The following is a 54,607-nucleotide window of genomic DNA, read 5'->3' on the forward strand; positions in this document are numbered from 1 at the left end:
GTAGATCTCGGTGTACGGCGGGATCGACAGCGCGGCTTCCGAGAAACTGATCTTCATCACCAGGAAGAACGGCAGCATGAAGAACAGGAATAGCCAGATGAACGGGATGCCGATAACGAACTTTCGCCCGCTGGGCACCAGGCGCAGGAATTGCTGATTGAAGGTTCTCATGAGCGCAGTACCACGCCGCTGTCGTCTTCCCACCAGACGTAGACCTTGTCGTCCCAGGTCGGACGCGCGCCACGGCGTTCGGCGTTGGCCATGAACGACTGGACGATCTTGCCGCTCGGCAACTCGACGTAGAACACCGAGTGGCCGCCGAGGTAGGCGATGTCATGCACCTTGCCTTCGGACCAGTTGTAGCGGGTCTCTGGCTTGATCGTGCTGACGAGCATTTTTTCCGGGCGGATCGCGTAGGTGATCGACTTGTCCTGCACCGAGGTGCTGACGCCATGACCGACGTAGATCTTTTGCTGCAAGTCCGGGCTGTGAATGATCGCGTGACCTTCAAGGTCCTCGACCACGGTGCCGTCAAAGGCGTTCACGTTGCCGATGAATTCGCAGACCATGCGGCTGACCGGTGCTTCATAGATGTCGACCGGGCTGCCGATCTGGGCGATCCAGCCCAGGTGCATGATCGCGATGCGCTCGGCCATGGTCATGGCCTCTTCCTGGTCGTGGGTCACCATCACGCAAGTCACGCCGACGCGTTCGATGATCTCCACCAGTTCCAACTGCATCTGCGAGCGCAGCTTTTTATCCAGTGCGCCCATCGGTTCGTCGAGCAGCAACAGCTTCGGACGCTTGGCCAGGGAGCGGGCGAGGGCCACGCGCTGACGCTGGCCACCGGACAGTTGATGCGGGCGGCGCTTGGCGTATTGGGTCATGTGTACAAGACGCAGCATTTCTTCGACGCGGGCGTCGATTTCGCTGGTCGGCAAACGGTCCTGCTTGAGGCCGAAGGCAATGTTCTGCGCGACAGTCATGTGCGGGAACAGGGCGTAGGACTGGAACATCATGTTGATCGGCCGCTCGTACGGCGGCATGTCGGTGATGTCCACACCGTCGAGCAGAATGCGTCCTTCAGTCGGCCGTTCGAAACCGGCGAGCATGCGCAGCAGGGTCGATTTGCCCGAGCCGGAGCCGCCGAGCAGGGCGAAGATTTCGCCCTGATGGATCTCCAGGGACACGTCGTCCACAGCGGTGGTTTCGTCGAACTTCTTGGTGACTCGATCGACTTTCACCAGAACCTTTTTCGGTTGCTGATGACCTTCAAGAGCCTTCCTGTAAGTGCTGGAGGCGTTTGCCATGTGAAACTCCCAACAGGTTTCAGTCGCCGGGCCAACGCGGCCTGGCTTAAGAGTGGATTGCAGACCCGCACCGTGCGGGTTGTTCGGCGCCGCCGTCCTGGCTGCCGGGTGGTGCTTTTTGTTTTCGCGGTGTGTTGCTGATCGCGGATGACGGATGCACAGGTGCGCAGCCGCCGACCCCGCGGGGGCAGTAAATGGTTTTGCAATCGTTGGGTGGCGTCAGCGCTGGTTGCGTCGCGCCGCACGCTGGCGGCAAGCCTCGCCGAATGCCTGGAAAATCCGCAGGTAGTTCGGGTTGTCCAGCACCTGCCATTCCGGGTGCCATTGCACGCCGAGGGCAAAGGTCGGGCTGTGCTCCACCGAGACCGCCTCGATCAGGCCATCCGGCGCCACGGCTTCGGCGCGCAGGCCGGGAGCTAGGCGGTCGATGCCCTGACTGTGAATCGAGTTGACCTGGAATTCACCCGGCAGCTCCAGCGCTTCGAACACGCCACCGGCCAGCACCGTCACGGCGTGGGCCGGGGCGTACTGCACGGCGACATCCGGGCTGTCGGCTTCGCGGTGATCGAGCATGCCCGGCAACTCATGCACCTTCTGGTGCAGGCTGCCGCCGAACGCCACGTTCATTTCCTGGAAACCCCGGCAGATGCCGAGTACCGGAACGCCCGCCGCGATGGCTGCACGTAATAAAGGAAGGGTGGTGGCATCCCGCGCCGGATCGTGATCCGTGCCGGGAGCGCTGTCCGGGCCCTGATAGTGGAAAGGTTCCACGTTGGACGGCGAGCCGGTCAGCAACAGACCGTCGAGCTGACCCAGCAGGTCTTCGATTTCAGTCAGTTTGCCAAGGGATGGAATGACGACGGGCAACCCCAGCGCCGCAACGCTGACAGCGCGAACGTATTTGTCGCCGCTGATGTGGTAGGGGTGCAGGCCAATCTGTTTGACGCACGCAGTAACGCCGATCAATGGCTTGAATGCCATTTTTATTCACCTCGAAGTTTGACACTTGAACGAGCTTTTCCGGAGCTTAGCCTCGTTGATTTTAATTAACAACTCCCATGTAAAAAATTCTAAACGCCGTTCATCAAATCTTCATGATTCCCGGGCCTCTGGCGCCTGCGTTGGCACGAGAGTGTTAAAAAAAGCCCGAAAAATAAACGCTGAGCGGCCATGTGTTCGCTATTGACTTCACTTTGCCGTTCGGGTTGACTGGCTCGGCGAAACAGCAGTGAACATAATAATTAACAGCTAAATAGGTGCATCATGTCGGTCCCTCTGCGTGCCGTTCAACTCAACGAAGCAAACGCATTCCTTAAGAAACATCCTGAGGTTTTGTACGTCGACCTTCTGATTGCAGACATGAACGGTGTGGTGCGCGGCAAGCGCATCGAGCGCACCAGTCTTCATAAGGTTTACGAGAAAGGCATCAACCTGCCGGCCTCGCTCTTCGCCCTCGACATCAATGGCTCCACGGTGGAAAGCACTGGCCTGGGTCTGGACATCGGCGACTCCGACCGTATCTGCTACCCGATCCCTGGCACCCTGAGCATCGAGCCTTGGCAGAAGCGCCCGACCGCACAACTGCTGATGACCATGCACGAACTGGAAGGCGAGCCGTTCTTCGCCGACCCGCGTGAAGTGTTGGCCAACGTGGTGCGCAAGTTCGACGAAATGGGCCTGACCATCTGCGCCGCGTTCGAACTCGAGTTCTACCTGATCGACCAGGACAACGTGAACGGCCGTCCGCAATCGCCGCGTTCGCCGGTTTCTGGCAAGCGTCCGGTGTCGACCCAGGTCTACCTGATCGACGACCTCGACGAATACGTCGACTGCCTGCAAGACATCCTCGAAGGCGCGAAAGAGCAGGGCATTCCTGCCGACGCCATCGTCAAGGAAAGCGCCCCGGCGCAATTCGAAGTCAACCTGCACCACGTGTCCGATCCGATCAAGGCGTGCGACTACGCCGTCCTGCTCAAGCGTCTGGTGAAGAACATCGCCTACGACCACGAGATGGACACCACCTTCATGGCCAAGCCGTATCCGGGCCAGGCGGGCAACGGTCTGCACGTGCACATTTCGATTCTGGACAAGGAAGGCAACAACATCTTCGCCAGCGAGGATCCCGAGCAGAACGCCGCGCTACGCCACGCGATCGGCGGTGTGCTGGAGACCCTGCCTGCGCAAATGGCCTTCCTGTGCCCGAACGTCAACTCGTATCGCCGCTTCGGCGCGCAGTTCTACGTGCCGAACTCGCCGAGCTGGGGCATCGACAACCGCACCGTGGCCGTCCGTGTGCCAACGGGTTCGGCAGACGCCGTGCGCATCGAGCACCGTGTAGCCGGCGCCGACGCCAACCCGTACCTGCTGATGGCTTCCGTTCTGGCCGGTATTCACCACGGCCTGACCAACCAGATCGAGCCGGGCGCCCCGGTCGAAGGCAACAGCTACGAGCAGAACGAACAGAGCCTGCCGAACAACCTGCGCGACGCCCTGCGTGAGCTGGACGACAGCGAAGTCATGGCCCGCTACATCGACCCGACGTACATCGACGTGTTCGTCGCGTGCAAGGAAAGCGAGCTGGCCGAGTTCGAAAACTCGATCTCTGACCTTGAGTACAACTGGTATCTGCATACCGTCTGACGCTCGAGCGCTCACCCCGCAAGCACCGCCGATTCCGTGGGAACGGCGGTCACCTCTTTCTCTGTGTGAGTCACCCCCATGACCATGACCCGCAACGACTGGGAACAACGCTTCCAGTCCCTGACCCTCGAATCCCGCGCCTTCATCAACGGCGAATACCGCCCGGCCATCAGCGGCGACACCTTCGAATGCCTGAGCCCCGTCGACGGCCGTTTCCTGGCCTCCGTCGCCAGCACCGATGAAGCCGACGCCAACCTGGCCGTCGAAGCCGCGCGTCAATCCTTCAACTCCGGCGTGTGGGCCAACAAGGCCCCGGCCGAGCGCAAGCGCATCCTGATCCGCTTCGCCGATCTGATCCTGCAACACCAGGAAGAACTGGCGCTGCTCGAAACCCTCGACATGGGCAAACCGATCAGCGACTCGATGAGCATCGACATCCCGGCGACCGCCAACGCGATCCGCTGGAGCGCCGAAGCCATCGACAAGATCTACGACGAAGTCGCCGCCACTCCGCACGACCAACTCGGTCTGGTAACCCGCGAGCCGTCCGGCGTTGTTGCTGCGATCGTGCCTTGGAACTTCCCGCTGATCATGGCCAGCTGGAAGTTCGCCCCGGCGCTGGCGGCGGGTAACTCGTTCATCCTCAAGCCTTCGGAAAAGTCGCCGCTGACCGCGATTCGCATCGCTCAGTTGGCGCTGGACGCGGGCATTCCGAAAGGCGTGTTCAACGTCCTGCCAGGCTTCGGCCACACCGTCGGCAAGGCGCTGGCGTTGCACATGGATGTCGACGTGCTGGCCTTCACCGGCTCCACGGCGATTGCCAAGCAACTGATGATTTATGCCGGCCAAAGCAACATGAAACGCGTCTGGCTCGAAGCAGGGGGCAAGAGCCCGAACGTGGTGTTTGCCGACGCACCGGACTTGCGTGCGGCAGCACAAGCAGCGGCCGGCGCCATTGCGTTCAACCAGGGCGAAGTCTGCACCGCCGGCTCGCGCCTGCTGGTGGAGCGTTCGATCCGCGAACAATTCATCCCGCTGCTGGTGGAAGCGCTGCAAGCGTGGAAACCGGGTCACGCCCTCGACCCGGCGACCACCGTCGGCGCCGTGGTCGATCAGCGTCAACTGGACAACGTGCTGCGCTACATCAGCATCGGTCGGGAGCAGGGCGCCGAGCTGATCGCCGGCGGCCATCGCACCCTCGAAGAAACCGGTGGCAGCTACGTCGAACCGACGATTTTCGACGGCGTGACCAACGCCATGACCATCGCCAAGGAAGAAATCTTTGGCCCGGTGTTGTCGCTGATCACCTTCGACACCGTTGAAGAAGCGCTGCACATCGCCAACGACAGCATCTTCGGTCTCGCTGCCGGGGTCTGGACCAGCAACCTGAGCAAGGCCCACACCTTTGCCCGTGGCCTGCGCGCCGGCAGCGTGTGGGTCAACCAGTACGACGGCGGCGACATGACCGCGCCGTTCGGTGGCTTCAAACAGTCGGGCAACGGTCGCGACAAATCGCTGCACGCGTTCGACAAGTACACCGAGCTGAAAGCGACCTGGATCAAGCTCTAATTCTATTTACAACGGTGGGCGCCGGTTTGGCCGGCGCCCCTCGGAGAACAATAATGAAACAACAACACGTGAACAGCTACTACGCCGCCACCCGCAACGAAGTGATCGATTTTCCGATCCTCGAAGAGTCGGTGGAGTGTGATGTCTGCGTCATCGGCGCCGGCTACACCGGCCTGTCCTCGGCGCTGTTCCTGACCGAAGCCGGCTACAAGGTGACGGTGCTGGAAGCGGCGAAAGTCGGCTACGGCGCCAGCGGTCGCAACGGTGGCCAACTGGTCAACTCCTACAGCCGCGACGTCGACGTGATCGAAGAGCGCTACGGCGACAAGACCGCCGAAATCCTCGGCAGCATGATCTTCGAAGGCGCCGACATCATCCGTTCGCGCATCAAGGAATACGACATCAAATGCGACTACCGCCCGGGCGGCATTTTCGCAGCGATGAACAACAAACAGCTCAAGGGACTCGCCGAACAAAAACGTAGCTGGGAGCGTTACGGCAATAAAAACCTGAAGATGCTCGACGCTGCGGACATTCGCCGTGAAGTCGGTTCTGACGCCTACGTCGGTGGTCTGCTGGACATGCAGGGCGGTCACATCCACCCGCTGAACCTGGCCCTCGGTGAAGCTGCGGCCATCGTGCGTCTGGGCGGCAAGATCTACGAGCAATCCGCTGCGGTGGAAATCAAGTACGGCGAGCCCAACGTCATTCGCACCGCCAAAGGCCAGGTCCGCGCCAAGTACCTGCTGATCGCCGGTAACGCCTACCTGCCGCAAGGCCTCGACAACCGCGTGACCGCCAAGAGCATGCCGTGCGGTTCGCAGATCTGCGTCACTGAACCGTTGACCGAGAAACAGGCCCGCAGCCTGATCACCAACAACTACTGCGTCGAAGACTGCAACTACCTGCTCGACTACTACCGCCTCACCGCCGACAACCGTCTGCTCTACGGCGGCGGCGTGGTCTACGGCGCCCGTGAACCGGACGACATCGAAACCCTGATCCGCCCGAAGATCCTCAAGACCTTCCCGCAGCTCAAGGACGTGAAAATCGACTACCGCTGGACCGGCAACTTCCTGCTGACCATGTCACGCATGCCGCAATTCGGCCGCATTGAGAAAAACGCGTACTACATGCAGGGCTACAGCGGCCACGGCGTCACCTGCTCGCACCTGGCCGGCAAGCTGATCTCGGAAATGATCCGCGGCGACGCCGAACGCTTCGACGCCTTCGCCTCGTTGCCACACATGCCGATGCTCGGCGGCCGCACCTTCTCCGCGCCGCTGACTGCCCTCGGCGCCGTGTATTACTCGCTGCGCGACCGTTTCGGCATCTGATTTACCTCGCCGGCGGCGCCCCCCAAAAGGGCGCTGCCGGCTTTTTCATGTGCCGTCCATCGAACCTGCTGAGCAACACCGACAAACGTGATTTAATAGCCGCCTTTCACGGTTCCGGGACACGGGAGCAACGTGATCCGCGCGACCTGCGCGGCACCCGCCACCCACCCCCATTGCCCTTAAGTCGTTCTCACATAAGGCTGTCATGGATACGGGTTCTCGACTCAAACTAGTACGCGAAAGCTACAAACTCTCCCAGCGCGAGCTGGCCCGGCGTAGCGGCGTGACCAATGCCACCATCTCCCTGATCGAACAGAATCGTGTCAGTCCTTCCGTCAGCTCACTGAAAAAGCTGCTCGAAGGCATCCCGATGTCCCTGGCCGACTTCTTCACCTTCGACCAGCCCCCTCGCGAACACCAATACGTCTTCCGCGCCAACGAACAACCCGACCTCGGCCGCCACGGCTTGCGCCTGCTGCTGATCGGCGCCTCGGTCCCCAGCCGCCAGATGCGCTTGCTGCGCGAGCAATACGCGCCGGGCGCGAGTTCGGGGGAAGAGCCGATTGTGCACTCGGAAGGTGAAGAGTGTGGGTTGGTGACGCGCGGCACCGTGGAGTTGACGGTGGACGGGCAGGTGAGCGTGTTGAGTGCGGGGGATGGGTACTATTTTCCGACGACGCTGCCGCACAAGTTCCGGAATATCGGGGCGGATGAGGCGGAGATTATCAGTGCGAATACACCGGCGAATTTTTGATATAAAAATTGGTAGTTGATTTGTTGAGGGAGTCTAAAGATAACCTCTGCGAAGGTTGTAAGTGCAGAAGCTTTGACTGTGCTTGAAATATGAGTCAGATTTATTTCGCCAATTATTGTATCGGCTGGGGTGTTAAAACATGGAAGCTAACTCTCACTTTTCCCGGCAGGATCGAGCAATCGATAAAGTTGAGGCGGATGTTCTGGATCGCGGCTCCTTTATAAATAGTCTAGTAAAAACACTGGTTCATACGGAGTATGGGGCGGAAGGTGATGTCGCCGTTCGTAGAGCTACAGGCTATGTTGTTGGCCTTACAGGAGAGTGGGGTTTAGGAAAGTCAAGTGTGCTTAATTTGTTGGGTGAAGAATTAAAGCGCTTAGATGGTGTTGTTGTGGCGAATCTAAATCCTTGGTTGTTTAAGGGGCGTGATGAGTTAGTTAATGCCTATTTTAATAGCTTGCGAGATGCTCTGGGGAAAAGTCAGGGTGAGAAGTTTTCAGAGTTGCGAGGACAACTGGAGAGGTATAAGGCCTCGATAGAGACTGCCGGTGCAACCGTGGCCTCTATAATGGATATTTATTTAGGTGGAGCTGCTACAGCATTTTGGCAGAAATGGTTAGTAAGAGCGTTTTCGACATTCATCAAGCCTAAGACTCTTTCCACAAATGAAGAAAGAAAATCGCTTGAGTCAAAGCTCGCGAATGCGAACGTTCCAGTTGTAGTGCTTATTGATGAACTCGATAGAGTTGAAGATGATGAAGTTCGTGCGGTCGCTCAGCTTATAAAAGCTGTCGGCGATATTAAAGGGATTTCATATATCGTCGCATACGACCCAGAGCGAGTGGTCCAAGCTCTTGGTAAAGGTAATAGTCATGCTGATCGAGTTAAGTCAGGTGAGAATTATCTGGAGAAAATAATTCAGTATGCTATACCGTTGCGCCCACTGTTGCAGAATGATGTAGTTAGGTTGATTGAGTTTGCGCTGAAAAATAATGGTGCTAATTTGCCTTCTCCGAATGAGCCATATCAAAAAGATATAGTTCAACAACTTGTTCGGGTTATTCGCACGCCGCGTGAGGTTAAACGATTAATCGGAGTTTTTGCGGTATTGGGGGAGATTTTAAGAGACGAAATATGCCCGTTTGATCTTCTCGTATATAGCTGGCTCGTTACGAAAGCACCTGGGATTAGGGATGTTATTGCCAGATATCCTGAGGCGGTGGTTGATGACCCTAGTACTGAGGAACTAATCAAAAGATCTTCGTTCTCTCAAGATAATAAGAACGCTCCTGCCACAGTATCCAACACCTTAGGAGATGCTGCCAGCGTACATGCGGATTTGATTAAGTTAATATTTCCGAGGTTTACGAGTCAAAATGAAGTTTCGGGAGGTGATAGGATTTCTAAGCGTCGTAATCTTATCCGTTTGTTGTATCTCGGTAATCCTCCCGGAATGTTAGAGAAAAGAGAAGTTCAGCGCATTTGGGAAATGAAAAATACCGAAGAGTTAGAAGGTTTGATTCGCGACTATTTTGATCAAGGTAGTCTTTCGAATGTTCTAGATAGGCTGGGTGATTTATTATCGGAGCTCGACTTTTCTGAAGGGCAAGCGTTTTGGCTGGCACTATCTAAGGTTCTAGTTAGGCAGCATGATTGGATAACTGAAGAGGAATCCTTAGGCAGTTTGGCCGATGATGTTGGTGCGGTTATTTGGAAGTTTTGTTTGCTGGGGAAGGATTCGGGAAAACGGTTTAAGAATATTGTTCAATGTTTGGAAAGTGGCCGGGATTTAGTTATCGTCCCTTGGCTTTTGCGAAAGCATTTATTTGCTCATGGATTGACTCCGCATTTTCGGTCGAGTAGTGATGAGAGTGTTCTTGGGAAAAACGATACAATAGATCTGCTTGAGCGAGAGCTGCCTCGATATCGCGATGCCGTGGTGAATGGACTGGCAATGCGCCGGCTTCCGAATATGGAAGCTATATATTGCCTGGTCAACAGTCAAAGATGGACTCAGGAGCTCAGATTGTCCTTGACGTCTCAGCTGAACACTATGGAAGCGATCGCAACGTTCGCCGCTTTAACTGTTCGTCCAGGATTTGGTAGCAGCCGAGGCCAGATGGATGAGCTTGTTGATGCTGATGCAGTATTGACTATAATCAACGAACTCGTTGCTCTGGATGGATATCCAGATAATATTTGGCTTGAAACGTCAGTTAAGCGTTTAAGGGCAACTTTAAAAGGTAAGGAGACATGGGCTGTTGAAGATTAGATTCTTTAAATTCTCATGTTTTAATATATGTTGGAAAAGGTGGTAATGAAAAGGTGCCAGGTCATGAAAAGGCGATCATGAAAAGGTGACTGAAAAGGTGACAGATTTATTTATGTGAATCTGTCACCTTCAAGTTCTAGCTAAGAACATCAAACCCTCGTCGCTCTATAACTCGAAACAGATCACTCACGTCTTGCACCATGATTCTGGCGATGGTGGTGACTGTATTGATGTCATGTTCTGCGTGGTCAGGTAAGTGAATGCAAGCCATGAGATCGAGAAATTTGAGGACGGCATTCAGGCGTTCACTGAGGCAGGCGTGTAAATCGCGCAGTGGGATGTCCGCGTCGATGAGCAGCACCGGGTGGTCGGTGGCTGGATGGGACATGTTCACGCAGTGACGGAGCGGGGCTTTACTGGTCATTTGGAGCACTCTTTAATTAATTGAGAAGTGCCACCTTTCTGCTGCGAAACAAATGGGTGGCAGCTGTATGCGGGTTCGCAGACCGGAGAAGAGCTAAACCGGCAGACCCGAAGGTCTCCCACACACAGCCACCATAAAATGAACTGCAGCGAATTTTGCCACAGTTGTCATTGAGCGATGTGCGTCACTTCTGAGGGCTGCGAAACCCTATCGCCAAATTCGTTCGGCGACAGACCCACACTAGGCACCGATTCCCACCATCGCAATCAGCCTGTAGGACGTGAAATCACCACGTCTGGCAAGAGAGTTCGCTCGCGTTCGGCGGCGCAACCGGCGTAAATCAAGGGCTGCGGAGTAACAGGGGAAAATGACTCGCCAGATTTCGGCCCGCTTCGCAGCTCCGCAAGAACAAGCTCCCTCACCACGCAGGGTAATTTCCTACGCCGTTTTCAGATCAAAAAAATCATCACGCATTCCCGGCCCGGAACTTTCCCCAAAACCGATGTCAATTTGATGGCGTGTCGCGACGCTCATTCATCGGCTCAAGCAGTGCCAGGCTGTTTCCTGGTCGACCAAGGAAGTGTGTGATGAGACTAGTGCTTGCGATGTTGTTGATGTTCAGCGGATACACGTTTGCCGGGTGCGCCAGCATCAGTGACAGTGATCAGCGGGCCTATTGCGAAGCCAGAGAGAAGGGCAGCAGTTGTTCGTACATCCACGACTCTGATTTGCGTTCGGCCTGTGATGCTGAAGTGAACGGTAGATCCTGCTCGTACATCGCCGACACTGACCAGCGTGACTACTGCAACGCCAAGAAGAACGGCAGCAGTTGCTCGTACATCCATAACTCGGATCTGCGCGCGGCGTGCGAGGCGGAGCTGAAGGGCTATTCCTGTTCATACATCAGCGACAGTGACCAGCGCGCCCTGTGCAATGCCAAGCAGAGTGGCAGCAGTTGCTCGTACATCAGCAATTCCGATCTACGCAACGAGTGCGAAGCCATGAAGCGCTGATTTGAGGGTGCTTCGCGAGATTCATTTAAATCGGATTAAACAGAGCCAGTCTGCTGACTGGAATACCAAGGAAGCGTGTGATGAAGAAAATACTGGCGATGTTGTTGGTGTTTGCCTTTGCCGGCCATGCCTTTGCTAGCTGCATGAACATCAACGATCCGGATCAGCGCAGATATTGCGAGGCCAAGTCCGGCAGTGGCAGCTGTAACGACATCAACAATACGGACCTGCGCAGGATGTGCGATGCGGAAAAAGGCAGTGGTAGTTGCAACTCGATCAATGACGGGGATCAACGTCGTTACTGCGAGGCCAAAACCCGTGGCGGCAGTTGCAACAGCATCAACGATACGACTCTGCGCAGAATGTGCGATGCAGAAACAGGAGGCGGTAGCTGCAACTCGATCAATGACACGGATCAGCGTCTTTTCTGTGAGGCCAAAACCCGTGGTGGCAGTTGCAACAGTATCGGCAGCCAGGATCTGCGTAATCAGTGCGAAGCGATGAAGCGTTGATTGGGTGTGATTGCGTCAACCAGTGCCAGTCTGTTTACTGGTAAGCCAAGGAAGCGTGTGATGAAGAAAATACTTGCGATGCTGTTGATGTTTGCCTTCGCCGGCCATGCCTTCGCTGGCTGCTCGGGCATCAACGATCAGGATCAGCGCAGATATTGCGAAGCCAAGACTGGCAGCGGCAATTGCAGCGGGATCGGCAATCAGGATTTACGCAGGATGTGCGAGGCAGAAACTGGCCATGGCAATTGCAGCGGCATCAACGATCAGGATCAGCGCAGATATTGCGAAGCAAAGTCCGGCAGTGGTAATTGCAGCGGGATTGGCAGTCAGGATCTTCGAAGAATGTGTGAAGCAGAGACAGGAAGCGGCAATTGCAGCGGTATCGATAATCAGGACCAGCGCCGTTTCTGTGAGGCCAAAACCGGAAACGGCAATTGCAGCGGCATTGGTGATCAGGACCTGCGCCGTCAGTGTGAAGCCATGAAACATTGATCGATTGGCTTACCCCAAACGCCAAAAGGGACACCCAACGGTGTCCCTTTTTTGTGGGCGACTGAAACGGAATCCCCGGACTGCCCAGTCAAACCTTTCACTTGCCACAATCCGACTCATCGCCAAAGGTTCCCCCCATCGGCACCACGTCGTAGACTGCGAAACAAGTTGTAACGCCTCTCCCACGGACGGAACCGCGCATGATTCAGATCGGCAGCCGCAACAACGCCCCCACGCCGCAGCACAAAACCCAGGACATCTACATCTTCAGCATCGACCTGTCCCGCCCGACAACGCCGTTCTGCTTCGAGCAATCGATCGGCGGCGGGCATGCCAATCAGGGTGGTGCGCGGTGGTTGGCACTGGATGAGCTGGAAGAGTGGCCGGGTGAGTGGCGTGAGCATTTGAAGAAGGCCGACTGCGCCTGGGTGGCCGAGTTGATGGACGCTCATCCGGCGGCTGATCAGGCTGATCTGGTTTCGCTGATCCTCCAGCAATACGCCGAGCCGGCGCAGCCAACCGGCCGTTTGCAGGCGATTGGCCGCTGGCTCAAACGCAACATTCACGTCGGCGGCCGGTACGGCGTCTAACCCGAGGAAACGCCCATGACTCAGACTCTGGAACGCGCCATCGCCATTGCCGCCACGGCCCACGCGGGGCAGGTGGACAAGGGCGGTGCGCCGTACATTTTGCATCCACTGAAAGTCATGTTGCGCATGAGCAGCCTGGAAGAGCGCATCGTCGCGGTGCTGCACGATGTGGTCGAGGACTGCGGCATCAGCCTGGATGATTTGCGCAAGGAAGGCTTCAGCGAAGAAGTCTTGTCAGCCATCGAATCGGTGACCAAGGTGCCGGGCGAATCCTACGAGGATTTCGTCGAGCGTGCGGCGCAGAACCCGATCGAGCGGGTGGTGAAACTGGCGGATCTGGAAGAGAACAGCGACCTGTCGCGGATTGCCTCGCCGAGTTGGGAGGATCTGGAGCGGATCGAAAAATATCGGCGGGCGATTGGACGGCTGCGCGCCTGACTCAATTTGAATAGCCAGGAAGGCGACCATGAAATCCATTCTGTGTTTGTTGATCGCTGCCGGATTCGGCGCGCTGTTGCAGTTCGAGGGCGTGCCCCACGGTTTGCTGTTGGGCTCGATCCTCGTCACCGCACTTGTCGTCACCCGGTTCGGCTTCGTGCCTGCGACGCCTTATGGGCTGGGTTACATCCAGGTCACGCTGGGCATCGCCACCGGACTGATGTTCGAAGCGTGGGACAGTGCGACCGTTTCGACGATGTTGCCAAGCCTCGGCGTGTTGCTGCTGTGCCTGACGGTGCAGGTCGCGCTGTCCGCCTGGTGGCTGGCGCGAGGGGCAGGGTGGAACCGCACGGATGCATTGCTGGCGGTGTATCCGGGGGCGCTGGCGGCGGTGTTTGATTTGCTGGAGTCGGAGAAGGCATCGAGCAAAGTCATCATCGTGCACCTGATGCGGTTGTTGCTGATCACGGTGCTGGTGAGTTTCCTGATTCCCGGGCCGGTATCGGTCGCCGTTGCCGAAGCCGATCCGCTGTCGACAGGCATGGCGTTGACCGTGCTGTCGGTGATCTTCCTCAGCGTGGTGGTCGGGCGATTGCTGCTGGCGATGGGTGTGCCGGCGCCGTTCATGTTGACGGCAATCATCATCACCGCTGTGTTCGTGAAATCGGGATGGCTGCACGGCTTTCACATGCCGGACTGGAGTTTGAATCTGGCGGCGTTGATTCTCGGGGCGCGGATCGGCTCACGGTTCCAGGGCCTCGGCTTTGCGGAACTGGCCCGTCATGGCCGCACGGCGTTGGTCTCGGTGGGTTTGATGATTCTGGTCGCGGCGGGATTCGCCGAAGTGGCGGCGCGATTGCTGGGGAGTGATGCGTTGTCGCTGTGGCTGGCGTACATGCCGGGAGCGATCGAGACCATCGCCATCGTGGCGTTTGGTGGTGGGTTAAACGTGGTGTTTATCCTGACTCACCATCTTGTGCGGATGGTGGTGCTGCATTTTGCGCCGGCGTTGTTGGTGCAGGTGCGTAGAGCGCGGGAAGAGGTGTGATTTGTGCGTCGTTCACTTATTTGTGTCTTGAGGTAGGTCATGGGGTCATGGGTTCGGTGCAAATGTGATGAGCTGGTTCACAAAAACTGGTTTTGCGGGGCGGGTGTATCTCTGGTGGCTTCAGAGGATGCGCTTGATCTGCCGGATGGACATCAAATGTCCGCCAATCAACTCGTCGACAAGCTGTTTGCAGAGTCCGACATGCTTCTCAGATGCTGGAATTGCGCTCGGATCATTTTGTTGAACGAGCGGGGCGGGGAGTTTGTCGTCAAGTTCTTCGCGCCCGAAGAAGATTGATCTGTTGTGACGTGATTGTGAGCCTGGGCTGCCTGGCAGCCGACAGGAAAACTCGAGATAAGGCAATTAGAGGTGCGCCGTAAATCCTTCACTACGTGAAGGCGGTGCCCGCGTAAATCACGCGTGCCCCAACGCAATCGCAAACGACACGACGATCATGCACGCAAAAGCAAAATTGAGATTCATGGGGTGTTCATCCTGGGCCTTATTAAAGTGGTGCCATTGTGAACAGGCCCGATGCAAAGAAAAAATTCGGCTTCTTGATTTCAATGATCGAAACAATTGATACCAGCCGGTTTGTGTTTGCCCGAGGCTTTGGTTAGTCTCGTCAAACCTGCAACTACAAGCACAAACAGGCATAACCATGCATGATCATTCCGTTGCCGAACTCCCCTCCCTGCGTCGGCAGAAAATCCTTCTGATTCTCGAACGTGACGGCAAGGTCATGGCTTCCGAGTTGAGCCAGCACTTTGCGGTGTCCGAAGACACCATCCGCCGCGATCTGGCCGAGCTGGACAACGCCGGGCTGGTGCAGCGAGTGCACGGTGGGGCGCTGCCGCGACCGAAGGATACCGGCAAGGATTACTTCACGCGGATCAGTGAAACCGACGAGGTGAAAACCAGCCTCGCGCAGCTGGCGGCAGGCAGGGTGAAGAATGGTCAGATCGTGCTGTTCGATTCCGGCACCACCACCTTGCAGATCGCCCGTTCGTTGCCCTCGGATATCTCGATCACGGCTGTGACCACATCACCGATGACGGCGATCACCCTGGCTGAATACAAGGGCATCAAAGTGATTCTGGCGGGCGGGCAGCTCAACCTGGCGACGATGTCGGTCAGTGGCCACGAAACGGTGCGACTGCTGCAAAGCATCAAGGCGGATGTGTTGTTTACCGGGGTTTGCGCGATTCATCCGGAAGTGGGGCTGAGCTCGCTGTATTTCGATGAAGTGCCGGTGAAACAGGCGTTGTTCGACAGTGCGGCGCAGGTGATCGCCGTCACCACGGCGGACAAGCTGGGGGCGGTGGAGCCGTTCGTGATTGCGCCGTGCAATCGGGTGCATACGTTGATCACCGAGCGGCACCTGGCGTCAGGCAGTGCCGAGGATTACCGGCGGTTGGGGATTGAGGTGGAGCAGTTGCAGGACTGACGTTTTGGAGCGAAACAAAAGGCCCCACCGCTCGCGATGGGGCCCGTTCAATCAGCGCAGTTTTTCCAGCATCTGGTAGTACCATATGCCGGCGGCCAGCATCGGATTCCCCAGCAGATCCCCCATCGGCACTCGAATGTGCGAGCACGCGGCAAACGTGTCGAACTGCTGCATCTGCCCGGTGATCGCCCGGCTCATGATTTCGCCCATGATGTGGGTCGTGGCGATGCCGTGGCCGGAGTAGCCCTGGCAATACCAGACGTTGTCCGAAAGCTTGCCCAGTTGCGGGATGCGGTTGATGACGATGCCCATCGCGCAGCTCCACTGGTAGTCGATCTTCACCCCTTTGAGCGCCGGGAAGGTTTGTTCGATGCATGGGCGCAGTTCGCCGGCGATGTCCCTTGAGTCCTTGCCGCTGTAGTTGGCGCCGCCGCCGAACAGCAGGCGGCCGTCGGCGGTGAGGCGGTAGTAGTCGAGGACGAAACGGCAGTCGTACACGGCGAGGTCTTCGGGGTTGATCTGTTTGGCCAGATTCCCCAACGGTTCGGTGGTGACGATGCCACCCATGGCCGGGAAGATCTTGCCCTTGAGCTGGCCCGGTTCGAGCCTGTGGTAGACGTCGCCGGCCAGCAGCACTTGATTGGCGTCGATCCGGCCGTGGGCCGTGCGAACACCCGGGCTGTCGCCGTGAATGATCTCCAGTACTTCGCTGTTTTCGAAGATCAGTGCGCCGAGGCTTTCCGCTGCCCGTGCCTCGCCGATGCACAGGTTGAGCGGGTGCAGGTGCATGTTGCGAGTGTTCTTGATCGCGCCGTGATAGAGGTCGCTTTGCAGCAGGTCGCGCACCTGGCTGCGGTCGAGCAGGCTGACCTCATCGCCCATGCCTCGGCGTACGGCTTCGTCGTAGTCGCTGCGCAGACCGGCCATGTGGCTCGGCTTGTACGCCGCGTGCAAATGGCCGTGCTTGAGGTCGCAATCGATTCCGTATTTCTCGACCCGTTGCTGGATGATTTCGTGCCCGCGCCAGCGCAGGTGCCAGATGAAGTCGTCGACTTCATCGCCCAGCGTATTGCGCATTTGTTTGCGCATCGCGCCGTCGCCGGAGAGGCTGCCGGTGACCTGGCCGCCGTTGCGCCCGGTGGCGCCCCAGCCGATCTTGTGGCTTTCGACGATGGCGACTTTCAGGCCTTTTTCGGCCAGTTCGACGGCGGTGGCGACGCCGGTGAAACCGCCGCCGATGATCACCACATCGACCTTGTGCCGACCTTGCAGGGACGGGTAGTCGGTGTCGCGGTTGAGGGTGGCGGTGTAGTAGGAGTTGCTGCGTTCAGTCATGTCGGTATCCAAGGCAAAAAGAGGAAAAAAGGATCAGGCTTCGGTCAGATACCAGCGCCAGTCCTGCTCACCCACTTCGGCCATGAACTGCCGGTATTCCGCACGCTTCACTGCCAGATACACCCCGAGAAACGCCTGCCCCAGTGCATCACGCGCCCATACCGAATTTTCCAGCGCCGTGAGCGAGGTCAGCCAGTCGGTCGGCAGCAATTCTTTCGCCTGCGCATAGCCATTGCCTTGCACCGGTTCGCCCGGATCGATGTCTTCTTTTATGCCGCGATGAATGCCCGCCAGGATCGCCGCCGCTGCCAGATACGGGTTGGCATCAGCGCCGCAGATGCGGTGTTCGATGTGCCGGGTGTTGGCCGGGCCGCCAGGCACGCGCAGGCTGACGGTGCGGTTGTCGACGCCCCAGGTCGGCGCCAGTGGCGCGTAGCTGTTGGCCTGGAAGCGGCGGTAGGAGTTGGCGTTGGGGCAGAACAGCAGCAGCGAATCGAGCAAGGAGGCGAGCATCCCGCCAATCGCCGTGCGCAACAGCGGCGTGCCGGCCGGATCTTCGGAGGCAAACAGATTGCGCCCCTCGGCATCGGCGAGGCTGACGTGCATGTGCATGCCGGTTCCGGCCAGGTGATCGAACGGCTTGGCCATGAACGTCGCCTGCATCCCGTGCTTGTGCGCCACGGCTTTGACCAGCCGTTTGTAGCGCACCGCTTGATCCATCGCCTCCAGCGCATCGCCGTGTTCGAGGGTGATTTCCACCTGACCCGGTGCGTATTCCGAGATCGCCGTGCGCGCCGGAATGCCGTGCAGTTTGCAGGCGCTGTAGAGGTCGGCGAGGAATGGTTCGATCTGCTCCAGCTCGCGCAAACCGTAGACCTGCGTGTGCCTCGGTCGACCGCCGTCGGCATCCAGCGCCGGTTGCGGACGACCGTTGTGATCGCGTTTGGCGTCGAGCAGATAGAACTCCAGTTCGCAGGCCATCACCGGGTGGTAACCCTCGGCTTTCAAGCGGTCGATGACCTTGATCAGCAAGTGACGCGGGTCGGCAATGCTCGCCGGCATGCCTTGTTCCGGGTGCATGCTGACCTGCACCGCAGCGGTCGGAATCTGCCGCCACGGCAGGCGTACCAGACTGCCTTCCAGCGGGTAGGCGCGACAGTCGATGTCGCCGACGTCCCACACCAGACCGGAATTTTCCACGTCCTCGCCGTGCACGGTCAGGCCGAGGATGGTGCTCGGCAGCGGGCGACCGCTTTCGTACACGGCGAGCAGTTCTTCGCGGTGCAACAACTTGCCGCGGGGCACGCCGTTGGCGTCGAGGATGAACAGCTCGATCATGTCGATGTCGGGGTTTTGATCGAGAAAATGACGGGCGTCTTCAATGGCTGCGAATTTCATAATCAATCACTCACGATGGCGCCGCACAGGCGCGCAGATTCGGGCCGGACGCAGCTCGGCAATAGGCGCGGGCGTCCTGGCAGGGATATCGAAAAAAGAGGGGGACTGTCGCGGTTTTTAACGGCGCGATCAGACGGACAGGCAGATATCCGGCGGGCGTGCGGAGTGACGCAGCTTGGAACGGCTCAGGGCCATGGGGAGATTGACGATGCGATTCATGCGCGGCCCCTGTGAAGGAGGGCGCACAGTGCAGAGACGTTCAACGATTCTGATTGTTGTAGTGACGTGCTCATGACGCGTGTTTCCGTTGGCGGAAAACGTCGGCGGCGGGAGTGTCCCGCCATGCCGGTGTGGCTGGATAGTAAGGGGGAACTCCCGGATAAGTAAACGCCTGATTCCGGAGGGCATGACAAGCCCCCGGTTCAGCGCAACAGGTGAAACCCCAGCCCGACGAGGGCGCAAACGATCAACACCTCGATCACCCCTCGCTTGAACACAAACAGCGCGAGGGTTGCCGCCGCCGCGAGCAACAGAGAAAAGACGTCAGGTTGCCCGGCAAAACCCTGGGGCCAAAACACGTGATAGGCAAAGAAACACGCCAGATTGAGGATCACCCCGACCACGGCGGCGGTGATCGCGGTCAGCGGTGCGGTGAACTTCAGTTCGTTGTGGGTCGACTCCACCAGCGGTCCGCCGGCGAAGATGAACAGGAACGAAGGCAGAAAGGTGAACCAGGTCACCAGCGTCGCGGCCAGCGCGCCGGCGGCAAACGCATGTTCCGGGCCGAACGTCGGTTGCACGTAAGCCCCGACGAACCCGACGAATGCCACGACCATGATCAGCGGCCCCGGCGTGGTTTCGCCCAGGGCCAGGCCGTCGATCATCTGCGTCGGCGTCAGCCAGCCGTAATGCCCGACCGCGCCTTGATACACATAGGGCAGCACGGCGTAAGCGCCGCCGAAGGTCAGCAGCGCCGCTTTGGTGAAAAACCAGCCCATCTGCGTGAAGGTGCCGTTCCAGCCGAACAGCGCCGTCAGCAGCGCCATCGGCAGGCACCACAGCAACGCACCGACCAGCACCAGACGCAGCAGCCTCGGCAGGCTGAACCGTGCATGTTCGGGCGTTGGCGTGTCGTCATCGATCAGTGCCGGGCCGAAGGATTTTTCGCTGCCACGATGACCGCCGTGGTTGAACCGCTGCGGCGCCCAGCGTCCGCCGAAATACCCGATCAATGCCGCGCCGAGCACGATCAGTGGGAACGGTACGTTGAAGGCGAAAATCGCCACGAACGCTGCTCCGGCAATCGCCCACAGCCAGCCATTCTTCAAGGCCCGCGAACCGATGCGATGGGCCGCGTGCAACACAATCGCGGTCACCGCCGGTTTGATCCCGTAAAACACCCCGGCCACCACCGGCACGTCGCCAAGCGCAATATAAATCCAGGAAAGGACAATCAGAATCAGCAGCGACGGCAGCACAAACAGCGCCCCGGCCAGCACGCCGCCGCCCGTGCGGTGCAGCAGCCAGCCGGTGTAGGTCGCCAGTTGCTGGGCCTCCGGGCCGGGCAGCAACATGCAGTAGTTGAGCGCGTGCAGGAAGCGCCGCTCGGAGATCCAGCGCCGACGCTCCACCAGTTCCTGATGCATGATCGCGATCTGCCCGGCCGGGCCGCCGAAACCGATGCAGCCGAGCTTGAGCCAGAAGGGCCAGGCCTGGCGCAGGCTGACAGGCTGGGGGCGGGGCAAATCCTCAGGGGGCGTTGTGCTCAAGTGCGGCTCCACGTTCGAATCGTCGGGAACCGCTATCTAATCAGGCTTTTGTTGCATCCGACAGTGCCCCGTCAGGCATGCGCCAGACTCCATCGAAACGCCGCATTCTGATCACTTTCCCGCGCCTCAACCCAATGCGAGCCCTCAGGCGTGGTCTCACGCTTCCAGAACGGCGCACGCGTCTTCAGCACATCCATGATGAACGCGCAGGCCTCGAATGCCGCATGCCGATGCTTGCTGCTGACGCCGACAAACACGATCGGATCGGTCACCGACAGCGCGCCGACCCGATGCACGATCTCCACCGCCAGCAGCGGCCAGCGCTCGCGGGCCTGTTCGGCTATCTGTTCCAAAGCCTTCTCGGTCATGCCCGGATAGTGTTCGAGGAACAGTTCGTTAACCGTTTGGCCGACGTTCAGATCCCGAACGTAGCCAATGAAATTCACCACCGCGCCCACCCGTGGATTGCGTGCATGCAAATCCGCAATCAACTGACCGGCGTCGAAGTTTTTGCGCTGGACTCGAACGCCCATGACTCAACCCCCCGTGACCGGTGGGAAAAACGCGATCTCGTCGAAATCCTCGATCGCCTGATCCGGCTGGCAAAGCTCCTGATTCACCGCACACATCAGGTTGCCGGCGCCGAGCACTTCGCGCCACAAGTCGCCACGCTGCATCAGCATCTGCCGCACGTCCTCTACGCTGGCGAGGGCGCTGCTAGCCGGAATCTTTTCACCGCCCAGATTGAGCCGGTCGCGATAGCTGGCGAAGTAGTTGATCAGAATCATTGCGGGTTCTCCCATTGAAAGTGGCCGGAGCGGCCGCCCTGTTTGCTCAGCAGACGGATGTCGCCGATGACCATCGCCCGGTCCACCGCTTTGCACATGTCGTAGATCGTCAGCGCGGCGACGCTGGCGGCGGTCAGGGCTTCGAGTTCGACGCCGGTCTGGCCGGTGAGGCGGCAGGTGCTGGTGATCTGCACGCGGTCCGGTTCGCAGGCCTTGAGTTCGACGTGGATCGAGCTGAGCAGCAGCGCATGACACAGCGGAATCAACTCGTGGGTGCGCTTGGCCGCTTGAATCCCGGCGATCCGCGCCACGGCGAACACGTCGCCCTTGGGGTGGCCGTTGGACTGAATCATTTGCAGGGTTTCAGGACGCATCTGCACCCAGGCCTGGGCAGTGGCTTCGCGGCGCGTCGCGGCCTTGTCGCTGACGTCGACCATGTTGGCGCGGCCCTGATCGTCGAGGTGGGTGAGGGTGTCGCTCATGGGGTTTGCTCCTGGATCGGGCTGTAGATTCGGGGGGCGTTGCGGTGCGGGACGTGGATCAGGTTCAAGCGGTGCTTGAGCGCCCAGCGCACGGTCAGCGCGGTGGGGGCGGACAGGCTGACGAGGGTGCCAAGACGGGCGCGCACCGCTTTGTGAATCAGTTCGAGGCTGCAACGGCTGGTGACCACGACGAAGCCCTGACGCGCATCGAGGCCTTCGAACTGCAGGGCGCCGATCAGCTTGTCGAGGGCGTTGTGGCGGCCGATGTCTTCGCGGCACAGCAGCGCTTCGCCGTCGGCGTCGAAGTACAACGCTGCGTGCAGGGCGCCGCTGCTGCGGGCCAGTTGCTGGGCCTGCTCGATGCGTTGGCGGATGCCCTCGAAATGCGCGGCCGGTGGCAACGGTGTCGGCGTCAGGATCTCCAGTTGCGGCAGCGCCTGTTCAAGGGCTTCCACACCGCAGAGGCCGCAACCGCTGGTGCCCGCCATCTGCCGGCGATGATCTTTCAGGGCCCAGAACGCGCGGCTGGAAATCTGCACGTCGGCCTGGCAGGCCTGGTCGAAATGGGTCAGGCGGATGTCGTGGATATCGTCGAGGCTGTCGACGATGGCGTTGCTCAGACTGAAGCCGCGAATGAAGTCCTCGATGTTGCCCGGCGAGACCATCATCACCGCCTGATTCAAGCCGTTGTAGCTGATGGCCAATGCGATCTCCGCCGCCAGCGCCGCGTGGGACACAGGCGCGTCGTCGAGGTATTCGCGGTAAGCCACTGGCGAAGGTTGTGGCGCGGGGGCGTTGGCGTCGCCCGGTTCGATGAGTTGTTCAACTTGGCACAGCATCTTGAAAGTCCCCGAAGCGCTGAAGTGAGTTCAGGCTACGGGGCAGCGAAAAGTGCGTCCAATCGCTTGTTCCGATGCAGTGATTGGATTGGTCGATCACTGCTGGCGAAGTTGAAAGCGTTGCACCGAAGTGCAACGTTTCAGGCTACTTGAGGGGGGTTAAACGGCAGGCGCCTCGATCCCGAACATCTTGCGCGCCTCGGCAAAACACTTTTCGGCAATCGCCGAGCGCGGTTCGGTCTTGCGCATCACCAGCCCCAGCGGCGCGAGTACGCTCGCATCCGGCAAGTTAATGAAGGCCAGGTGTTCGATCGGCTCTTGCAGACCACTGTCCAGCGGCATGATCGAGCAGCAGAAACCCTGGTGAATCGCCTGCAACAGTTGATAGGTCGAGTCGCTTTCCATGATCGGCTGCGGGTTGAGGCCGCGACTGCGGAAACTCAGGTCGATGGATTTGCGGTAATGCATGCCGGTGGTGATCATCCCCAGCGGCAGTTCGGCGGCGTCTTCCCAGCTCATTTCCGGGCCTTCGAAATGGAAGTGGCGGGTGTCGTAGAGCAGGCCGACGCGGGTTTCGCCGATCTCGAAGAAATCGAAGTAGTTCGGGTTGACGTGATCCAGATAACACACGCCCAGGTCCAGCTGATTGTTGCCCAGGCCTTCGATGATTTCGTTGGAACTCAGCGACGACAGGCTGTATTTCAGCTCCGGATAGATCGCGGACAAACCCTGAATGTAATTGACCGGATTGAAGTTGCTCAGCGGCACCAGCCCCAGGCGCAGACTGCCGACCAGTTGCCCGCGGCAGGCGGCGGCTTCGGCGAACAACCCGTCGTGGGCGGCCAGCAGCGTGCGGGCCCAGGCCAGTACGCGTTCGCCGGCCTGGGTGAAACCTTCGAAGCGCTGGCCGCGATTGACCAGCACCAGATCCAGCTCGTCTTCCAGATTACGCAGGCGCATCGACAGGGTCGGCTGGGTGATGTGGCAACGCGCGGCGGCCTGGCCGAAGTGACGGGTTTCGTCCAGCGCGATCAGGAACTTGAGTTGTTTGATGTCCACGATGGCACCTGCTCGATTGAGAATTTTGATTGAGTATTGACGCAGATGCGTACGGCGCACGGAAAGCGCAGGGGGTGACGATCCCATTGATCGCGTTTTACGTCCAATCGGAAGCGTTGAAGAGGCTATCGAGGGTTTCGATGACGGCCGGTTTCATTGGCGCGAACGGTAGTCGACGTTCGTGGAAAAATGACCGATAGAGCGGGTCGATAATGCGGTTGGTTAGAGTGATTAGACAGTCTTCATAAGTGGCACTTAGGCTCTGGCCCAATTGAATTGGCGAATGCCGGAGAGTGCCATGAGTGTTAAAGCGGATGCCCTGTTTGTTCCCTTGAATATTGCCGTGCTGACGGTCAGCGATACCCGCGATTACGCCAGCGATACTTCCGGCCAGTTGTTGGTCAGCCGTCTGCTGGAGGCTGGCCACACGTTGAGCGAACGCAACCTGCTCAAGGACGACCTGTACAAGATCCGCGCCCAGGTCGCGCACTGGATTGCCGACGACAACATCCAGGTGGTCCTGATCACTGGCGGCACCGGTTTCACCGGGCGCGACAGCACCCCGGAAGCGGTAGCCTGCCTGCTGGACAAGCAGATCGACGGTTTCGGCGAACTGTTCCGCGCCATCTCGATTCTCGATATCGGCACCTCGACCGTACAAAGCCGCGCGCTGGCGGGCCTGTCCAACGGCACGCTGGTGTGCTGCCTGCCGGGCTCCACCGGCGCATGCCGCACGGCGTGGGAAGGCATCCTCGCCGAGCAACTGGATAACCGTCACCGCCCATGCAACTTCGTCCCGCACCTCAAGCCGGTGCAAGCCTGCGGGCCACGCGGATGAGCAAGGCTGCATTGATGCCGGTCGAGGACGCCCTCGACCAACTGTTGGCGATGGCCAATGAACAACGCCTGCCGGACAGCGAATCAGTGCCGCTCAATGAGGCACGCGGGCGAGTATTGGCCAGCGATCTGGTCGCCACCCTCGATCTGCCGCCATGGCCGAACAGTGCCATGGACGGTTACGCGTTGAACCTCGCCGATCTGCACCGTCAGCCGTTGAATGTTTCGCAACGGGTCTACGCCGGGTTGGCGCCGGACGCCTTGCTGCCCGGTTCCTGCGCGCGGATCTTCACCGGCGCACCGCTGCCTCCCGGCGCCAATTGCGTGGAGATGCAGGAAAACGTCGAAGTGCTGGAGGACGGCCGGGTGCGGTTTCTGCAACCGCTGAAGGTCGGCCAGAACATCCGTGCCCAGGGCCAGGAGAACCGCGTTGGCGATACTTTGCTGCGCGCCGGCAAACGCCTTGGCCCGTTCGAACTGGCGGTGGCTGCGGGGCAGGGCATGACCCATTTGCCGCTGGTGCGCCGACCGCGTGTGGCGCTGCTGTCGACCGGTGATGAGCTGGTGGAACCGGGCCAGCCGTTGCGTCCCGGCAGCATCTACAACAGCAATCGCACCTTGCTCGATCACTGGTTACGCGAACTGGGTTGCGAGGTGATCGACGCGGGTATCCTGCCGGATCGTCCGGCGCAGACCCGGCTCAAACTTGAGCAATTGCAGGTGGCCGCCGATCTGATTCTGACCACGGGCGGCGTGTCTGCCGGCGATGCCGATTGCCTCGGCCAGGTGCTGCGCGACAACGGCAAGCCGCTGTTGTGGAAGCTCGCGATCAAACCCGGCAAACCGTTGACGGTTGGCCATTTCGGCACGGTGCCGGTGATCGGTCTGCCAGGCAATCCGACCTCGGCGCTGGTGACGTTCGGCCTGTTGGCGCGCCCGTACCTGCTGCGCATTCAAGGCGTGGAAGAGGTGATGCCGCTGAGCTTCACCGTCAATGCCGGGTTCGACTGGCCGAAACCCGGCAGTCGCCGCGAGTACCTGCGGGTGCGCCTGGAGGGCGGGCAGGCGGCGCTCTACCCGAACCAGAGTTCCGGGGTTCTGCTCGGCGCCACCTGGGCTGACGGGCTGGTGGAAATTCCGGAGAACAGCACCTTGCGAATGGGTGATCCACTGCGTTTCATTCCGTTCAGCGAGCTGTTCTGAGCGCGATCAAAAGGTGTAGGCCACTTGCCCGGCGAGGGAGGTCTGCAGCCGACGTTCGACAATCGGGCTGTCGGCCGCCTCGTGGTTCAGGTATTGCACTGCCAGCACTGTCGAGACGCTCCATTGTTTGTCCAGAGGCAATGACCACGTCAGGTCTGCGCCGCGACTGATCAACCCGGCGCGGGCCTTGTACGCGCGGAACTGGCTGCGCGAGGCCTGCGCATCGCTGACGCCGTACCAGGTACGCATGTAGTTGCTGTCGCCAAACTGGCTGTTCAGACCGCCGACCACTTTGCCGAAACGCCCTTCGTAGAACGGCGCGCTGATGCTCAGCTTGAGGCGGTTCCAGGCCGAACCGGTGTCGTGGTCATCGTCATCCCTTTCCAGCGCATGCTCGAAGCTCGCGCCGAGGATGATCGGGCCCATGTGATAGGTCCCGTCGAGCCCGATCACCGGGCGCGACTTGATCGAGCCCATGCCGTTGAGCTCGTCCGAGCCTTTGAATCCGGTCTTGCGATCCTTGCGCACGTCGCTGGCGCCGATGTAGACGCTGAGGCCGAAATCCTCTTCATCGAAACCCCAGCCCAGGCCTCGGCTAGTGTCGAGGAACACGCCGTAGGGGCTGACGATTTCGACACCCACCAATGGCGCCATCACCCGTTCATCACTGCCGCTGTAGCGCGGCGCACTGGCAGCCCCGGCGCGCAGCGTGGTGTGCCAGTCTTCGGCGCGCAGCGAGTCGCCGGGCAGCAGCAGGCAAAGGGAGGTCAGGGACAGAGAGAACGTACGCAACGAAACCGGCATGGGGCACCCGAGGGAAATGTGGATGCGCCATGCTAGGCGGGGGCTGGCCGGCAATCTTTGGCAGCTTTGTCGGGAAACTGTCAAAGACTGTGAAGGCGGCTACCGGCTCAATCCCGGCCGAACGATAACGCGGTGCAACTGGACGCCCGCGAAAAGCCCGGTCAGCATGGCGCAAAAAATCGGGATCAAAACCCATGCGCCGACTACCTTCCCTGGCCGCCCTGCGAACCTTCGAATGCGCCGCCCGCCACGCGCATTTCGGCCGGGCCGCAGCGGAGCTGTGCGTCACCGACAGCGCCGTCAGCCATCAGATTCGCCAACTCGAAGAGCAACTGGGCGTGTCGCTGTTCATTCGCGAGGGCCGGCAGATTCGCCCGACCATCGCCGCCGGGCGCTTGATGCAGAGCCTGCAACAAGCCTTCGAACTGATCGGCGATGCCTGCGACGAGTTGCGCGATCCGTCCTCGCTCGCCGTTCTGCGGCTAGCAGTCACGGCAGAACTCGCGCAGAAGTGGCTGATGAACCGTCTCACCGACTTCTACGCGCGTTATCCGCACATCACCTTGCACCTCTACGAACAACCGATCGACGCCACGGCGCCCGGCGAGGACATCGATCTGGCGATCACCTACGGCACCGGCCCGGTGGACAGCAGCGCGTATTTCGTCCGTCCGTTGCCGGCGTTGCAGTTCTTCCCGGTGTGCAGCCCTGGCCTGTTCAACCAGGGCAACCTGAAAACCCCGAAGGACCTGGCCCGGCATTGCCTGTTGCACGACGATCAGGACGGCAAGACCTGGACCGCGTGGCTGACCAGCCATGCCGGCGATTTGCGCCCGGAACGCCAGTTGTATTTCGCCCATGCCGGGCTGGCGCTGGAAGCGGCGGCGCAAGGGCAGGGCGTGGCGATGGGCGACAACCTCACCGCGCAGGAGGATTTGCAGAGCGGGCGTCTGGTGCGACCGTTCACCTCCAGCATGACTGCGCTGGGCCAATACGCGCTGGTCTGCGAGCGGGTGCGGCTGGAGCGTCCGGCGGTGGCGCAGATGCTGGAATGGTTCAACGATCAACTGGCGGATTGATGAGTTGAATTCAACTGTTCCGAAATAATCATCGTTGGCGAGCCGACCGCTCGCGACCGTAGCCTGAGGTCATTCCCATCCCGATGACGAGGTTTGACCATGGCACGTTTGCTCGACACCACCCCGAAACTCGACGGCTTCCGTCTGCCCGGCGAATTCGAAGCCAAGTCCGGTTGCTGGCTCGGCTGGCCGGAGCGCACCGACGTCTGGCGCAACGGTGCCAAGCCTGCACAGAAAGTCTGGGTGCAGATCGTCACCGCGATCTCTCACAGCGAACCGGTGACGGTCTGCGCCTCGGCGGCCCAGTTCGCCACCGCCCGCCGCCAGTTGCCACCGCAAGTGCGGGTGGTGGAGATGACTTGCAACGACACCTGGTTTCGCGACAGCGGCCCGTGCTTTGTGGTCAACGATCAGAGCGGTGAAGTGCGTGGCGTCGATTTTGAATTCAACGCCTACGGCGGCCTCGATGGCGGCCTCTACTACCCGTGGGACAAGGACGATCAGATCGCCAGCAAGATCCTCGAAATCGAACGTTTCGACCGTTATCGCGCGCCATTGATTGCCGAACTCGGCGGCATTCAGAGCGACGGCCAGGGCAGCATCCTCACCACCGAGCAATGCCTGCTCAACCGCAATCGCAACCAGCACCTGGGCAAGGACGAAGTCACCCGCCGGCTAACCGATTACCTCGGCGCCGAGCAAGTGATCTGGCTGCCGCGCGGTTGCAAATTCGACGAAACCGACGGCCATGTCGACGACCTCGCGTGCTTCGTGCGCCCCGGCGAAGTGGTGCTGCAATGGACCGACAACCGTGACGATCCGCAATGGGAAATCTATCAGGAGGCCTACGACATCCTGCGCAGCACCCGCGACAGCCGTGGCCGCGAGCTGATCGTGCACAAGCTGCCGCAACCGGACGTGCTGGAGTGGACCGCCGAAGAAGCCGAAGGCCTCGATCAGCAGGACAGCACCCACACCCGTCAGGCCGGCACCAAGATCTGTGCGTCGTACATCAATTACTACGCCGGCAACAGCTCGATCGTGGTGCCGTTGTTCGGTGATCGCAACGATCAGGTGGCGCTGGCGACCCTCGCCGAACTGTTCCCGCAGCACAAGATCGTCGGTATCGAAAACTCCCGGGAAATCCTGCTCGGTGGCGGCAACGTCGCGTGCATCACCATGCCGCAATACGCCGGCCAGAAAAAAGGAGCCTGACCATGGGCCTGCACAAACTGAGTAAAGCGTTATTGCTGGTGCTTGCACCCCTGTGTGTGCAGGCTGCCGAGACGGCGAAACCGGTGGTCAATCTGTATATCTGGGGCGAGTACCTGGCCCCGGACACCCTGAAGAATTTCGAGGCAAAAACCGGCTTTCAGGTGGTCGCCGATCACTTCGATTCACTGGAAACCGTCGAAACCAAACTGCTCACCGGCCGCAGCGGCTACGACCTGGTGCTGACCGCCGGCCAGCACCTGTCGAGAGCCATCGAGAGCGGCGCGATCCAGACTTTGAACAAGCAGCAGCTCCCGCACTTTGCCGGGGTTGGGGACGAATTCCGCCAGCACATGGCGGTGTTCGATCCGGGCAACCGCTACGCCGGGATCTACGCCTGGGGCACTACTGGCGTCGGCTATCAGGAAGAAGCCGTGAAGCAGCGCTTGCCGGAGGCGCCACGGGACAGTTGGGCGATGCTGTTCGACCCGGCGGTGGTGTCGAAATTCGCCGATTGCGGGGTGAGCCTGCTCAACGATCCGAACGAAGTGTTCGCGGCGGTCATGAAGTACATGGGCCTGGACATCAACCGTCAGAGCCTCGACGACCTGAAACTCGCCGAACAGCAACTGGCGAAGATCCGTCCGTACATCCGCTACTTCGACAACGACCTGAACATCAGCGACCTGGCCAACGGCAACACCTGCGTGGCGATGTCGTGGAACGGCAACGTCGCCATCGCAGCGGGCCAGGCCGAAGCGGCCCACAAGCCGTTCAAGTTGAATTACCGGATTCCGAAAGAGGGCACGCTGATCTGGTTCGACGCCATGGTCATTCCCAAGGATGCACCGCACCCCGAGGCCGGATTGGCATTGATGGATTACTTGATGACGCCTGAGGTGATCGCGCCGATTACTGACACCATTCACTACGCCAATGCGATTACGGCGGCGGACGGGTTGATTGATCCTGCGATTCGTAATGATCCGGGGACTTATCCGCCTGAGGCGGTGAGGGCTTCGTTGTATAGCAAGAATGATAATGGGAAGGTGTTTAATCGGGCTTTGATTCGGGCGTTCAGTCGGTTGAAGTCGGGCCTTTGAAAGCCGCCCTCACTTACGGTGAGGGCGCTTTTGGTACCCGCCACAGATACCACGCTGCAACGGTGCGAAACGGACTCCACGCCAACCCGATCTCGATCATCTGCTTGCGCGTAGGCTGCACCTCCAGCCCCTTCAGCCGGCGATATCCTTCGCGTACGCCAAAGTCATCGGCCGGCAGAATATCCGGCCGCTCCAGGCTGTAGATCAGCAACATCTCCACAGTCCAACGCCCAACCCCGCGCAGGCTGATCAAGCGTTCAATCAGCGCCTCATCCTCCATCGCCAGCGCCGTGGCGTAATCCGGCACCACGCCGTCCAGGGTCGCCTGGGCAATCCCCTGAATCGTCGCAATCTTGCCCGCCGAAAACCCGCAACCGCGCAACCGATCGAAGTCCGTCACCAGAATCTGCTCCGGACGCGGAAATGTCTGTCCGGAAAACAACCCCACCAACCGCCCGACAATCGCATCGCCAGCCTTGGCATGCAGTTGCTGATAGGCAATCGCCCGCACCAGCGATTCATAGGGATCGCGCGCCGGATGCGGTTGATGCAGGCAAGGGCCGACCGCAGCGATGTGGCGCTGCCAGTCGGCGTCGAGGCTGGCCAGAAATTCGCTGGCCGGTTGGTAGGGATCGAGCATGGCTTACTTCAGCAGACCGTTGACTTCGCCATAGGTGAAGGCCTTGAGGTCGTGGGTATCGAGCTTGCCGCTGGCGAGGAAACTTTTCACCAGTGAACCCATGGCGCCGTAGAGGAATTCGGCGATCCCGGAGCCCGCGCTCAGGCGACGTACACCGAGGGTTTTCAGTTCTTCGGGGGAGGGCAGGCAAGCGAAACCGAGGACGTTGACCGGCAGCGTCGTACCTTTGCAGATGGCTTCGATTTCGTAAGCGGAGGTCGCCCCGGCAGCGAACAAACCATCGGCCCCGGCTGCCTGATACAGCGCCGCGCGGTGCAGGGTTTCGGCTACGCGATCCTCGGCTGGCACCAGACTTTTGAGGTAAACATCGGTGCGGGCATTGATAAACAGCTTCACATCGCGCTTGTCGGCGACTTGTCGTGCCACTTCGATCTTGCGCGCCAGCAGTTCCGGCGTGCCGTTGCCGTCTTCGATATTGATCCCGACCGCACCCGCTGCGACAACCGCATCGATCACTTCGGCGACCCGGTCGAGGTCATCGGAGTAACCGGCCTCGATGTCCACACTCAACGGCACCTTGATGACACGGGCAATCGACTCCACGGTGCTGATCAAGCGCTCCAGCGGCAAGGTGTTGCCATCCGGGTAACCGTGGGCCCAGGCCACCGCGGCGCTGCTGGTGGCGACGGCCTTGCCGCCGAGTTGCTCGACCAGTCGCGCGCCCGTGGCGTCGGCAACGTTGGTCAGGATCAGCAGGCCATCGTGGTGCAACTGGTGAAACTGTGTGTCGAGCGCGTTCATCAAGATCCCTTCTTGTCGGTTTGTCAGAAAGCCAACGGTTGCGTCAGCTGCACGGCAGCGTTTTCCAGCCTGAGCAAAAACGCCTTGCGTGGCTGTCCACCACCATAACCGGTCAGCGAGCCGTCCGCACCGATCACCCGATGGCAAGGCACCACGATCGACAGGCGATTGTGCCCGTTGGCCAGCCCCACCGCGCGACTGGCGCCGGGTTTGCCCAGCCGTGCGGCGATGGCGCCGTAAGTGCTGGTGTGGCCGTAGGGGATTTGCCGCAGTTCGGCCCAGACCTGACGGGCAAACTCGCTGCCGGGCAGATGCAACGGCACGCTGAATTCGCTCAGCTTGCCGGCGAAATACTGCGCCAGCTCATTTTCAATCTGCTGCAAATGCGCGTTGTGCCCTGGCGCAACCACGTAGCCGTAGCGGTTTTGCAATTCTTCGACTTCCCGGGTCAGCGCCGGGCGGTCGAGAAACTCCAGCAGCACCAGTCCGCGTCGCTCGGCCATGGCGATCATCGGTCCCAGCGGCGTGGTCAGGCGGGTGAACAGCAGCGGTTCGCTGGCTGCTGCGCGTCCCGGCGTGATGTGGAACGATTTCTGAAACGCATCACGAAAACCGCTGAGGGATTCATAACCGGAGTCGAATGCCGCGTGGTCGATGGACGTGCCTTGCTTGATCCCGCCCAACGCCATGCCGAGCCGGCGGGTGCGCAGCCACGCATGAAAGGTCATGCCAAAATGCTGCTTGAACCAGCGCCGCAGCTTCAGCGGTTCGATGCCCTCGGCGAGCAATTGCGCATCGCTCCAGCGTAGCTCCGGATCGGCGTCGACGGCTTTCAACAGCCGTTGCACCCAGTCCGGGGCGATGGCTGCAGCGTCCAGCGGTTTGCAGCGCAAGCAGGCGCGGTAACCGGCGGACAGGCAGTCGTCAGCGTGGGCGAAGAACTCGACGTTTTCCGGTTTCGGCTTGCGCGCCGTGCAGGTAGGGCGGCAAAAGATCCCGGTGGTTTTCACGGCCGTAAAGAACACGCCTTCATAGGCAGTGTCGCTTGCGAGCATGGCGCGAACCATTTCGGCGTGGGGTGGCAGGACAGCGGCTTGTATGTTCATGGGCCGAGGATAAAACCAGTTATTCGATGGCTCCACCGAAAAATCGACAATGAATTTTCGGGCCGCTGCACTACAGTGATCGGGTCGCTACAACTCGGGAATTGCCTGTATGCCACCGTTCACGATTCAACACATCGATCACATCGTGCTGCGCGTTGCGGATCTGCAACGCAGCATTGATTTCTACGACCGGGTCTTCGGTGCCGAAGTGGTCAAGCGCAACGAAAAGTTCGGTCTGGTACACCTGCGCGCCGGCACGTCGATGATCGACCTGGTCGATCTCGACGGCGAAATCGGCCGCAAGGGCGGCGCCGCTGCCGGCAGCGAACGGCGCAATGTCGATCATTTCTGCCTGCGCATCGAGCCGTTCGATGAAGAGGCTTTGATCAGTCACCTGCAAGCCTGTGGATTGTCCGTCGACAAGGCCGCCACCCGTTTCGGCGCCGAGGGCAATGGCCTGTCGCTGTACTGCTTCGATCCGGACGGCAATCAGGTCGAGCTCAAAGGCCCGTCCGAAGCTTAGGCCCGTTTGGCCATCAGCAACACCGAAGCCGCCGCCGACAGCAGCCCCGCGCAGCAGCGATTGAAAATCCGCTTGCCGCGCGGCTCGGCGAACCAGCGGCGCATGTGCAGGCCCATGTACGCGTAGGCGCTGATGGCGATCCATTCCAGCAGCAGGAACAGCGCGCCCAGCAGCATGAATTGCGGGGTGATGGCGCGGGTCGGGTCGACGAATTGCGGCAGGAATGCAGTGAAGATCAGTATTGCCTTGGGATTACCTGCCGCCACTAAAAACTCCTGACGCGCCAGGGCCAAAAGCCCGTTTGCCGGCGCTGCAACGGCTTCTTCTGCAGCCGGATTCGCTCGCCACAGCTGCCACGCCAGGTACAGAAGATACCCTGCGCCGACAATCTTGATCCCGTAGAACAATAGCTCGGACGTTTGCAGCACCACCGCCAGCCCCGCCGCCGCGAGGGCGATCATCCCGGCAAACGCCAGCAACCGACCGACACCCGCCACACAGGCGCGACGATAGCCGTAACGGGTGGCGTTGCTGACCGACAGCAGGTTGTTCGGGCCGGGTGCCATGTTCAAGGCGAAACAGGCGGGCAGAAACAGGGAAAGGGTGGCTAGATCCATGACGCGGGCTCCGGTGGCGGGACGGCTATTTTTATCATGCTGGCGGCGGGCCGGAACCGTACAGTCAGGCTGCGGAGTCGCGGTACAGCGATTGCCGGGCGCGAATCCGTTCGAACTTTCTGCCGCCCCGCCAACTCTGAATTCGTCACAGGGTGATGGAATCGGCAGAAAAACCCATCAACCGGTCAGAAAACGCCTTGGCCGTGTAAGCTTTCGCGCCACGCTATTCCATTCCCCCATGGCCCCAGGCGGCCCACTGTACGAGCGACCTACATGCAAGCAAAGGCCCGCGAGGTTCATGTACCACCGGTGTTGCAGGATCTGCGCGCCGGCACGGCCGAACTGCACATTGCTCTGGAAAAACGCCTTCCTTTCTTCTCCGACACCCTTGATCTGCAAGCCTTCGAGCGACTGATGCGCGCCTATTACGGCTTCTATCAGCCACTGGAAAGTGCATTGCAGGACAGCGGCGAGATCCCTGCCGATTTCGATCTGGTTTCGCGCCTCAAGACGCCGACCCTGCAACGCGACCTGCAAGCGTTGGGCGCAAACGACGAGGACTTTTCGATCTGCCGCCAGTTGCCCGCCATTGACTCCGCCGCCGCGTGTCTGGGCGTGCTGTATGTGTTGGAAGGCGCGACCCTCGGCGGGCAGATCCTGCGCCGGGAAATCGCTTCGCGGCTGAGCCTGGGTGCGGACAACGGCGCGGCGTTTCTGGACATCTACGGCGCTGCCACCGGTCGGCGCTGGCGCGACTTCATCGAATACCTGGGCAGTCGCTCGATGGACGCCGTCGAGCGTGAAGCCGTTGTGACGGCCGCCCACACCACATTCAGCTGTTTCGAGCGCTGGCTCGAAAGCCAGGAGGTTCTGGTATGACCCCGCAAGACAAAGAAGCCTTTGAAGAGTTGCTGGCCAACTGCGCCGACGAGCCGATCCGCTTCCCCGGCGCGATCCAGCCTCACGGGTTGCTGCTGACCCTGAGCGAGCCGGACCTTTCGATCATCCAGATCAGCGCCAACGTCGAGACGTTGCTCGCCCGTCCGGCGCAAGAACTGATCGGCCAGCCACTGCAAAGCCTGATCGGCGATGCCCATGCCGCGCAGGTTCGCGAAGCCTTGCAGCAACCGGCCTTGTCCGACGCGCCGCCGCTGCATTTCCGTCTCAACGGCACCGCGTTCGAAGGCTTACTGCACCGGCATCAGGACGTCTTGATTCTGGAACTGGAAATCCACGTCGAAAACTTCCAGCCGCGCAACGTCGCCGGCACCGAAACCCATCTGGGGCGGATGCTTGCGCGCCTGCAAAAGGCCCAGAGCCTGCAGACGCTGTACGACATCAGCGTCAAGGAAATCCAGGCCATGACCGGTTACGACCGGGTGCTGATCTATCGCTTCGAGGAGGAGGGCCACGGCCAGGTCATCGCCGAAGCGTCCGATCCGTCGATGGAAGTCTTCAACGGTTTGTTTTTCCCGGCCTCCGACATTCCCGAGCAGGCCCGCGAGTTGTACCGCACCAACTGGCTGCGGATCATCCCGAATGCCGACTACCAACCGGTGCCGCTGGTGCCCAAGTTGCGCCCGGACACCCAGGCCCCGCTGGACCTGAGCTTCGCGACGTTGCGCAGTGTGTCGCCGATTCACTGTCAGTACATGAAGAACATGGGCGTGCTGTCCTCGATGAGCATTTCCCTGCTCAAGGGCGACCGGCTCTGGGGCCTGATCAGTTGCGGCAACCGTCAGCCGCTGCACGTACCCCATGAATTGCGCACGGCGTGCCAGACCATCGGCCAGGTGTTGTCGTTGCAGATCAGCGCAATGGAAGCGCTGGAAGTCAGCCGTCAGCGTGAAGAAAAGGTCGAGGCGCTGGCGTTGCTCAATCAGGCGATGATCGACTCGCCACAGAACGTCTTCGATGGCTTGGCCAATCAGCCGCAGGTCCTGATGGCGCTGGCCAATGCCGGTGGCATCGCGATCATCGAAGACAAGCAATTGCACCGCTATGGCAACTGCCCGGAGCCGGAAGATATTCGCGCTCTGCACAAATGGTTGCAGGAGCGCGGCGAGCCGGTGTTTGCCAGTCATCACCTGGCCAGCGTCTATCCGCCGGCCGCGCAGTATCAGCAGGTCGCCAGCGGTGTGCTCGCCATGAGCCTGCCCAAACCGGTGGACAACGGGGTGCTGTGGTTCCGCCCGGAAGTCAAAGAGAACATCAACTGGAGCGGAGACCCGCGCAAGCCGCTGGACCTGGAAAACTCCGACGCGGGCCTGCGTCTGCGACCGCGTACTTCGTTCGAAATCTGGAAGGTCGAGATGGCCGGAATTTCCACCAAGTGGAGCCACGGCGATCTGTTCGCCGCCAACGACCTGCGTCGCTCGGCGCTGGAAAACGACCTGGCCCGCCAGGTGCGCCGCGAGCAGGAAGCGGTGCGTGCCCGTGATGAACTGGTGGCGGTGGTTTCCCATGATCTGCGCAACCCGATGACCGTGATCTCGATGCTGTGCGGCATGATGCAGAAGGCTTTCAGCTCAGACGGGCCGCACACCTCACGACGTATCTCGACGGCTATCGACACCATGCAACAAGCCGCCGGGCGCATGAACACGCTGCTGGAGGACTTGCTCGATACCTCGAAAATCGACGCCGGGCGCTACACCATCGCGCCGCAGAAACTCGACGTCGCGCAGATGTTCGAAGAAGCCCAATCACTGCTCGCGCCACTGGCGCTGGACAAGGACATCAGCATCTCGTTCGAGGCCGATCCCGATCTGAGCATCCATGCCGATCCTGAGCGACTGTTTCAGGTGCTGTCGAATCTGGTCGGCAATGCGATCAAGTTCACCCCGCGTCTGGGCACGGTCGATGTGTATGCCAAATCGGTCGGTGACGACATCGTCTTCACGGTGCGCGACAGCGGCGAAGGCATCCCCAAGGATCACTTGCCGCATGTGTTCGACCGCTACTGGACGGTGAAGGAAGGCAATCCGAACGGCACCGGGCTGGGCCTGTACATCACGCAGGGCATCGTCGAGGCCCATGGCGGGCGGATTGTTGCCGAGAGCGAGCCGGGACAGGGCAGCGAATTTCGCTTCACCGTGCCACGTCTGGACTGAGTACCGGCTCGCGTCGGGTGGCCTGCAACAGGGCCACCCATTCGGCGGCGAATCGATGGCAATCGCCGGGCCAGCGCGCCGTCAGCAATTGGCCGTCGCGCACCACAAATCCCGCGTGGGGTGCCTGCGCGCAATCTCGCTTGGCGATGAGTGGGCCGCGTATGAAATCGGCCTTGCTGGCCAGTGCGGTTTTCACTTCTGCCTCGACCGTCTGTTTGTAGGTGCGGTAGTAGCGCCCCAGCCAGAACGAGGTCATCAGCCACGCCGGCAGCTCCATGGTTGCCGCGAGCAATGCGGTGACCTTGCGCCCGAACAACACCGAACGCCCGGTTTCGGGATCGAGCGTCCGGGCCAGCAACAACACGCCATGACACACCGCTGCCACGGGTTTTTCAGCCTTGAAAAATTGCAGGGCGATCTGCCGGGCGTGCTTGGATTCCAGCAGCGTGCGCATCCCCTTGGCATGGCCGCCGGGAATCAATAAACCGTCGAACCGGGTCGTGTCGACATCGGCATACGCCAGCGGCTGGCGAAACGCTTCGGATTCGATCATCTGCGTATAACTGTCGAGGTCGGCCTTGCGCGTCATCAGCATCGAACTCAACAGACCGAACCCGATGTCCACCAGCCGCGGGTCGGCGTGGGCGGGTAAGCCTTGCGGTGTGGCAAAGCGCACTTCGATACCCGCATCGCGCATGGCCTGCCAGGGCACGCTGCTTTCGGTGGGGTCGTAATCGGCAGCGGGCAGCAGAATCAAAATCATCGAGGGCAGACTTCCAGTCGAGAGTGGTCGCAGAGCTACAGCGTAGTGGGTCTACGGATACGGGGGTAATTTCGTTCAATACCGCCGGGTCGTGTGCTGGCTACTGTGGGCGCCTTGTTCCTCGATTTGAAGCAGGTGTGCGATGAGTCTGATTGTGTCGATGGCGGCGTTTGCCCTGGTCGCGTCCATTACCCCGGGGCCGGTGAATATCGTGGCGTTGAGTTCGGGGGCGCAGTTCGGTTTTCGCGCCAGTCAGCGGCATGTGGCCGGGGCGACGCTGGGGTTTGTGTTGTTGCTGGTGTTGATGGGGCTGGGGCTGCATGAAGTGCTTACGCTGTGGCCGTCGCTGACCCGTGTGGTGCAACTGGCCGGGGTGGCGTTTCTGTTGTTCATGGCCTGGAAACTGGCCACCGATAACGGTCAGTTGAATACGGGAGAATCGGGCAGGGCGCCGTCGATGCTCTACGGCGCTGTGATGCAATGGCTCAATCCCAAGGCGTGGCTGGCCTGCGTGGCGGGGATGGGCGCGTTTGTCGCTGATGGCGAGGCGCGGCTGGTGTGGCAGTTTGCAGCGGTGTATCTGGTGATCTGTTATCTGTCGGTGGGTTGCTGGGTGTATGCCGGGACGTTTCTGCGCGGCTATCTGGGCAACCCGGCGGGGATGCGTTTGTTCAATCGGGTGATGGCGCTGTTGTTGGCAGTGAGTGCGGGGTATCTGTTGCTGCCGTAAGCATGGCAGGCGCTGGGTTTAAAGGTGTTTAAGGATGCGTCCGGCAAGCCACAACACCTTGCGCCATTGCCTACGCATCCGCCAGAATCCGCCGGCTTGTGGGCCTTGGGGCCGGGCTCTATCGTGTGTCGGTCGCTGACGAATCAGCGACCGGACTTGACCGTCCGACTCAATCAAGGCGCCAGCGTGCCGTTTTCGTTCAGCTTTCATGGCTGTTCGTTTTATGGCGGTTGTGCGCGGGATACCTTCGGGTATGCCGGGTTCCTTGATTCCCGGTCGGTCAACCCGCGTACAGCTGCCACCTGTTTCGATTGACCGCGAACGGTTGCAGCTCCGCCTATCAAGGAGCTTCACCATGATCAAACCAACGCCAAACCCACCCGAAGCCGACACCACCTCACCCTACGAAACCCTCGACTCCAAGAAATTCCACGAAGCCGCCGACCGCGCCCTCGACCACTACCTCAATCCGTTCCACCCCAGAAAACCGCTGCTCAAACCCAACACCCGCTACCTCATCGCCCCCGGCATCCCGAATGAAGAGCTGCTCGCCGACGCCTGCGAAACCCTGACCTCGGCCAAAACCATGGCCAGCGATTTTGCCGGGATGATCGATGCGCCGCAGCGGCATGTGCTGTTGGGCATCGGGCAGCTGATCATGCTGGCGGAACTGGCGGTGAACCGGGTGCTGGATAACCAGGATGTGGCAGCAGAGCCCCGTGTCTGAATACTGAAACCGAAACGGCCCATTGCGGGCCGTTTTGTTGTTATCCCCGATACTGCCCCGGCGTAGCCGCCAGATGCTGCTTGAACGCCCGCTGAAAATGCGCCTGGTCAGCAAACCCCGCCTCCAGCGCCACATCCGCAATCAACTGCCCGCGACGCAAACACTCGCGAGCGAACTGGATGCGCTGGTTGACCACAAACGCGTGAGGCGTCATGCCGAAGTGTTGTTTGAAGGCACGGATCAGGTACGACGGTGACAGTTCGGCAGCGACGCAGATGTCGTCGAGGCTGAGCAGGTCGGTGCAGTGCTGGCGGATGAAGTCGGCGGCGCGTTCGAGTTTGAAGTTCGGTTCGCGAAGCGGTGGTTCGATCGGGTTCAGGCGCAGTTGCAGGTCGCTGAAAAACTCTACCGCCGCGCTCTGCTTACGCAACACGTCTTGCTGATCGTCGACCAATATCGCGTACAACGCATTCAAGTCGCGAAACAGCCTGGCATCATTCAAATGGGTATCGGAAAACCGCCGAAACTCAAGTTCCGCACTGAAGCCCAGTTGATGCTGCAGATCCGTCAGCCACGGCGTTTCCACATACAACATCAAATACGACCACGGCTGATCGTCGATCGGGTTGCACGCGTGCACGTCCCCCGGATTCATCAGCACCACGGTGCCGGCCGACACTTCGAACGAGGATTGTTCATGCACGTAAGTGCTGCGCCCGGCGGTGATCGCGCCGATGGAAAAGTGCGCGTGAGAGTGCCGTGAATAGCAGACCTCGCGGCCATCGGCGATGGCCCGCGCTTCGATGAAGGGCAGGGCATCGTCGCGCCAGAAGCGCGGGGCTTGTTCGGGGTTCTTGGCGGCAGCGTGTTTCATCGTTGTCGTTCTCGGCAGGCCAGTGCCCGAGTGTATTAGCTCTGGCCGGCGAAGGCTCGTTCCAGTTCGGCGATGTCGAGTTTTTTCATCCCGAACATGGCCTGCATCGCCCGTTGGGCCTTGGTCTGGTCGGCGTCGGTCATCATGTGCATGAAGGCCACCGGCACGATCTGCCAGGACACGCCGAACTTGTCCTTGAGCCAACCGCACTGTTGGGCTTCCACTGGGCCGCCTGCAGACAGGTTGCCCCAGAAGTGGTCGACCTCTTCCTGGGTCTGGCAATTGACTTGAAACGAGATCGCCTCATTGAATTTGAACACCGGCCCGCCATTGAGCCCGGTGAAGCTGTGGCCGTCGAGTTCGAAACTGACGGTCATCACCGACCCTTCCGGGCGGCCGTGGAATTCCTGGCCGACCTTGCTGTAGTGGGTGAGGGCGGTGATTTTCGAGTGATCGAAGATCGAGCAGTAGAACTTGGCCGCCGCCTCGGCCTGATCGTCGAACCACAGGCACGGGGTCAGCTTCTGAAAGCGTTGCATGGCAGTCATCCTCGGCAGGTTAGACACGCTGGATTAATAGCGTAGTCAGTCCGAAGCGGGTCGTAGGCGCCATAGATCGACAAGTGCGCCCAAAAACGTTTGTCGTTAGACTTGCCGCCCCGATTTTGCCGCAAGGACGCTCTGCATCATGGTTGCCTCTCGTACATGGGTTTTTTTCTGCCTGTTTGCCGCCGCGTCGGCCAGTGCCGAACCGTTGAGCTGTCAGCTCTCGGATCCGGCAAACAGGTACAGCGTCGATGTGACCATCGAGCATCCACCGACGCAGAACTTCGAGCCAGTGGCGGCGCAAGTCATCCTGCGCGACAAGTCCAATGGCGAAGTGTTGCAACGAATCGACACGGCCGATGCCGTTGACCTGGTTCCGCTCAACGATTCAGCCAAGGCCTTGCGATGCGACGAGCAACGTCTGGTGGTGTTTGGCGACTTCAATTTCGATGGACACCAGGATCTGGCGATCCGCAACGGTAACGACGGTGGCTACGGCGCGGCGTCCTACGACGTCTATCTGTTCGATCCGTCGAGCCCGGTGCTGGTGCCGAACAAGGCATTGTCGGCGCTGACTCGCGAACCGTATCTGGGATTGTTCGAAGTCGATTCCGCCGCTCGCCGGCTGGTCACTCACGCGAAAAGCGGTTGCTGCTGGCGCCAGAGCCGTACCTGGCAGGTGCAGAACAATTCGCCGGTCAAGGTGACCGAAACCATCGAGGTGGCACAGCGTCCGTCCGAAGGCAGCCCGCTGATGCCGGCGGGTTACACCGACGTCACGCAGCGGGAATTGAAGGACGGCAAATGGCTGGAGCAGCGTCGCCTTGAAGGGCCAGTAGGTGAAGCGCCGGTGATGCTGCGGGGCAAGCTTGACGGCAAGATCGCATTCGAGCTGTGGTGGCAGATGCTGGGTGGCGTCTACATTGGCGAGGTTCGTTACACGAAAACGGGCAATGGCCAACCGATCCGGCTGGTGGGCGAGACCTACGATGACGGAGCCGTGTTGCTGCATGAGCTGGATGCCCAGGGCCGTGTCACCGGCGACTGGTACGTGGCAGGTGAGCCTGATGAGCACGGCTTTCAGGGCGGAACATGGCACGACGGCGACAAGTCTCTGATCTTCGAAGCGCGACCGACGGCGTTCCGGGTTGCACCGCAAAAGTTTCAGACGCCCACGGGCGAACAGCGTGAAGGACGTTACGTGATGATGGCGTCGGATGAGCGATCGGCGTGGCTGACGATCAAAATCGTGCCGGCCACCGAGAAGGGCGCGGGTGAGCAGGCGTTGATCCAGATGGCCGTGACGCAACCGGGCAAACCACCCCGTCAGGAGAACCGGCAGTGGCCGTTGCAGGCGGGCAATCTGGTGATTGGTCAGGACCAGATCGCCGAGCCGCTCTATCGTTTGCGCCTGCTCGACGGAGCGGTGCAAGTGGAGGGTGCCGGTGAGTTCTCTGATTTCAGAGGGGCTTACGCAAAGCAGCCCTGAAGGCGACTGGTGTCTTTATGACAAATATTGAAGTCAATATGACTCTTTTTGGTTCGAGTCATATTGACTTCCTATGGCTTATCTAGCTGATTTTTAACGATAAAAAATCTGGCACAAGAGTTGATACATCAATCGTACAAACTGATCCGCTCAGGAGTACGAAAGATGTTCACTGTCTTCGAGAATCCGCTGAACGTTCTGCAGCTGTCGAGCAAAGTGCTCGTTGCCGGTCTGGTCATGTTGCTGGCCGGAATCTACGGCGCTTATCTGTATCAGGGCCACATGCCGATTGCGCTGCTGGTGGCGATGCACGCCATGACCATCGTCGGCCCGACGCTGATCAAGATCGGCTATGTGATGCGCCTGCTGTCGCAGTATCGGTTGGGCCGGTCCCCAGCCCTGGCGGTGGCCTGAGATGCGCAGACTCGCGGCGGCGCCAGTGTTCAGCCTGGGCTTTCGGCCGCTGTTTCTGGCCGGGGCCGGATTCGCCGCTCTGGCGGTGCTGATCTGGGGCCTGTGGCTTTACGGCCACTGGTTCGATCTGCAACCGGCGGGCGGCATGCTCGCCTGGCATCGGCATGAGATGCCGTTCGGTTTCGCGGCCGCAATCGTTGCCGGGTTCCTGCTGACGGCGGTACCCAACTGGACCGGGACTCCTGGCGTGCGCGGCGGGGCGTTGATCGCTTTGGTGTCGGTCTGGCTACTCGGGCGCGTGGCCTGGTGGCTGCCGTTGCCGACAGGGCTGATCCTTGCGCTGCAATGGGGTTTTCTGCCGCTGCTGGCGGTGATGCTGGCGCGGGATCTGATCGCCGCGCGCAAACGCGACAACTACCCGATTGTGCTGGTGCTCGCGCTGATGGCGGGTTGTCAGGCGCTGACCTTGATTGGCCTGTTCAACGATGACACCGGTTTGCAGCGCCAAGGCGTGCTGGGCGCGTTGTGGCTGATTGCGGCGCTGATGACTGTGATCGGCGGACGGGTGATTCCGTTCTTCATCCAGCGAGGCCTGAACCGTCTGCCGGCGCCGGCCGCCCATCCGTTGCCCACGCGGTTGCTGTTGATTGGCAGTCTGCTGACGGCGATCACGTTTGCGGCGGGTCTTAACGATGTGCCCCGGCCGTGGCTGGCAGCACTGTTTGCGCTCACCGGCAGTTTGCAAATACTGCGGCTGATTCGCTGGCATGATCGCGGGATGTGGCGCATGCCGCTGCTCTGGTCGTTGTACCTGGCTTACGGCTGGATGGCATTGGCGATCTGGGCCATGGCGGCTTGGCATCTGGGACTGCTCGGCCAGCAAAGCCTGGCGACCCATGCACTGGCGGTCGGCGGCGTGGGCGGGTTGATTCTGGCGATGATTGCGCGGGTCAGCCTCGGTCACACCGGCCGGTTGTTGCAGCCACCGAAAGCCGTGGTGCTGGGTTTTGCGCTGGTGCTGATCGCGGCGGGTTGCCGGGTGTTGCTGGTGCCGTTTTCGAGTCTTGGCCTCGGTTTGTCTGTGGCGCTCTGGTGCACGGGGTTCGCGCTGTTTTTACGGCATTACACCGGGATCCTGCTCAAGCCGAGGCTGTAGCTTTTTCAGCCGCGGCGCTCGGCAATCATCAGCAACGACTGCGGCACAGGGCTTTGCGGATGCTGCGGCTCGCGCAGACTGCTCAACTGAAATCCGGCCATGTCCAGCGCATTCAGCCAACTGGACAAGGTGCGGAAATACCACGGCATCGGTCGCCATTGGCCCTTGAATCCATCGAAGGTTTCCTCCCGCCAGCCATCCTGATAATCACCCGCTGCCACCGACCACGGATGCAGCGTCTGGATCACCAGCGCACCGCCGGGCACGAGCAGGGCGTTCATGGCGGCGAGCAGCGGGATGATGTCCTGATGCAGCAGGGAAAAGTTGGCGCAGATCAGGTTGTAATCGCGGCCGATGTCGACTTTCGCTTCTACCAAATCTTCATAGCTGGCGACCTGCACCGGTGACGATCCTGCCGCTTGCGCGGCCTCCACCAGTGTTGCATCACCGTCCACGCCGACCGCTTCGATCCCGCGCTCTGCCAGCGCCCGCAACAGCCAGCCTTCGCCGCATCCCAGATCAAGCACGCGCTCGGGTTGGCGCCCCATGATTGCCAGCAGAATGGCCTGATCGGTGACCTGCCGACGGCTCTCGATAGCGCCGCTGCGTACGGCTTCGGTCCAGGCCCGGGCGTTGTGGTGCCAGCTCTGGAGGAGGGTGGATTCAGGCGTGGACATGGCGAACTCCGAGGATGCGGGTGCAGGCAAGGATAGGTCAGGTGTAGTCGGCCAGACGAATCCGGTTGCGACCGCCACGCTTGGATTCGTAGAGCGCGCTGTCGCCTTGTTCGATCAACGCCGTGAGGCTGGCCGGCGGCTGATCGAACACCTTGGCGCCGATGCTCAGGGTGACCGCTTGCGGGGTGACGTAGGTCTGCGAAGTCATCTGCTGAAACTGCTCACGCAACGCACTGCCCAGCACCATGATCTGTTCGTGGGACGCATCGCCCAGCAGCATCACGAATTCGTCACCGCCCAGCCTTGCCGCCAGTGCGCCTTTGGGCAGCGCCGCGCGGATCATTTCGCTGAGGGCGATGAGCAGCCGATCGCCGGCGGCATGGCCGTACAGGTCGTTGATCAGTTTGAAGTTGTCGATGTCGATCAGCAGCAGGGCGCCGGGGCGGGCGCTGGAGACCTGATCGAGCAGGCGCGGCGCGCGGACTTCGAGGGCGCGGCGGTTGTACAGCGCGGTCAGCGGATCCCGGGCGGCCAGTTCGGCGATCTGCTTTTCCCGGCGGTAGCGCTCGGTGCCGGTCATCGACAGCGCGATCAGCATGATCGCCATCGCGCCTTCGACCAGAGAAATCTGAATGATCTCGCCGCGCAGCGAGGCCAGATCGATCAGCGTGCCCGGAATCACCGCGATGATCGCTTTGGTGAAATAGAACACGCCGTGGATCAGCAGCACATAGCGCAGTTGCACCGCACCGATACTCAGCGACTTGCCGTGAGGGCGCAGCAACAGACTGGCCCGCAGCATCAACAGCGCAATCAGCAGCGAGTTGGCCATCAGCATGATCTTCGACCACGACGGATCTTCCGGTAACAGAAGCAACGACAGCCAGAGCAGGAACATCAAGTACCAGGCCCGCGACAACTGTCGCTGAGTAAACCGTGCAACGCCCAACAGAAACAGCCAGTGCGCAACCACCAGCAGGCCGTTGGCGAACCAGATGCCGATCAGCGGATAGCCGTTGGCGCGCAGCAGGGCCAGGCTCGAACCGACGGTGATGGTGGCGAAACCGGCGCTCCAGAACAGCAGGGAAGGTTCGCGGATGCTGCGCCATTCGACCGCCAGATACAGGGCGGCCGCCGAGGCCAGGGCGGTGGAAATGGTGAGCATCGTGAGGGGATCGAGCGCCATGAACGGACGGGTCTGCCTGGATAGTGGTAATGGGCCACGATTGTAAGCGTTCGCCCAGTGGGCTGCTATTTTCACTCACCGGTTATTCCATTTTCAGGCGAGGTGTTCCATGGACCGGTTTACTGGCGGTTGTCTGTGCGGCGAGGTGCGGATCGAAACGACGGGCCGACCCTGGCGGGTTGGCGTTTGCCATTGTCTGGATTGCCGCAAACACCATGGCGCGCTGTTTGCGTCGGCGGCGATCTTTCCGACGGAGGCGGTGACCATCACGGGCGAAACCCGTGATTACGACGGGCGGTTTTTCTGCCCGCGCTGCGGGTCGTCGGTGTTCGGACGCAGTGGCGATGAAATCGAGGTCAGTCTGGGCGCGCTGGATGCGCCCGATCAGTTGCAGCCGACTTATGAACTCTGGACGGTGCGTCGCGAGTCGTGGCTGCCGGCGTTTCCATTGGCCAGACACTATGTGGGTAATCGCGAGGGGGCGGGGAGAGCCGAAGAGTAGCCGGGGTCAGGTATGGCGCCTGACCCCGGCCAATAAAATCAGCCGCGAATAAAGGCCAGCAGATCGGCGTTGATCGTCGGCGCCTCGGTGGTCGGCATGCCGTGAGGGAAGCCCGGGTAAATCTTCAGCGTGCTGTTTTTCAGCAGTTTGGCCGAGAGCACACCGGAGTCTTCATACGGCACGATCTGGTCGTCATCGCCGTGCATTACCAGCACCGGAATCGAAATGCCTTTGAGGTCTTCGGTGAAGTCGGTCTGCGAGAACGCAACGATGCCGTCGTAGTGCGCCTTGGCGCCGCCCATCATGCCCTGACGCCACCAGTTGAGCACGACGGGTTCCGAAGGCTTGGCCCCCGGCCGGTTGTAGCCATAGAACGGGCCGGCCGGCACATCGTGATAGAACTGCGAACGATTGGCCGCCAATTGGGCCTGAAGATCGTCGAACACCGACTTTGGCAGGCCGCCCGGATTACTTTCGGTTTTCACCATCAGCGGCGGCACCGCGCTGATGATTGCGGCTTTGGAGACCCGATCCTCGCCATGCCGGGCGATGTAATGGATGACTTCGCCGCCACCGGTGGAATGGCCGACATGCACGGCTTTTTGCGTTCCCAGATGATTGACCACCGCCGCCACGTCATCGGCGTAGTGATCCATGTCGTGGCCGTCCCAGACCTGGCTCGAGCGTCCGTGACCGCGTCGGTCGTGGGCCACCACCCGGAAGCCCTGAGCGAGGAAGAACAGCATCTGCGCATCCCAATCGTCCGAGCTCAGCGGCCAGCCGTGGTGGAAGTGGATCACCGGGGCATCTTTCGGGCCCCAGTCCTTGTAGAAGATTTCGACGCCGTCTTTCGTTGTGACATAGCCCATGTTCGCTACTCCTGAAAAATGCGGAACGGAAACGTGAAGGGGTGAAGACAAGCGCTATGAACTCTAGGATTGAAGTGCACTTTAAGGTCAAGCAAGTTCCGAACGGTCATCGCTGGCGTGAATGGTGGGCCATAGCCGTTGTGCGCTTGACCTTAAAGTTTGGTTGAACCTTAGAGTGGCGCTGACCGGCCACCTGCCGGGCCACTCATCGAGAAAGGTCAGCGAACATGAGCAAGCGCTTTACAGAAGTCGAATTCGGATCGCACAAGGTCGAGGTGCTGGAGGGCGGCTACTACGACCGTTTTCGTATGAACCCCAATCTCGACGAAGTGGCCCGGGACAAGGCTGCCGGCAATATCGACTTCTTCCGGCGCATTCCCAAGCAGCAGGTCGCTTCGAGAGTCGGCCCGACCTGGGCGCCGAACTTCTATTACCGTTCCGGCAGCGTGCAGTTGCTGTTCCTGGCGCCGCTGGACCGTCTGCGCGCTACCTTGCCTGCGCCGCTTGAACCGCTGCGGGCATTTCCCGGTTATGGGCTGGTGGCGCTGACATTTTTCTCCTACTCGGTTTGCGACAACGATCCGTACGACGAAGTCTCCGTGGCGATTGTCGTGCGCCGCCCCGGCGCCCGTGGCTCCCACGCGCTGGAACTGATGGGCGCCATGCGCCGGCGTAGCTTCACTGCCCATGTGCTGGCGCTGCCGGTGAACACCGAAATCGCCCGGGTGCGCGGCGTGCACGGCTATCAACTGCCCAAGTGGCGCGCCGACATCAACGTGAACATCGGCACCAGCGTCAGCGCCCGTATTGACGGGCCCAAGGGTCTGCCGGACCTGATCCTGAAAGTGCCGCTGCCGACCCTGAAAAACGTTACGCCGCAATCACGCATGAGCACCGCCACCATGATTCATCAGGTCGATGGTCTGTGGCATCAGAGCGTGGTGCAGGGCAACACACTATCCTTTGCCCAACGCCTGTTTCCCCGCGATGTGCAGCTGGATCGCAACGGCGGCCCGCTGAGCCAGTTGCTCGATGGCCTCGGGGCTTCGCGGATCCTGCGCCTGGACGTGATCAAGGACGCCCAGATCGTGCTCAACCTGCCGGTGCCGCTGACGGCGTTCGGTCAGGTCGGTGTCACCCCAAGAGAGGCTGCCAAATGACACGTCGAATCCTGCACGTCGTGACCAATGTCGCCCACTATGTCGACCCGACCGAACCCACCGGGCTATGGCTCGGGGAGTTGACCCATGCCTGGCAGGTGTTCGCGGAAAAAGGCTTCGAGCAGCGACTGGTCAGCCCCAGGGGCGGGTGGAGTCCACTGGAGCCTCGGGCACTGAAGTGGCCGATGCTCGACCGCTCGGCCAAGGCCTGGCTGAACGATCCGGCGAGCATGGCGCTGCTGGCGAACACCGCCAGCCCGGAGCAGATCGACAGCGCGGATTTCGACGCCATCTATTTCACCGGCGGGCACGCGGTGATGTGGGACTTTCCCGACGACCCCGGCCTGCAACGGCTGACCCGGGAGATCTTCGAGCGCGGCGGGATCGTTTCGTCGGTCTGTCATGGTTATTGCGGGTTGCTCAATACGCGGTTGTCGGACGGCAGCCTGCTGGTGGCGGGGCGCAAGGTCACCGGTTACTCGTGGATGGAAGAAGTGCTGGCCGGTGTCGCGAAAAAAGTACCGTACGACTCGGAGCAACAGATGAAGGATCGCGGGGCGCGCTACGAAAAGGCGTTTCTGCCATTCACCTCGAATGTGGTGACCGACGGCAAACTGGTGACCGGACAGAACCCGCAATCGGCCAAAGCCACGGCGCAACAAGTAGCCGCGATGCTGTAGATCCATGACCGGTGGTCGCGGCGGCTGGTCGTCGGGGCAAAATGCGCTTAGCTGAAAGGGATAAGCCGAGGTGTGCACGGCATCGAGTGCTGTCGCAACGCCCCTTCAGAACACCGTGAGTCTGAGGAAATCCCCGATGCTGACCTTGAACATCAATGGCAAGGATCAGGAGCTCGATGTCCCCGCGGACATGCCGTTGCTCTGGGTTCTGCGCGACGTCGCGCACCTGACAGGCACCAAGTTCGGTTGCGGCATGGCCCAGTGCGGGGCCTGCACCGTGCACGTCGATGGCGCGCCGCTGCGTTCCTGCATCACGCCGGCCACCGCGGTCGCCCATGGCCAGAAAATCCTTACCATCGAAGGCCTGTCGACTGACGGCTCGCACCCGGTGCAACAGGCCTGGGCCGAACTGGACGTGGTGCAGTGCGGTTACTGCCAGTCCGGGCAGATCATGTCCGCCGCCGCGTTGCTGGCGAAAATCCCCAAACCCACCGACAGCGACATCGATCAGGCGCTCTCCGGCAACATCTGCCGCTGCGGCACGTATCCAAGAATCCGCGCAGCGGTCAAACGTGCCGCCGACATTGGCTGAGCGAGGGGAGGTGAGTGATGAACAGTCCTGTATCCCGTCGCGGATTTCTCAAGGGCAGTGCCGTGCTTGGCGGTGGTCTCGTCGTGGCTTTCGTGGTGCCCGGTGGCAACCGGTTTGCCACAGCGGCGGAAAATGAAGGCAAGGCATTTGCGCCGAACGCGTTCCTGCGGATTGCGCCGGACAACAGCGTCACCGTGCTGCTCGGCCATTCGGAAATGGGCCAGGGCATCTGGACCGGCCTGACCATGCTGATCGCCGAAGAGTTGGACGCCGACTGGTCGAAGATCCGCGTCGAGCACTCGCCGGCCTCGGCTGCCGATTACGGCATGCCGGCGTTTGGCGGGATGCAGATCACTGGCGGTTCGACCTCGACCTGGATGGAATTCGACCGTTACCGACTCGCAGGCGCTACGGCGCGGCAGATGCTGATCGAGGCGGCGGCCAAGCGTTTCAACGTGGCACCCTCGACGATCCGCACCGAGTCCGGCGTGGTGATTGCCGGTGACAAGCGCGCCACCTACGGCGAACTGGCGGACGCCGCCGGGCAACTGCCGGTGCCGGATCCGAAGTCGATTACCTTCAAGGAAGCCAAGGACTGGAAAGTCATCGGTAAACCCACCAAACGCCTCGACACCCCGGAGAAAATCACCGGCCGCGCCAAGTTCGGCATGGACGTGCAGTTCGACGGATTGATGACTGCCATGGTTGCCCGGCCTCCGGTGTTCGGCGCCAGCGTCAAATCCTTCGAAGGCGCGCAGGCGCTGGCCGTTCCCGGCGTGCACAAAGTGGTGCAGGTGCCGACCGGCGTGGCGGTGATCGCCGATCATTACTGGGCGGCGAAACTGGGGCGCGATGCGCTGAAGGTTGATTGGGATCTGGGGCCGCACGCGGATCTCAGCAGCGAAAAGCTGCTGGAGAGCTTCCGCAAACTCGCCGCCACACCGGGTATTTCCGCCAGTCAGGCCGGTGATGCCAAGGGCGGCTTTGGCAAAGCAGCGAAGAAAATCGATGTCGAGTACAGCGTGCCTTATCTGGCTCATGCGCCGATGGAACCGCTGAACTGTACGGTGAAGATCAGCGCCGACAAGTGCGAGATCTGGACCGGCACCCAGTTTCAGACGCTGGACCAAATGGTCGCCGGCAAGATCACCGGGCTGAAACCGGAGCAGGTGGAAATTCATACCGAATTCCTTGGCGGTGGTTTCGGTCGGCGGGCCAATCCGACTTCGGATTTTGTCGCCGAAGCGGTGCAGGTGGCGAAGGCCGCCGCGATGCCGGTGAAAACCGTGTGGTCGCGGGAGGATGATATCCGGGGCGGTTATTACCGTTCGGCGTTTTTGCATCGGGCCAGGATTGGGCTGGGAGCCGATGGCATGCCGCTGGCGTGGCAGCATGTGCTGGTCGGGCAGTCGATCATGGCCGGCACCATGCTGGAAAAAACCATGGTCAAGAACGGCGTCGATCAGACGTCGGTCGAGGGTGTGTCTGACAGTCCGTACATTACAGGCCTCGCCAATCATCAGGTCGATCTGCATTCGCCAACCACCGGGATCAACGTGTTGTGGCTGCGCTCCGTGGGTCATAGCCACACGGCGTTTGTCATGGAATCGCTGATCGATGAAATGGCCGCGGCGGCGGGCAAGGACCCGGTGGAGTACCGGCGAACCTTGCTCAAGGATCACGCCCGGCATCTCGGCGTGTTGAATCTGGCGGTGGAAAAGGCCAACTGGAAAGCGCCGCTGCCGGACGGGCATGCATTGGGCGTGGCGGTGCACGAGTCGTTCGGCAGTTACGTGGCGCAAGTCGCCGAGGTGTCGCAGGACAATCTGAAGATCCGCGTGCACCGGGTGGTGTGTGCGGTGGATTGCGGGATTGCGGTCAACCCGCAGAGCATCGCGGCGCAGATGGAATCGTGCATCACCTTCGGCCTGGGCATGGCGTTGCACAGCAAGCTGACGCTCAAGGACGGACACGTCGTGCAGTCGAACTATCACGACTATCAAGTGCTGCGCCTGAACGAGATGCCGGTGGTCGAAGTGCACATCGTGCCGAGCACGGACAAGCCCGGCGGCATCGGCGAGGCCGGTGTGCCGCCGACTGCACCAGCGGTGGCCAACGCGGTGTTCGCCCTGACCGGGCAGCGTCTGCGGGAACTGCCGCTGCAACTGTCGGGGGTGTGAGATGAAACGACATCTGTTGTTGGGCGCTGTGATGCTGGTCGGGCTGGGCGGCTATGCCTCGGACCTGTTCGCCGACGATCAGGAGGCCTTGAAAGCCTTCGGCACGGTGCAGAAAGTCTTCCAGAGCCCGCGCTGCCAGAACTGCCACATTCCTGGCGATTCGCCGTTGCAGTTCGACGCCGGCACGCCCCACGCGATGAACGTGGTGCGCGGCATGGACGGCAAGGGCGCCGCCGGTTTGCCGTGTGCCACCTGCCACGCCGAAAGCAATCCGCCGGCCAGTTATGGCCCCCACGCGCCACCGGGTGCGCCGCACTGGAGCCTGCCGCCGGCCTCGCACAAGATGGCCTGGATCGGCCTGCCGCCGGATCGCTTGTGCGCGATGATCAAGGACCGCAGCAGCAACGGCGACCGGGACTTCGCCGCGCTGATCAAGCACGTCAGCGAGGACAAACTGGTGCTCTGGGGCTGGAATCCCGGGCCGGGGCGGCAACCGGTGCCGGTGCCCCACGACATCTTCGTCAGTCAGTTCAAGCTCTGGGCGGACGCGGGTGGGCCGTGTCCGGTGGCCGGCGGATGAGCATTTGAGTCATCGCCAATCAGGGCTACGCTGAAGGTCACTGATAACAAGGGAGTGTGTGATGCTGGTGCCAGGCAAACCCGTCAATGAAGCGGCTCGAGTGCAAGCGCTGTATGGATTGAACCTCCTCGATTCCGCCCCCGAAGAACGCTTCGATCGTCTGACTCGATTGGCCAGGCGGCTGTTCAACGTACCGATCGCGCTGGTGACGCTGGTGGACAAGGATCGGCAGTGGTTCAAGTCCTGCGTGGGCCTGGACGCGACCGAAACCCCACGGGACGTTTCGTTCTGCGGCCATGCGATTCTCAAGGATGAATTGCTGCTGGTGCCGGATGCCCGTCAGGACGTGCGTTTCCACGACAATCCTTTGGTGATCGGCGACCCGAACATCCGCTTCTACGCCGGTTATCCGCTGACCGTGCCCAACGGCAACAAGATGGGCACTTTGTGCCTGATCGATACCAAACCCCGGGAACTCGACGACGAAGAGCGCGACTTGCTGCGCGATCTCGCCGGGATGGCCGAGCAGGAGCTGATGGCCGTGCAGATGGCGAGCATGGACGAGCTGACGCTGTTGTCCAATCGACGCGGGTTCATGATGCTGGCCCAGCATGCGCTGGATGCCTGCGCACGGATGGGCAAGCCGGCGACACTGCTGTTTTTCGACCTCAACGACTTCAAGCAGATCAACGACCTCTACGGTCATGCCGAGGGCGACAGCGCGCTCAAGACCTTCGCTGATGTGTTGCGCATTGCCTTTCGCGAGAGCGATGTGGTCGGGCGGTTGGGCGGCGATGAGTTCGTGGCGTTGCTGACCGGTTCCAGCCACATCGAAACCACGGCGATCATGGCGCGCCTCAAGGAAATCCTCGAAGAGCGCAATGCCACGTTGCATCGGGGTTATGCGATTCGCTTCAGTGTCGGGCAGATCGAGTACGACCCACGACGGCATGACACCGTGGATAAGCTGCTGGCGGATGCGGATGGGGCGATGTATGCCCACAAGCAAGCCCTGAAGCGAATCTGACGCTTATTTGGCAAACAACTGCCCGATGTCCTTGAACGCCTTGAACTCCAGGGCGTTCCCGCAGGGGTCGAACAAAAACATCGTGGCCTGTTCGCCCACCAATCCCTGAAAGCGAATCCCCTGCTCGATCACAGCCGCGTGTTATTTCAAGTAGAAGAGGCTATTAGTTGCCTGCTATTAGAATTACTTTTTTATGGCAAACGCCGCACTCAGTAGCTATTCCGTGAATCCTGTCTTGCGTTGTTATTATTTCTGTAGGTATGAACCCTTCCTCGTCAATGGTGGGTTCTTTTGTTATTCGCGCAAACAAATCAAAAACTTTGGAGACTATCGATAAGATTTGATCCTCCGTCAAGATAGCGTGGAGTTCGTCGGTCTCAATGTGTTCCAGCGTTCTTTCTAGTTCTGTGGCGAGCAAGCTTTTAGTGATGGGTTTCATGGTGTTTACTCACAGTAGCTTTAGCCATTCGGAAATGACTGTGCTTGAATTTAGTAAGTCTTCATATTTTTTCAGTAATGCCGGAGCTCTGGGTTCTCCTGATACGACTTTTGCCCTCAGTGTGTTAACTGCACTTTCAAGTGAAGCCATGAATTTTTTGATGGGCATATGAAGCCCCAATGTTTTAACCATGGCGTTGTTTATTATTCCTTTTTGGGTGCCGAATGTGGCAATGCCATCAATCCAGTTTCTGAAATATTCAATGTTTGTGAAACCGGCTACATCGGTGTTCATGGGGTTGTTCAACGTCACTAGCGCTGAGCGCATTCTCGTAAAATCTACTTGATATTGTTTCCAGAACTCGACTGTGAGCCTGTTGGCTTCGAGCGTTTTTGCATGTTTGTATTGTTGGTATGCGATGACACAGGCGATAACGGCGATACCCCATGCAGCAATGCCAATCAGTGCGGCCAGCAATGAAATTGTGTCGGTTGTCGACATGCCAAATAATGAAAAATCAGACGAGCGATCACGCGTGGGTGAATCACAGTTTGCTATGACTTTGTTTTTGTAAAATAACTGCCCTATTGTAACGGTCGTAGGGTCGCTGTCTTTTAGTGTCTCACTGTCAGGTTTTATATGAAAATGTTGATTGGAAGAAGTTGGTTTTTTGAAGGCATTGACAGGGCAGGTTTCAGCGACGGCTGTCGTAGAGGATTGCGCGAGCAGGAGAGCGATCAATAAAGTTGCGCGTAAATAAGTGGTCATTTTTAGGCGTGCTCATTCAGTGATAGGCGCAGACCTTGGAAGCTATCTCGAAATAATAGTCGATGATTTGCGCGATGCGTGATGCGAAATACGGAATAACCTTTATGAAGAAGTGGTATTTGATCTGAAGGACAAACATTTATCGTATCTGCCAGTTTTTTGAATTGTGCAGATCGATATTCGTGAGGGCTGACTCTCGTTATCGCTGGAGAAAAGTGCAGCGTTGCCTGGAATCGCAGGCATGAAAAAGCCCGCCAATTGGCGGGCTTTTTATCGGCAGCGCGAAGATTACTCTTCGATGTTGCCCATGGCGGTGGTGTTGAAGCCGCCGTCCACGTACATGATTTCACCGCTGATGCCCGACGCCAGGTCGGAGCACAGGAAGGCGCCGGCGTTGCCGACTTCTTCGATGGTGACGTTGCGACGCAGCGGGGTTTGCGCTTCGTTGGCGGCCAGCATCTTGCGGAAGTTCTTGATGCCCGAAGCTGCCAGAGTGCGGATCGGACCGGCCGATACGCAGTTGACGCGGGTGCCGTCCGGGCCCAGGGAGCCGGCCAGGTAACGGACGCCGGCTTCCAGCGAAGCCTTGGCCATGCCCATCACGTTGTAGTTAGGCATGGTGCGCTCGGCGCCCAGGTACGACAGGGTCAGCAGGCTGCCGTTGCGGCCTTTCATCATTTCGCGACCGGCCTTGG

Annotated in this window: 57 protein-coding genes and 2 pseudogenes (1 of these 59 cut by a window edge); 33 read left to right on the forward strand and 26 right to left on the reverse strand. The window is 60.2% G+C overall.

Annotated features, from left to right (window positions below; all coding sequences use genetic code 11):
• The 3 genes and pseudogenes from AC3WRD_RS20130 to AC3WRD_RS20140 form a co-directional block, all read right to left on the reverse strand.
• A pseudogene (locus AC3WRD_RS20130) lies at positions 1–171 on the reverse strand (putrescine ABC transporter permease PotH); the annotation flags it as partial.
• Positions 168–1,310, reverse strand: coding sequence for a polyamine ABC transporter ATP-binding protein (potA, locus tag AC3WRD_RS20135; protein ID WP_096822856.1), 1,143 nt, complete (start codon positions 1,308–1,310; stop codon positions 168–170). The pseudogene AC3WRD_RS20130 and the gene potA, both read right to left, overlap by 4 nt.
• Positions 1,311–1,529: 219 nt before the next feature.
• Positions 1,530–2,291 carry a gamma-glutamyl-gamma-aminobutyrate hydrolase family protein gene (locus AC3WRD_RS20140; RefSeq protein ID WP_007957108.1) on the reverse strand — a complete coding sequence of 254 codons (762 nt, stop codon included), beginning with the start codon at positions 2,289–2,291 and terminating at the stop codon, positions 1,530–1,532.
• A 282-nt stretch (positions 2,292–2,573) separates the two neighbouring features.
• On the opposite strand from AC3WRD_RS20140, the gene AC3WRD_RS20145 reads away from it, so the two are divergent.
• From AC3WRD_RS20145 to AC3WRD_RS20165, 5 genes are all read left to right on the forward strand, one after another.
• The gene (locus tag AC3WRD_RS20145; RefSeq protein WP_096822855.1) at positions 2,574–3,950 is read left to right on the forward strand and encodes a glutamine synthetase family protein; all 1,377 of its coding nucleotides are present in this window, start codon (positions 2,574–2,576) and stop codon (positions 3,948–3,950) included.
• A gap of 78 nt (positions 3,951–4,028) precedes the next feature.
• The gene (locus AC3WRD_RS20150) at positions 4,029–5,519 is read left to right on the forward strand and encodes an aldehyde dehydrogenase (protein ID WP_102621939.1); all 1,491 of its coding nucleotides are present in this window, start codon (positions 4,029–4,031) and stop codon (positions 5,517–5,519) included.
• 53 nt (positions 5,520–5,572) lie between these two features.
• Positions 5,573–6,856, forward strand: a complete 1,284-nt coding sequence (locus AC3WRD_RS20155; RefSeq protein WP_102621938.1) for an NAD(P)/FAD-dependent oxidoreductase — start codon at positions 5,573–5,575, stop codon at positions 6,854–6,856.
• A 205-nt stretch (positions 6,857–7,061) separates the two neighbouring features.
• Positions 7,062–7,610: a cupin domain-containing protein gene (locus AC3WRD_RS20160; RefSeq protein ID WP_007957093.1), complete on the forward strand. Its 549-nt coding sequence runs from the start codon at positions 7,062–7,064 to the stop codon at positions 7,608–7,610.
• Positions 7,611–7,749: 139 nt separating this feature from the next.
• A complete protein-coding gene (locus AC3WRD_RS20165) occupies positions 7,750–9,882 on the forward strand; it encodes a KAP family NTPase (protein ID WP_102621937.1) in 2,133 nt (710 codons plus the stop codon).
• A 136-nt stretch (positions 9,883–10,018) separates the two neighbouring features.
• Here the strand turns inward: AC3WRD_RS20165 and AC3WRD_RS20170 are convergent, their stop codons facing one another.
• Complete coding sequence (locus AC3WRD_RS20170) at positions 10,019–10,306, reverse strand: fructose-bisphosphate aldolase (RefSeq protein WP_102621936.1); 288 nt, start codon at positions 10,304–10,306, stop codon at positions 10,019–10,021.
• Between the two features lie 587 nt (positions 10,307–10,893).
• Between AC3WRD_RS20170 and AC3WRD_RS20175 the strand changes: the two genes are divergently transcribed.
• The 8 genes from AC3WRD_RS20175 to AC3WRD_RS20210 all read left to right on the forward strand — a co-directional run bounded on the left by AC3WRD_RS20175 (position 10,894) and on the right by AC3WRD_RS20210 (position 15,846).
• On the forward strand, positions 10,894–11,319 hold the full coding sequence (locus AC3WRD_RS20175) for a hypothetical protein (RefSeq protein ID WP_102621935.1): 426 nt from the start codon (positions 10,894–10,896) through the stop codon (positions 11,317–11,319).
• 80 nt (positions 11,320–11,399) lie between these two features.
• Positions 11,400–11,831, forward strand: a complete 432-nt coding sequence (locus tag AC3WRD_RS20180) for a hypothetical protein (protein ID WP_102650858.1) — start codon at positions 11,400–11,402, stop codon at positions 11,829–11,831.
• A 60-nt stretch (positions 11,832–11,891) separates the two neighbouring features.
• Positions 11,892–12,323 carry a hypothetical protein gene (locus tag AC3WRD_RS20185; RefSeq protein ID WP_102621933.1) on the forward strand — a complete coding sequence of 144 codons (432 nt, stop codon included), beginning with the start codon at positions 11,892–11,894 and terminating at the stop codon, positions 12,321–12,323.
• A 200-nt stretch (positions 12,324–12,523) separates the two neighbouring features.
• On the forward strand, positions 12,524–12,913 hold the full coding sequence (locus tag AC3WRD_RS20190) for a hypothetical protein (RefSeq protein WP_102621932.1): 390 nt from the start codon (positions 12,524–12,526) through the stop codon (positions 12,911–12,913).
• A gap of 15 nt (positions 12,914–12,928) precedes the next feature.
• Positions 12,929–13,351: an HD domain-containing protein gene (locus AC3WRD_RS20195; protein WP_102621931.1), complete on the forward strand. Its 423-nt coding sequence runs from the start codon at positions 12,929–12,931 to the stop codon at positions 13,349–13,351.
• 28 nt (positions 13,352–13,379) lie between these two features.
• A complete protein-coding gene (locus tag AC3WRD_RS20200; RefSeq protein WP_102621930.1) occupies positions 13,380–14,399 on the forward strand; it encodes an AbrB family transcriptional regulator in 1,020 nt (339 codons plus the stop codon).
• A 156-nt stretch (positions 14,400–14,555) separates the two neighbouring features.
• Complete coding sequence (locus AC3WRD_RS20205) at positions 14,556–14,696, forward strand: hypothetical protein (RefSeq protein ID WP_158243864.1); 141 nt, start codon at positions 14,556–14,558, stop codon at positions 14,694–14,696.
• A gap of 364 nt (positions 14,697–15,060) precedes the next feature.
• Positions 15,061–15,846 carry a DeoR/GlpR family DNA-binding transcription regulator gene (locus tag AC3WRD_RS20210; protein ID WP_102621928.1) on the forward strand — a complete coding sequence of 262 codons (786 nt, stop codon included), beginning with the start codon at positions 15,061–15,063 and terminating at the stop codon, positions 15,844–15,846.
• 51 nt (positions 15,847–15,897) lie between these two features.
• On the opposite strand, the gene AC3WRD_RS20215 is transcribed toward AC3WRD_RS20210, so the two are convergent.
• The 8 genes from AC3WRD_RS20215 to AC3WRD_RS20250 all read right to left on the reverse strand — a co-directional run bounded on the left by AC3WRD_RS20215 (position 15,898) and on the right by AC3WRD_RS20250 (position 23,516).
• Positions 15,898–17,181 (reverse strand): NAD(P)/FAD-dependent oxidoreductase, encoded by a 1,284-nt coding sequence (locus AC3WRD_RS20215; RefSeq protein ID WP_102621927.1) that lies wholly within the window; start codon positions 17,179–17,181, stop codon positions 15,898–15,900.
• Positions 17,182–17,214: 33 nt separating this feature from the next.
• On the reverse strand, positions 17,215–18,579 hold the full coding sequence (locus AC3WRD_RS20220; RefSeq protein ID WP_102621926.1) for a glutamine synthetase family protein: 1,365 nt from the start codon (positions 18,577–18,579) through the stop codon (positions 17,215–17,217).
• Positions 18,580–19,001: 422 nt separating this feature from the next.
• Positions 19,002–20,348: a chromate efflux transporter gene (gene chrA, locus AC3WRD_RS20225; protein ID WP_102621925.1), complete on the reverse strand. Its 1,347-nt coding sequence runs from the start codon at positions 20,346–20,348 to the stop codon at positions 19,002–19,004.
• Positions 20,349–20,419: 71 nt separating this feature from the next.
• On the reverse strand, positions 20,420–20,881 hold the full coding sequence (gene moaE / locus AC3WRD_RS20230; RefSeq protein WP_102621924.1) for a molybdopterin synthase catalytic subunit MoaE: 462 nt from the start codon (positions 20,879–20,881) through the stop codon (positions 20,420–20,422).
• Between the two features lie 3 nt (positions 20,882–20,884).
• Positions 20,885–21,136, reverse strand: a complete 252-nt coding sequence (locus tag AC3WRD_RS20235) for a MoaD/ThiS family protein (RefSeq protein WP_096820496.1) — start codon at positions 21,134–21,136, stop codon at positions 20,885–20,887.
• The gene (moaC, locus tag AC3WRD_RS20240) at positions 21,133–21,618 is read right to left on the reverse strand and encodes a cyclic pyranopterin monophosphate synthase MoaC (RefSeq protein WP_085698780.1); all 486 of its coding nucleotides are present in this window, start codon (positions 21,616–21,618) and stop codon (positions 21,133–21,135) included. Before moaC ends, AC3WRD_RS20235 begins: the two co-directional genes overlap by 4 nt.
• On the reverse strand, positions 21,615–22,457 hold the full coding sequence (gene fdhD / locus AC3WRD_RS20245; protein WP_102621923.1) for a formate dehydrogenase accessory sulfurtransferase FdhD: 843 nt from the start codon (positions 22,455–22,457) through the stop codon (positions 21,615–21,617). Before fdhD ends, moaC begins: the two co-directional genes overlap by 4 nt.
• 159 nt (positions 22,458–22,616) lie before the next feature.
• A complete protein-coding gene (locus AC3WRD_RS20250; protein WP_096820498.1) occupies positions 22,617–23,516 on the reverse strand; it encodes a LysR family transcriptional regulator in 900 nt (299 codons plus the stop codon).
• 298 nt (positions 23,517–23,814) lie between these two features.
• Between AC3WRD_RS20250 and moaB the strand changes: the two genes are divergently transcribed.
• Positions 23,815–24,354, forward strand: coding sequence for a molybdenum cofactor biosynthesis protein B (gene moaB / locus AC3WRD_RS20255; protein ID WP_065260324.1), 540 nt, complete (start codon positions 23,815–23,817; stop codon positions 24,352–24,354).
• Positions 24,351–25,556, forward strand: coding sequence for a molybdopterin molybdotransferase MoeA (locus tag AC3WRD_RS20260; protein ID WP_102621922.1), 1,206 nt, complete (start codon positions 24,351–24,353; stop codon positions 25,554–25,556). The genes moaB and AC3WRD_RS20260 overlap by 4 nt, the downstream gene beginning before the upstream one ends.
• 6 nt (positions 25,557–25,562) lie before the next feature.
• Here AC3WRD_RS20260 and AC3WRD_RS20265 read toward each other — a convergent pair whose 3' ends face one another.
• Positions 25,563–26,360 carry a MipA/OmpV family protein gene (locus tag AC3WRD_RS20265; protein ID WP_102621921.1) on the reverse strand — a complete coding sequence of 266 codons (798 nt, stop codon included), beginning with the start codon at positions 26,358–26,360 and terminating at the stop codon, positions 25,563–25,565.
• Positions 26,361–26,554: 194 nt separating this feature from the next.
• On the opposite strand from AC3WRD_RS20265, the gene AC3WRD_RS20270 reads away from it, so the two are divergent.
• The 3 genes from AC3WRD_RS20270 (at position 26,555) to AC3WRD_RS20280 (ending at position 29,754) form a co-directional block, all read left to right on the forward strand.
• The gene (locus AC3WRD_RS20270; RefSeq protein WP_102621920.1) at positions 26,555–27,439 is read left to right on the forward strand and encodes a LysR substrate-binding domain-containing protein; all 885 of its coding nucleotides are present in this window, start codon (positions 26,555–26,557) and stop codon (positions 27,437–27,439) included.
• A 99-nt stretch (positions 27,440–27,538) separates the two neighbouring features.
• Positions 27,539–28,654, forward strand: coding sequence for an agmatine deiminase (aguA, locus tag AC3WRD_RS20275; RefSeq protein ID WP_102621919.1), 1,116 nt, complete (start codon positions 27,539–27,541; stop codon positions 28,652–28,654).
• Between the two features lie 2 nt (positions 28,655–28,656).
• Complete coding sequence (locus AC3WRD_RS20280) at positions 28,657–29,754, forward strand: extracellular solute-binding protein (RefSeq protein ID WP_102621918.1); 1,098 nt, start codon at positions 28,657–28,659, stop codon at positions 29,752–29,754.
• 13 nt (positions 29,755–29,767) lie between these two features.
• Here AC3WRD_RS20280 and AC3WRD_RS20285 read toward each other — a convergent pair whose 3' ends face one another.
• The 3 genes from AC3WRD_RS20285 to AC3WRD_RS20295 are packed head-to-tail and all read right to left on the reverse strand — an operon-like array spanning position 29,768 to position 32,301.
• The gene (locus AC3WRD_RS20285) at positions 29,768–30,394 is read right to left on the reverse strand and encodes a DNA-3-methyladenine glycosylase family protein (RefSeq protein WP_102621917.1); all 627 of its coding nucleotides are present in this window, start codon (positions 30,392–30,394) and stop codon (positions 29,768–29,770) included.
• A gap of 3 nt (positions 30,395–30,397) precedes the next feature.
• On the reverse strand, positions 30,398–31,195 hold the full coding sequence (locus AC3WRD_RS20290) for an isocitrate lyase/PEP mutase family protein (RefSeq protein WP_102621916.1): 798 nt from the start codon (positions 31,193–31,195) through the stop codon (positions 30,398–30,400).
• A 23-nt stretch (positions 31,196–31,218) separates the two neighbouring features.
• Positions 31,219–32,301: a bifunctional transcriptional activator/DNA repair enzyme AdaA gene (locus tag AC3WRD_RS20295; RefSeq protein ID WP_102621915.1), complete on the reverse strand. Its 1,083-nt coding sequence runs from the start codon at positions 32,299–32,301 to the stop codon at positions 31,219–31,221.
• Between the two features lie 109 nt (positions 32,302–32,410).
• Here AC3WRD_RS20295 and AC3WRD_RS20300 point away from each other — a divergent pair, with 109 nt between their 5' ends.
• Positions 32,411–32,824 (forward strand): VOC family protein, encoded by a 414-nt coding sequence (locus tag AC3WRD_RS20300; protein ID WP_102621914.1) that lies wholly within the window; start codon positions 32,411–32,413, stop codon positions 32,822–32,824.
• Here AC3WRD_RS20300 and AC3WRD_RS20305 read toward each other — a convergent pair.
• Positions 32,821–33,441 carry a LysE family translocator gene (locus AC3WRD_RS20305; protein WP_102621913.1) on the reverse strand — a complete coding sequence of 207 codons (621 nt, stop codon included), beginning with the start codon at positions 33,439–33,441 and terminating at the stop codon, positions 32,821–32,823. The two genes, AC3WRD_RS20300 and AC3WRD_RS20305, sit on opposite strands and share 4 nt — an antisense overlap.
• A 273-nt stretch (positions 33,442–33,714) precedes the next feature.
• On the opposite strand from AC3WRD_RS20305, the gene AC3WRD_RS20310 reads away from it, so the two are divergent.
• Together AC3WRD_RS20310 and AC3WRD_RS20315 are read left to right on the forward strand one after the other, a co-directional pair.
• Entirely contained in the window at positions 33,715–34,320 is a 606-nt protein-coding gene (locus tag AC3WRD_RS20310; protein ID WP_102621912.1) for a biliverdin-producing heme oxygenase, read from the forward strand.
• Complete coding sequence (locus tag AC3WRD_RS20315; protein WP_102621911.1) at positions 34,317–36,554, forward strand: ATP-binding protein; 2,238 nt, start codon at positions 34,317–34,319, stop codon at positions 36,552–36,554. The genes AC3WRD_RS20310 and AC3WRD_RS20315 overlap by 4 nt, the downstream gene beginning before the upstream one ends.
• Here the strand turns inward: AC3WRD_RS20315 and AC3WRD_RS20320 are convergent.
• The gene (locus AC3WRD_RS20320) at positions 36,532–37,317 is read right to left on the reverse strand and encodes a type 1 glutamine amidotransferase domain-containing protein (protein WP_102621910.1); all 786 of its coding nucleotides are present in this window, start codon (positions 37,315–37,317) and stop codon (positions 36,532–36,534) included. The two genes, AC3WRD_RS20315 and AC3WRD_RS20320, sit on opposite strands and share 23 nt — an antisense overlap.
• 142 nt (positions 37,318–37,459) lie before the next feature.
• Between AC3WRD_RS20320 and AC3WRD_RS20325 the strand changes: the two genes are divergently transcribed.
• Both AC3WRD_RS20325 and AC3WRD_RS20330 read left to right on the forward strand, forming a co-directional pair.
• Positions 37,460–38,047, forward strand: coding sequence for a LysE family translocator (locus AC3WRD_RS20325; protein WP_096820512.1), 588 nt, complete (start codon positions 37,460–37,462; stop codon positions 38,045–38,047).
• A gap of 355 nt (positions 38,048–38,402) precedes the next feature.
• The gene (locus AC3WRD_RS20330; protein ID WP_102621909.1) at positions 38,403–38,774 is read left to right on the forward strand and encodes a DUF6124 family protein; all 372 of its coding nucleotides are present in this window, start codon (positions 38,403–38,405) and stop codon (positions 38,772–38,774) included.
• Positions 38,775–38,814: 40 nt separating this feature from the next.
• Here AC3WRD_RS20330 and AC3WRD_RS20335 read toward each other — a convergent pair whose 3' ends face one another.
• Both AC3WRD_RS20335 and AC3WRD_RS20340 read right to left on the reverse strand, forming a co-directional pair.
• Positions 38,815–39,648, reverse strand: coding sequence for an AraC family transcriptional regulator (locus tag AC3WRD_RS20335; protein WP_102621908.1), 834 nt, complete (start codon positions 39,646–39,648; stop codon positions 38,815–38,817).
• A gap of 35 nt (positions 39,649–39,683) precedes the next feature.
• Positions 39,684–40,187: a VOC family protein gene (locus AC3WRD_RS20340; protein WP_102621907.1), complete on the reverse strand. Its 504-nt coding sequence runs from the start codon at positions 40,185–40,187 to the stop codon at positions 39,684–39,686.
• Between the two features lie 148 nt (positions 40,188–40,335).
• Here AC3WRD_RS20340 and AC3WRD_RS20345 point away from each other — a divergent pair, with 148 nt between their 5' ends.
• The 3 genes from AC3WRD_RS20345 (at position 40,336) to AC3WRD_RS20355 (ending at position 43,252) form a co-directional block, all read left to right on the forward strand.
• On the forward strand, positions 40,336–41,682 hold the full coding sequence (locus AC3WRD_RS20345) for an FG-GAP repeat protein (RefSeq protein ID WP_102621906.1): 1,347 nt from the start codon (positions 40,336–40,338) through the stop codon (positions 41,680–41,682).
• A gap of 165 nt (positions 41,683–41,847) precedes the next feature.
• The gene (locus AC3WRD_RS20350; RefSeq protein WP_102621905.1) at positions 41,848–42,096 is read left to right on the forward strand and encodes a transmembrane sensor/regulator PpyR; all 249 of its coding nucleotides are present in this window, start codon (positions 41,848–41,850) and stop codon (positions 42,094–42,096) included.
• 1 nt (position 42,097) lies between these two features.
• On the forward strand, positions 42,098–43,252 hold the full coding sequence (locus AC3WRD_RS20355; protein ID WP_102621904.1) for an NnrS family protein: 1,155 nt from the start codon (positions 42,098–42,100) through the stop codon (positions 43,250–43,252).
• Positions 43,253–43,257: 5 nt separating this feature from the next.
• Here AC3WRD_RS20355 and AC3WRD_RS20360 read toward each other — a convergent pair whose 3' ends face one another.
• Both AC3WRD_RS20360 and AC3WRD_RS20365 read right to left on the reverse strand, forming a co-directional pair.
• Positions 43,258–43,929, reverse strand: a complete 672-nt coding sequence (locus AC3WRD_RS20360) for a class I SAM-dependent methyltransferase (RefSeq protein ID WP_102621903.1) — start codon at positions 43,927–43,929, stop codon at positions 43,258–43,260.
• A gap of 37 nt (positions 43,930–43,966) precedes the next feature.
• Complete coding sequence (locus tag AC3WRD_RS20365) at positions 43,967–45,115, reverse strand: GGDEF domain-containing protein (protein WP_102621902.1); 1,149 nt, start codon at positions 45,113–45,115, stop codon at positions 43,967–43,969.
• Positions 45,116–45,224: 109 nt separating this feature from the next.
• Here AC3WRD_RS20365 and AC3WRD_RS20370 point away from each other — a divergent pair, with 109 nt between their 5' ends.
• Positions 45,225–45,617 (forward strand): GFA family protein, encoded by a 393-nt coding sequence (locus AC3WRD_RS20370; protein ID WP_102621901.1) that lies wholly within the window; start codon positions 45,225–45,227, stop codon positions 45,615–45,617.
• 38 nt (positions 45,618–45,655) lie between these two features.
• Here the strand turns inward: AC3WRD_RS20370 and AC3WRD_RS20375 are convergent, their stop codons facing one another.
• Positions 45,656–46,486 carry an alpha/beta fold hydrolase gene (locus AC3WRD_RS20375; RefSeq protein WP_102621900.1) on the reverse strand — a complete coding sequence of 277 codons (831 nt, stop codon included), beginning with the start codon at positions 46,484–46,486 and terminating at the stop codon, positions 45,656–45,658.
• Positions 46,487–46,713: 227 nt separating this feature from the next.
• On the opposite strand from AC3WRD_RS20375, the gene AC3WRD_RS20380 reads away from it, so the two are divergent.
• From AC3WRD_RS20380 to AC3WRD_RS20405, 6 genes are all read left to right on the forward strand, one after another.
• Positions 46,714–47,646 carry an acetoacetate decarboxylase family protein gene (locus AC3WRD_RS20380; RefSeq protein ID WP_102621899.1) on the forward strand — a complete coding sequence of 311 codons (933 nt, stop codon included), beginning with the start codon at positions 46,714–46,716 and terminating at the stop codon, positions 47,644–47,646.
• Positions 47,643–48,326, forward strand: a complete 684-nt coding sequence (locus tag AC3WRD_RS20385; RefSeq protein ID WP_102621898.1) for a type 1 glutamine amidotransferase domain-containing protein — start codon at positions 47,643–47,645, stop codon at positions 48,324–48,326. Before AC3WRD_RS20380 ends, AC3WRD_RS20385 begins: the two co-directional genes overlap by 4 nt.
• 136 nt (positions 48,327–48,462) lie before the next feature.
• Complete coding sequence (locus tag AC3WRD_RS20390; RefSeq protein WP_085708608.1) at positions 48,463–48,918, forward strand: (2Fe-2S)-binding protein; 456 nt, start codon at positions 48,463–48,465, stop codon at positions 48,916–48,918.
• Positions 48,919–48,935: 17 nt separating this feature from the next.
• Positions 48,936–51,098 (forward strand): xanthine dehydrogenase family protein molybdopterin-binding subunit, encoded by a 2,163-nt coding sequence (locus AC3WRD_RS20395; protein WP_102621897.1) that lies wholly within the window; start codon positions 48,936–48,938, stop codon positions 51,096–51,098.
• Between the two features lies 1 nt (position 51,099).
• Complete coding sequence (locus tag AC3WRD_RS20400) at positions 51,100–51,678, forward strand: hypothetical protein (protein WP_096820525.1); 579 nt, start codon at positions 51,100–51,102, stop codon at positions 51,676–51,678.
• 61 nt (positions 51,679–51,739) lie between these two features.
• Positions 51,740–52,705, forward strand: coding sequence for a sensor domain-containing diguanylate cyclase (locus AC3WRD_RS20405; protein WP_102621896.1), 966 nt, complete (start codon positions 51,740–51,742; stop codon positions 52,703–52,705).
• A gap of 3 nt (positions 52,706–52,708) precedes the next feature.
• Here the strand turns inward: AC3WRD_RS20405 and AC3WRD_RS20410 are convergent.
• The 3 genes and pseudogenes from AC3WRD_RS20410 to fabI form a co-directional block, all read right to left on the reverse strand.
• Positions 52,709–52,837 (reverse strand): annotated as a pseudogene (locus tag AC3WRD_RS20410) (VOC family protein); the annotation flags it as partial.
• A gap of 316 nt (positions 52,838–53,153) precedes the next feature.
• Positions 53,154–53,912: a hypothetical protein gene (locus AC3WRD_RS20415; protein WP_102668472.1), complete on the reverse strand. Its 759-nt coding sequence runs from the start codon at positions 53,910–53,912 to the stop codon at positions 53,154–53,156.
• 288 nt (positions 53,913–54,200) lie between these two features.
• Positions 54,201–54,607, reverse strand: partial view of an enoyl-ACP reductase FabI gene (gene fabI, locus AC3WRD_RS20420; protein WP_003202751.1) — the 3' portion only. It continues 388 nt past the right edge of the window; only the last 407 of its 795 coding nucleotides appear in the window; its start codon lies beyond the right edge, outside the window; the stop codon is at positions 54,201–54,203.

The sequence above is a fragment of the Pseudomonas sp. FW215-R2 genome (genome assembly GCF_058789255.1).

Excerpts from the sequence above, each read along its gene's own strand:
- potA (WP_096822856.1), bottom strand. The coding sequence starts at position 1,310 with ATGGCAAACGCCTCCAGCACTTACAGGAAGGCTCTTGAAGGTCATCAG.
- AC3WRD_RS20140 (WP_007957108.1), bottom strand. The coding sequence starts at position 2,291 with ATGGCATTCAAGCCATTGATCGGCGTTACTGCGTGCGTCAAACAGATT.
- AC3WRD_RS20145 (WP_096822855.1), top strand. The coding sequence starts at position 2,574 with ATGTCGGTCCCTCTGCGTGCCGTTCAACTCAACGAAGCAAACGCATTC.
- AC3WRD_RS20150 (WP_102621939.1), top strand. The coding sequence starts at position 4,029 with ATGACCATGACCCGCAACGACTGGGAACAACGCTTCCAGTCCCTGACC.
- AC3WRD_RS20155 (WP_102621938.1), top strand. The coding sequence starts at position 5,573 with ATGAAACAACAACACGTGAACAGCTACTACGCCGCCACCCGCAACGAA.
- AC3WRD_RS20160 (WP_007957093.1), top strand. The coding sequence starts at position 7,062 with ATGGATACGGGTTCTCGACTCAAACTAGTACGCGAAAGCTACAAACTC.
- AC3WRD_RS20165 (WP_102621937.1), top strand. The coding sequence starts at position 7,750 with ATGGAAGCTAACTCTCACTTTTCCCGGCAGGATCGAGCAATCGATAAA.
- AC3WRD_RS20170 (WP_102621936.1), bottom strand. The coding sequence starts at position 10,306 with ATGACCAGTAAAGCCCCGCTCCGTCACTGCGTGAACATGTCCCATCCA.
- AC3WRD_RS20175 (WP_102621935.1), top strand. The coding sequence starts at position 10,894 with ATGAGACTAGTGCTTGCGATGTTGTTGATGTTCAGCGGATACACGTTT.
- AC3WRD_RS20180 (WP_102650858.1), top strand. The coding sequence starts at position 11,400 with ATGAAGAAAATACTGGCGATGTTGTTGGTGTTTGCCTTTGCCGGCCAT.
- AC3WRD_RS20185 (WP_102621933.1), top strand. The coding sequence starts at position 11,892 with ATGAAGAAAATACTTGCGATGCTGTTGATGTTTGCCTTCGCCGGCCAT.
- AC3WRD_RS20190 (WP_102621932.1), top strand. The coding sequence starts at position 12,524 with ATGATTCAGATCGGCAGCCGCAACAACGCCCCCACGCCGCAGCACAAA.
- AC3WRD_RS20195 (WP_102621931.1), top strand. The coding sequence starts at position 12,929 with ATGACTCAGACTCTGGAACGCGCCATCGCCATTGCCGCCACGGCCCAC.
- AC3WRD_RS20200 (WP_102621930.1), top strand. The coding sequence starts at position 13,380 with ATGAAATCCATTCTGTGTTTGTTGATCGCTGCCGGATTCGGCGCGCTG.
- AC3WRD_RS20205 (WP_158243864.1), top strand. The coding sequence starts at position 14,556 with ATGTCCGCCAATCAACTCGTCGACAAGCTGTTTGCAGAGTCCGACATG.
- AC3WRD_RS20210 (WP_102621928.1), top strand. The coding sequence starts at position 15,061 with ATGCATGATCATTCCGTTGCCGAACTCCCCTCCCTGCGTCGGCAGAAA.
- AC3WRD_RS20215 (WP_102621927.1), bottom strand. The coding sequence starts at position 17,181 with ATGACTGAACGCAGCAACTCCTACTACACCGCCACCCTCAACCGCGAC.
- AC3WRD_RS20220 (WP_102621926.1), bottom strand. The coding sequence starts at position 18,579 with ATGAAATTCGCAGCCATTGAAGACGCCCGTCATTTTCTCGATCAAAAC.
- moaE (WP_102621924.1), bottom strand. The coding sequence starts at position 20,881 with ATGGGCGTTCGAGTCCAGCGCAAAAACTTCGACGCCGGTCAGTTGATT.
- AC3WRD_RS20235 (WP_096820496.1), bottom strand. The coding sequence starts at position 21,136 with ATGATTCTGATCAACTACTTCGCCAGCTATCGCGACCGGCTCAATCTG.
- moaC (WP_085698780.1), bottom strand. The coding sequence starts at position 21,618 with ATGAGCGACACCCTCACCCACCTCGACGATCAGGGCCGCGCCAACATG.
- fdhD (WP_102621923.1), bottom strand. The coding sequence starts at position 22,457 with ATGCTGTGCCAAGTTGAACAACTCATCGAACCGGGCGACGCCAACGCC.
- moaB (WP_065260324.1), top strand. The coding sequence starts at position 23,815 with ATGAGTGTTAAAGCGGATGCCCTGTTTGTTCCCTTGAATATTGCCGTG.
- AC3WRD_RS20260 (WP_102621922.1), top strand. The coding sequence starts at position 24,351 with ATGAGCAAGGCTGCATTGATGCCGGTCGAGGACGCCCTCGACCAACTG.
- AC3WRD_RS20265 (WP_102621921.1), bottom strand. The coding sequence starts at position 26,360 with ATGCCGGTTTCGTTGCGTACGTTCTCTCTGTCCCTGACCTCCCTTTGC.
- AC3WRD_RS20270 (WP_102621920.1), top strand. The coding sequence starts at position 26,555 with ATGCGCCGACTACCTTCCCTGGCCGCCCTGCGAACCTTCGAATGCGCC.
- aguA (WP_102621919.1), top strand. The coding sequence starts at position 27,539 with ATGGCACGTTTGCTCGACACCACCCCGAAACTCGACGGCTTCCGTCTG.
- AC3WRD_RS20280 (WP_102621918.1), top strand. The coding sequence starts at position 28,657 with ATGGGCCTGCACAAACTGAGTAAAGCGTTATTGCTGGTGCTTGCACCC.
- AC3WRD_RS20285 (WP_102621917.1), bottom strand. The coding sequence starts at position 30,394 with ATGCTCGATCCCTACCAACCGGCCAGCGAATTTCTGGCCAGCCTCGAC.
- AC3WRD_RS20290 (WP_102621916.1), bottom strand. The coding sequence starts at position 31,195 with ATGAACGCGCTCGACACACAGTTTCACCAGTTGCACCACGATGGCCTG.
- AC3WRD_RS20295 (WP_102621915.1), bottom strand. The coding sequence starts at position 32,301 with ATGAACATACAAGCCGCTGTCCTGCCACCCCACGCCGAAATGGTTCGC.
- AC3WRD_RS20300 (WP_102621914.1), top strand. The coding sequence starts at position 32,411 with ATGCCACCGTTCACGATTCAACACATCGATCACATCGTGCTGCGCGTT.
- AC3WRD_RS20305 (WP_102621913.1), bottom strand. The coding sequence starts at position 33,441 with ATGGATCTAGCCACCCTTTCCCTGTTTCTGCCCGCCTGTTTCGCCTTG.
- AC3WRD_RS20310 (WP_102621912.1), top strand. The coding sequence starts at position 33,715 with ATGCAAGCAAAGGCCCGCGAGGTTCATGTACCACCGGTGTTGCAGGAT.
- AC3WRD_RS20315 (WP_102621911.1), top strand. The coding sequence starts at position 34,317 with ATGACCCCGCAAGACAAAGAAGCCTTTGAAGAGTTGCTGGCCAACTGC.
- AC3WRD_RS20320 (WP_102621910.1), bottom strand. The coding sequence starts at position 37,317 with ATGATTTTGATTCTGCTGCCCGCTGCCGATTACGACCCCACCGAAAGC.
- AC3WRD_RS20325 (WP_096820512.1), top strand. The coding sequence starts at position 37,460 with ATGAGTCTGATTGTGTCGATGGCGGCGTTTGCCCTGGTCGCGTCCATT.
- AC3WRD_RS20330 (WP_102621909.1), top strand. The coding sequence starts at position 38,403 with ATGATCAAACCAACGCCAAACCCACCCGAAGCCGACACCACCTCACCC.
- AC3WRD_RS20335 (WP_102621908.1), bottom strand. The coding sequence starts at position 39,648 with ATGAAACACGCTGCCGCCAAGAACCCCGAACAAGCCCCGCGCTTCTGG.
- AC3WRD_RS20340 (WP_102621907.1), bottom strand. The coding sequence starts at position 40,187 with ATGCAACGCTTTCAGAAGCTGACCCCGTGCCTGTGGTTCGACGATCAG.
- AC3WRD_RS20345 (WP_102621906.1), top strand. The coding sequence starts at position 40,336 with ATGGTTGCCTCTCGTACATGGGTTTTTTTCTGCCTGTTTGCCGCCGCG.
- AC3WRD_RS20350 (WP_102621905.1), top strand. The coding sequence starts at position 41,848 with ATGTTCACTGTCTTCGAGAATCCGCTGAACGTTCTGCAGCTGTCGAGC.
- AC3WRD_RS20355 (WP_102621904.1), top strand. The coding sequence starts at position 42,098 with ATGCGCAGACTCGCGGCGGCGCCAGTGTTCAGCCTGGGCTTTCGGCCG.
- AC3WRD_RS20360 (WP_102621903.1), bottom strand. The coding sequence starts at position 43,929 with ATGTCCACGCCTGAATCCACCCTCCTCCAGAGCTGGCACCACAACGCC.
- AC3WRD_RS20365 (WP_102621902.1), bottom strand. The coding sequence starts at position 45,115 with ATGGCGCTCGATCCCCTCACGATGCTCACCATTTCCACCGCCCTGGCC.
- AC3WRD_RS20370 (WP_102621901.1), top strand. The coding sequence starts at position 45,225 with ATGGACCGGTTTACTGGCGGTTGTCTGTGCGGCGAGGTGCGGATCGAA.
- AC3WRD_RS20375 (WP_102621900.1), bottom strand. The coding sequence starts at position 46,486 with ATGGGCTATGTCACAACGAAAGACGGCGTCGAAATCTTCTACAAGGAC.
- AC3WRD_RS20380 (WP_102621899.1), top strand. The coding sequence starts at position 46,714 with ATGAGCAAGCGCTTTACAGAAGTCGAATTCGGATCGCACAAGGTCGAG.
- AC3WRD_RS20385 (WP_102621898.1), top strand. The coding sequence starts at position 47,643 with ATGACACGTCGAATCCTGCACGTCGTGACCAATGTCGCCCACTATGTC.
- AC3WRD_RS20390 (WP_085708608.1), top strand. The coding sequence starts at position 48,463 with ATGCTGACCTTGAACATCAATGGCAAGGATCAGGAGCTCGATGTCCCC.
- AC3WRD_RS20395 (WP_102621897.1), top strand. The coding sequence starts at position 48,936 with ATGAACAGTCCTGTATCCCGTCGCGGATTTCTCAAGGGCAGTGCCGTG.
- AC3WRD_RS20400 (WP_096820525.1), top strand. The coding sequence starts at position 51,100 with ATGAAACGACATCTGTTGTTGGGCGCTGTGATGCTGGTCGGGCTGGGC.
- AC3WRD_RS20405 (WP_102621896.1), top strand. The coding sequence starts at position 51,740 with ATGCTGGTGCCAGGCAAACCCGTCAATGAAGCGGCTCGAGTGCAAGCG.
- AC3WRD_RS20415 (WP_102668472.1), bottom strand. The coding sequence starts at position 53,912 with ATGACCACTTATTTACGCGCAACTTTATTGATCGCTCTCCTGCTCGCG.